Origin of the sequence: Tropicimonas sp. IMCC34043, from assembly GCF_003390845.1 — a bacterium.
Classification (GTDB): domain Bacteria; phylum Pseudomonadota; class Alphaproteobacteria; order Rhodobacterales; family Rhodobacteraceae; genus Tropicimonas.
In genome coordinates, this window is record NZ_QMEK01000001.1 from 1191693 (window position 1) to 1246430 (window position 54738).

Genomic DNA, 54738 nt, shown 5'->3' on the forward strand with positions numbered 1-54738 from the left:
CCACCGGATGCGCTGGCGCTGTGCCTGACCGGACAGCGGCTGCAATAGCCGTTCCTGCCGGTCCGCGGGCATCGCGCCTGCGCCATTCTCGCAACTTGCCTCGGCGCCGGTTTCCGCCTTCGCTTCGTCCCGGGTTCCAGACCTGTGCGCAATATGCGCAGGTCCCGGCAGGAGGCGGACATGCGCGTGACGTATCCCGAGATGGTCGCGGTTTTCGGGCGCATCGGCCTGCTGTCCTTCGGCGGACCGGCGGCGCAGATCGGCCTGATGCACCGCGAACTGGTGGACCGGCGCCCCTGGCTCGATGAACGTCAGTTCCTGTCGGCGCTGTCGTTCTGCATGTTCCTTCCGGGGCCCGAGGCGATGCAGCTTGCCACCTTCGCCGGCTGGCGGCTTCGCGGCATTCCGGGCGGGTTGGTTGCGGGCGGGCTGTTCGTTCTGCCGGGCGCACTGGTGATCCTCGCCCTTACCGCGATCTACATACATTTCGGCTCGCAACAAATCGTGCAGTCCATGTTTCTCGGCGTGAAGGCGGCGGTTGTGGTGATCGTCCTTCAGGCCCTGATTGCGGTCGCGAAACGGGCGCTGGCAGGGCCCGCCGACCGGGTGCTGGCGCTTCTCGCCTTTCTCGGCATCTTCGCGCTTGGCCTGCCGTTTCCGGTGATCGTCCTCGCCGCCGCGCTCTGGGGTGCTGTCGCGACCTCCGCCGCGCCGGCAGCCGCCCGGCCCGCACCGCCCCCTGCGCGGCACAGCCTGACGATCCTCGCCGCCGGGCTGGCGCTCTGGGCGGCGCCCGTTGCACTTGCCGCCGCGCTCGGGGCCGAACGCCTGACCGCCATCGGGCTGTTCTTTTCCCGTCTCGCGGTCGTCACCTTCGGTGGCGCCTATGCGGTGCTGGCCTACATGACCCAGCAGGTCGTGCAGACCGAAGGCTGGCTGACAACCGCGCAGATGATGGACGGGCTCGGCCTTGCCGAAACGACGCCGGGGCCGCTGATCCTGGTCACGCAATTTGTCGGCACGCTTGCCGCGTACCAGCAGGGCGGCTGGGGCGCGGGGCTGCTCGGCGCGGCAATGACGCTGTGGGTCACCTTCGTGCCCTGCTTTGTCTGGATCTTCGTCGGCGCGCCCTATGTCGACTGGATCACCCACCAGCCGCGGCTCGCGGGCGCCTTGCACGGCATCATGGCCGCCGTCGTCGGCGTGATCGCCAATCTGTCGCTGTGGTTCGCATTGCACGTGGTCTTTGCCGAAGTCGGCCTGCACGGCGCGGGCCCGCTCCGCCTGCCCTGGCCGCAGCTTTCCAGCATCGATCCCCTTGCACTGGCGCTCGCAGCACTCGCCGCCCTGCTGCTGATCGGCCGCGGCTGGCCGCTCGGGGCCGTTCTGGCCGTTTCGGCGGTGGCAGGCGGGCTTGCCGGCGGGCTGTGACGGCCGTGGTTGACGCAGGGTCGCGAAAGCCGCTGGAGGGGGGCTGTCATTCCCTTTCGACTCCCCCTATGCTGCCTTCGAGAAGCAATGAAAGGACCGCCGGGCACATGTCGCGAAGCATCGACTATGGCAGGTTAATGCATCGAGCCATGCGCAGCCTCATCCAGGAGGTGCTGGACCAGGTCGCGCTGCATGGTCTGCCGGGAGACCACCATTTCTTCATCACATTCGACACCAACCATCCCGATGTCGGGATCGCGGACTGGCTGCGCGACCGCTATCCCGAAGAGATGACGGTGGTGATCCAGCACTGGTTCGAGAATCTCGAGGTTCGCGACAGCGGCTTCTCGATCACGCTGAATTTCGGCGACGCGCCCGAACCGCTCTATATCCCCTATGACGCGATCTCGACCTTCGTCGATCCGTCGGTCGAGTTCGGGCTGAGGTTCGAAACCAGCCAGCTCGACGACGACGAGGACGCCGAGGACGGCGTCGAGGAGGATGAGGCGCCCCTCGCAGAGGACGTCGCCGAGGAAAGCCACCAGGACGCCGAGATCGTCCGCCTCGATACCTTCCGGAAATAACCGCGCCCGGCGCGGCCGCTGCGCCGATTGGTCCGCCCCCAGGTCTGCCGGGGTGTGTTGCCGGCCGCCGTCAGGCCCGGTAAATCCGCCCAAACGAACCCCGGAGGAACAACGTGATGTCCCAGACTCGCACCGAAACCGACAGCTTCGGCCCCCTCGAAGTACCTGCCGACAAATATTGGGGTGCGCAGACCCAGCGCTCGATCATCAACTTCCCGATCGGCTGGGAAAAGCAGCCGATCCCGATCGTCCGCGCGCTTGGGGTGATCAAGAAGGCCTGCGCCCAGGCCAACACCGCCTCCGGCAAGATGCCCGCCGAAATCGGCGAGGCGATCCAGACCGCCGCGCAGGAGGTCATCGACGGAACCTTCGACGACAACTTCCCGCTGGTGGTCTGGCAGACCGGCTCCGGCACCCAGTCGAACATGAACGCCAACGAGGTCATCGCCAACCGCGCGATCGAATTGCTCGGCGGCGTGATCGGCTCGAAAAAGCCCGTGCACCCCAACGACCACGTCAACATGGGGCAAAGCTCGAACGACACCTTCCCGACCGCCATGCACATTGCGACCGCCATGCAGGCGCGCGACGTGCTGCTGCCGGGGCTGCACAAGCTGCATGATGCGCTGCAGGCGAAGGTCGTCGAATTCGACGGCATCATCAAGATCGGCCGCACCCACACCCAGGACGCCACGCCGCTAACGCTCAGCCAGGAATTCTCGGGCTATGTCCACCAGGTGGCGAAGTCGATCCAGCGGGTCGAAACCGCGCTCGGCGACATCTATGAACTCGCGCAGGGCGGCACCGCCGTCGGCACCGGGCTGAACACGGTCGAGGGCTGGGGCGAGGAGGTCGCCGCCAACATGGCCGCGATCACCGGCCTGCCCTTCGTCTCCGCCCCGAACAAGTTCGAGGCGCTGGCCGCCCACGATGCCATGGTCCAGATGTCGGGCACGCTCAAGACCTGCGCCGCCAGCCTGTTCAAGATCGCCAGCGACATCCGCCTGCTGGGGTCGGGCCCGCGCTGTGGCCTTGGCGAACTGCTGCTGCCGGAAAACGAACCCGGCTCCTCGATCATGCCCGGCAAGGTCAACCCGACCCAGTGCGAGGCGATGACCCAGGTCTGCTGCCACGTGATGGGCAACGACATGGCCGTCGGCATGGCGGGCTCGCAGGGGCATTTCGAGCTGAACGTCTACAAGCCGATGATCGCCTACAACGTGCTGCAGTCGATGCAGCTTCTGGGCGATGTCTGCTCGGCCTTCACCGACAACCTCGTGGTCGGGCTGCAGGCCGACCGCGAGCGGATCGAAAAGCTGATGCACGAATCGCTGATGCTGGTCACCGCCCTTGCCCCCACCATCGGCTATGACAACGCGACCAAGGTCGCCAAGACCGCGCACAAACACCGCACGACCCTGAAGCACGAGGCGATCGCCCTCGGCTTCGTCGACGAGGCGACCTTCGACGCGGTGGTCCGCCCCGAGAACATGGTCGGCCCCAAGGCCAAATAGGCCCCAGGCGCCGCCTCAGATCCGCGCAGGCGCCCTCCGGGGCGCCTGTGTCATTTGCCGTTGGCGAAAAAACATGACCTTCGGTCGGCTTGCACCGGAACGGTCCGCCGTTCAGCCCGCTTCCTCGGCGCAGGATGCGCGGACCGAATCGTCCATCCAACCCAGCATTCCGTTGCCCCTCTCGCCGCCGCGGCGCACCATCACCACGGTCCGGCCACCATCGCCAATGTAGCCATAACCGACCCAGTCGCCCGGCCGGATCTGTCCGACAACCTGCGCACCCGCGCTGTAGCCATCGTAAAGAGGCACCGCAGCACCCTGCCAACCGATGCAGGCCCAGCCGCCATCGGCAGGGAGCGGCATATCCCGCAGCCGCCGAAGCTCTGCCATGAACGGCAGATCGAGACTGCGCCGGCTGGTATTCACCTTGCAGCCGATCTGCGTCTCCAGCGCCTGGATCTTCCGGACCTGCGCCGACTGCGCCGCGCTCAGTTGCACGTCCTTGCCCCGACAGTCGCGATTGTCGAACAGCGCCTGACCCAAGGCCGACCCAAAACAATACCCGGCGCGGTCCATGATCAGGTTCCGCGTGAACCACAATTCGTTGCACTCAGCCTCACCATATTCCCACACTTCTGCCACAGCGGGCGCGGCAAGAAACGAGAGCACGACTGGCAGAGCCAGCTTGAAACGTCGCATCGGAAAAGCCTCTCTCAAATGGATCGGATGGCGAAATGGTCCCGCATTCCAGCGCTTCGGTCAATTCCTCGCGGCGCCATGAATTCGGCCAGCGGCGCCCGGCTTTCCGCCGGCGCCCGGCCCGCCTATACTCCTGCCACCATGGCAGAGCCCGTCAACCTCAACCGATTCCGCAAGGCCCGGGCCCGTCAGCAGGCTCGCCTGCAGGCCGACCGCAATGCCGTCGTCCACGGCCTGCCCAAGGCCGAGAGATCCCGCGCCAAGGCCGAAGCCGAGCGCGCGGCCCGCACCCTTGACGCCAAGCGGCGCGAAGACCCGGCAGAAAAACCCGAATGAGCCGCCCGGTCAAACGCTCGCTCACGCTGTCCGGCCACCGCACCAGCGTCTCGCTCGAAGACGAATTCTGGACCGCCTTTCGCGACATCGCCCGCGCCCGCAAACAGCCGATCAATGCGCTTGCCGCCCAGATCGACCGCGACCGCGGCCTCGAGATGGGCCTTGCCTCGGCCATCCGCCTGTTCGTGCTGAAGGATCTCCAGCACCGTCTGAACAGCGCCTGACCGCAAATCCACGGCACCGGCTTCTGCGGTTGAATCCACCGCACCGGGCTTCTTCTGTTCGAAAATATCCCGGGGGGCGCTGCCGCCCCCGGGGCGGCAGCGGGGGGCAGCGCCCCCCAACCCCGCTATCCGGCCACGCGCAGCCGCTTGAACAGCGACGAGGTATCCCAACGCCCGCCGCCCATCTTCTGCACATCCTTGTAGAACTGATCGACCAGCGCCGTGACCGGCAGGCTCGCCCCGGTCTCGTCCGCGGTTGCCAGACAGATCGCCAGATCCTTGCGCATCCAGTCGACCGCAAAACCGTGTTCGAAATGATCCTCGAGCATGGTCCGATAGCGGTTCGACATCTGCCAGGACCCGGCCGCCCCCTGGCTGATCACCTCGACGACCGCGGCGCCGTCGAGCCCGGCCTTCTCGGCAAAGTGAAGCGCCTCGGACAGCGCCTGAACGAGGCCCGCGATGGCAATCTGGTTGCACATCTTCGTCATCTGCCCGGCGCCGCTCTCGCCCATCCGCCGACAGATCTTGGCATAGGCGGCAATCACCGGCTCGGCCCTTGCATAGGCCGCCTCGGTCCCGCCGCACATGACGGACAGCTGGCCGTTCTCGGCGCCCGCCTGCCCGCCCGACACCGGCGCATCGACAAAACCGAGCCCGAGCCTTTCGGCCGCCGCGTTCATTTCGCCCGTCACCTTCGCGGAAACCGTTGTATGATCGACGAAAATCGCGCCCTCGGCCATCGCGTCCAGCGCCCCGGCGGGGCCGACACAGACCGAACGCAGATCATCGTCGTTGCCAACACAGGCCAGCACGAACTCCGCCCCTTCGGCCGCCTGCGCCGGGCTTGGCACCATCGTGCCCCCATGCTCGGCCACCCAGGCTTCGGCCTTCGCCGCAGTCCGGTTATAGACCACGACTTCGTGACCCGCCCGCTTCAGATGTCCGGCCATCGGATATCCCATGACCCCCAACCCCAGAAAGGCAACCCGCGCCATGTCTTTCCCCTTCATTCGCCTTGCAATAACCTCGCTCCAGACCTACCCGGCTCCCGACCCGGGTCAAGAAGAATGGGGTCAAAAGGAAGGGGCAGGATGGAACGGGTATTCCGCTGGTCGCTGCGGCTGTTCATGGTGCTGGCAGCACTTGGTGGCGTGGCCCTCGGCCTCGGCTATTATTTTGCCGCGCGTTCGCTTCCCGATTACGACGCCACCTGGACGGTCGAGGGGATCACCGGCCCGGTCGAGATCGTGCGCGACAACTCCGATGTGCCGCACATCTTCGGCGACACCGACGAGGACGTGTTCTTCGGCCTCGGCCTTGCCCATGCCCAGGACCGGCTCTGGCAGATGACGTTGATGCGGCGCACCGCGCAGGGCCGGCTGTCCGAGATCTTCGGCGCCTCGACCGTTCAGACCGACGAGTTGATGCGCCGGCTCGACCTCTACCGCGCCGCCACCGACTCGGTCGCGGCGCAGGACCCCCAGACCCAGGCTGCACTCCGCGCCTATGCCGCCGGGGTCAACGCCTGGATCAGGATCGTCAACGAGAATGCCCTTGGCCGCGGCGCCCCCGAATTCTTCCTGTTCCGGCCCGAGATCGCGCCCTGGCAACCCGCCGATTCGATTGTCGTCAGCAAACTCATGGCACTGCAGCTCGACGCCCAGTTGCAGGACGAGGTTCTGCGCGCCCAGGCCTCGCTGCTGCTCGATCCAGCCCGCCTCGCAGATCTTCTGCCCGATGCCCCCGGCACCGACGCCGGGCCGCTGCCTGACTACGGGTCACTGTTCCCCGACCTGCCGCGCCTCGCCCACGCCCAGAACATGACCCGCGACGTGCTGTCGCCCTTCGCGGCGCCAGGCCGCGCGGGCGCGTCCAACGCCTGGGCTGCCGTACCCGCGCGCGCCGCCTCCGGCCACGGCCTGCTTGCCAACGATCCGCACCTCGAGCTGACCGCGCCGACAATCTGGTATCTGGCGCGGCTGCAGCTCTCGACCGGCGACGTGATCGGAGCGACCGTTCCGGGCCTGCCGCTGATCGTCTCGGGCCGGTCCGAGCGCCTCGGCTGGGGCCTGACCGCCGCCTATGCCGACAACCTCGACCTGATGATCGAGGAGCTGAACCCGGCCGACCGGCAAAGCTATCGCACGCCCGAGGGCTGGAAACCGTTCCGAACCGAACGCACGATCATCGAGGTCGCCGATGCTGCCCCCGTCACGATCACGCTGCGCTGGACCGAGAACGGCCCGGTGCTGTCTGGCAGCCACTTCAACCTCGACGCCGTCACGCCGCCGGGCCATGTCGCATCCCTCGCCTGGACCGCACTCCGTCACGACGACACCACGCTGAGCGCCGGCATGGAGCTGATGCGCGCAGGATCGGTCGACGAAGCGATCGAGGCCGGCCGCCGCTACGTCGTTCCGGCCGTGAACATGATCCTGACCGATGGCACCCATGTCGCGCTGCAGGTCTTCGGCGCCCTGCCCGACCGCGACCCCGACAACGTCGGCCGGGGCCGGATCCCGTCGCTCGGCTGGCAGCCGCAGAACCGCTGGCGCGGGATCCTGCCCTATGACACCAACCCGCGGGTGATCGACCCACCCCAGGGGGTGATCGGCAATACCAACAATGCGACCTCGCGCCAGCCCTTCCCCTATCACGTCAGCTACGCCTGGGGCGACACGCAGCGGATCCAGCGCTGGAACAAGTTGATGGCCGAACGCGACGTCCACACCCGCGAAAGCTTCATCGCCGCCCAGCTCGACACCGTCTCGGTCACGGCGCGCAACCTCTTGCCGCTGATCGCCCGCGACCTGTGGTACACCGGCGAGGCCGCGCCCGAAGGCACGCCCGAACGCCAGCGCCAGCATGCGCTCGAAATGCTGGCCAACTGGAACGGCGAGATGAACGAACACCTGCCCGAGCCGCTGATCTATGCAGCCTGGATGCGCCAGCTTCAGCACAAGCTGATTGTCGATGACATCGGCCCGCTGGCCGAGGCCTTTCCGCGCCCCGACCCGATCTTCCTCGAACGCGTGTTCCGCAGCACCGACGGTGCCGCCGCCTGGTGCGACATCCGCCAGACAACGGCGATCGAGACCTGCACCGACACTGCCCGGATCGCACTCGACGAGGCATTGCTGTGGATTGCCGACAATTACGGCTCGGCGCTGGAAAGCCTGCGCTGGGGCGATGCGCATGTTGCAAAGCACAAACATCCGGTGCTGGGCGACGTGCCGGTGCTGAAGTGGTTCGTGAACATCGAACAATCGACCAGCGGCGGCGACAACACGCTGCAACGCGGCCTGACCGCCGGCACGGCAAGCGATCCGTTCGCCAATGTCCAGGCCGCCGGCTATCGCGGCGTCTATGACTTCGCCGATCCGGATTCCTCGGTCTTCGTCACCGCGACCGGCCAGTCCGGCCACCCGCTCAGCCGTCACTACGATGACCTGGGCGAGCTCTGGCGGCAGGGCGAGTACATTCCGATGACGCTCGACCCCGAGCTTGCACGCGCCGGCGACGTCGGCGTGACGACGCTGCTGCCAAGATAGCCCCGGCAAGATGGCGTCGCGCGACCGGCCGCCATCGCCTGAAAAGGCTCCCGGTCCGAAAACTCCCCGAGCTTCTTCTGTTCAAAAATATCCCGGGGGAGTCCCGCATCGCGGGACGGGGGCAGCGCCCCCTTCCGGCCAGGACATCAGCTCCCCGCCCGGCTACAGCCGCTCGAAGTCCTCGCGCTGCCGCTCGGTCCAGTGAACGACGATCCGCCAGCCGCCCTCGATCTCGTCCTCGGTCTCGACCAGCCGCGCCTCGTGCAGCCAGGCGCGCTTGCGTCCGTCCGCGAATGCCAGTTCCAGCACCGCCTCGCTGCGCACCGCGTCAAGCGTCCCGGTGATCGCGCCGATCAGCGCCTCCATCCCCTCGCCGGTCCAGGCCGACAGCGCCAGCACCTCGGGCCTCCGCGCCGCCACGGCCGCCAGCCGCTCGCGGCTGTCTTCGGGCAGCAGGTCGATCTTGTTCCAGACCTCGATCCGCGGCACAGCCTCGCCGACGCCCAGATCGTGCAGGATCGTTTCCACGTCGCGCGCCTGGGCCTCGGTGTCGGCATGGCTGATATCGCGCACATGCACGACCAGATCGGCCGACAGCACCTCTTCCAGTGTCGCACGGAACGCGGCGACAAGCTGCGGCGGCAGGTCCGAGATGAAGCCCACGGTATCGGACAGGATGATGCTTTGCCCGGTCGGCAGTTCGACCGCCCGCATGGTCGGATCGAGCGTCGCGAACAGCATGTCCTTGGCCAGCACCTCGGCGCCGGTCATGCGGTTGAACAGCGTCGACTTGCCGGCGTTCGTATATCCGACCAGTGCGACCACCGGGAACGGCACCTTGGCGCGCGCCGCACGGTGCAGCGTCCGGGTCTTCACCACCTTGTCGAGCTGCCGCTTGATCCGGGTGATCGCCTCGTCGATCGCCCGCCTGTCGGCCTCGATCTGGGTTTCGCCGGGGCCGCCGACAAATCCCAGACCGCCGCGCTGGCGTTCGAGGTGGGTCCAGGCCCGCACCAGCCGCGTGCGCTGATAGGACAGCGCCGCCAGTTCGACCTGCAGCACGCCTTCGCGGGTCGCCGCCCGGTCGGCGAATATCTCGAGGATCAGCCCGGTGCGGTCCAGCAGCTTGACGTCCCAGGCCTTCTCGAGGTTGCGCTGCTGCACCGGGCTCACATGCCCGTCGATCAGCACCAGCCCGACCTCCTCGGCCTCGATTCGCGCCTTCAACTCGTCAAGCTTTCCCGATCCGAACAGCGTGCCGGGCTGGATTGTCCGCAGCCCGACGATCTGGCCACCGACGATGGTCAGGCCGGGCAGCGCCGCCGCCAGCGCCACAGCCTCGTCGAGCGCCGCCTCGGCAGGGCGTCGGTCGGGATCGTTCAGGATATCAGGGTGCAGGACCAGCGCCCGTTCGGTCGGCCCGTCCTGCGAATGCTGGTCGCTCAGTCGTCACCCTCGTACAGGTTGATCGGCTGCGACGGCATGATGGTCGAGATCGCATGCTTGTAAACAAGCTGCGACTGTCCGTCGCGGCGCAGAAGTACGCAGAAATTGTCGAACCAGGTGATTACCCCCTGCAGCTTGACCCCGTTTATCAGAAAGATCGTCACTGGCACCTTGATCTTGCGCACATGGTTAAGGAACGCATCTTGCAAGTTCTGCTTATCTGCAGCCATTATTCTTGCCTTGTTTTGTTATAGTTAGAGGGTCTCATCCGGACAAAACGGTCTGCGCGGACACATTCACGTCACTATGGTCGGACTCCGTCCGGGATTCCAGCCCGAACAAGCCCTTGCCATGTCGGATTCTCGCGATTGCAGCATCCGTGCCGATCAGCGCCGCCAGAACTGCGGATTGAACAGCGCCAGCACCACCAGCGTCTCGAGCCGCCCCAGCGCCATGGCAAGTCCCAGGATCACCTTTGCCGGATCGCCAAGTCCGGCATAGGGCACCGCATGGTCGAGCGCCACATTGGCAGCAGGCCCGGTCGTCGACAGCGCCGCAATCGTCATCACCAGAGATTCGTCGAACGGCACGTCGACAAAGGCCAGCACCGACGAGACGACCGCGATACTGATCGCGAACAGCATGAAGAAGATCCAGGCCACATAGGCTCCCTGTTTGCGGATCCGCCGCCCGGCACGGCCCGCACCGCCAACCGACGAGGGATAGATCAGCCGCTCCATCTCGCGCGAGGACTGCTTGTAAAGCGCGAAGACCCGCAGCAGCTTCACGCCGCCCGCGGTGGTCGCCACCCCGCCGCCGATCAGGCCGAGGCCCAGCAGCACCATTCCGGGCGTCTGCAACCCCGACCAGGCGCTGGCCACGTCCCATTCCGAACTGACAAAGCCCGCCGTCGTCAGGAACGACGCGACGGTGAACACCGCCCCCCAGAGTGCGTTCAGCGCCGATCCGAAATCCTCCATCATGTTGACCTCGAGCGCACCGATCCAGTGCCGCAGGAAAAGCAGGCTCGGCAGCAACACGATCAGCCCGGCGCCGATCAGCACCTCGGGGTCGGTCAGCAGCGTGCCGCGCGTCGGCCGCTGCAACGCCCAGGAAAACGTCAACCGGCTGATCGCAAAGGCGAAAAAGAGGAAGATCATCGCCTCGCCCACCAGCCCGCTGGCGCTGCCCTCAAGCCCGCCGATCGGGCTGATCCCGCTGGTCGAGAGCGTCGACATGGCGTGGCAGACGGCCGTCAGCCGGGTCTCGCCCGCGGTCAGAAGGGCGATCCACAGGATCACGGTCAGGCCGAGATAGACCGGGAACAGCCGGGTCGCGACACCGAACAGCCGCTCGCGCGGGTCCGCGCCGCCGGCCGCACCGGCGATCCCCGGCCGCCGGCCCGCCCGCGCGCCCATGCCGACCCGCTCGGTCGAGATTACCTCGAACCCGCCAAGGCTCATTGGCGCCATCAGCGCAAAGGCCGACACCCAGGCCAGGAACCCGCCAAGCCAGCCAACCAATGCCCGCCACAGATGCAGGCTGGGCGCCAGACGTTCCGGCTCGAACAAGGTCGCGCCGGTGGTGGTGAAGGACGACACCATCTCGAACCAGGCGTTCATGTAGGTCGTCGTCTGCACGCCCTGATGAAACGGCACCGCCAGCATCAGCGGCAGCAGCGTATAGGCCGCAACCAGTCCCGCAAGGTGGCTGCGCGCCAGGCTGCGCGGGCGATAGTTCAGCAGCGCCAGCCCCAGGATGACCGTGATGAACACGAACAGCAGCCCCGATTGAACGAACACCTTCGCCAGCCGCGCGTCGCCAATGTTGATCGCATGCAACGCCGGAATGAACATGGCCAGGGCCGCCGTTCCCATCAGCAACACGATCAGCGGCAGGTTGATGAGACGATGCATGGCTCAGAAGAAGTCGATCGAGACCTGCAGCAGCTGCTCGACCCTGGGGACGTCGTCGGACAGCGCAAAGATCAGAACGATGTCGCCGTCGTGCACGCGAGTCGAGCCAACCGGGCGCAACACCTCGTCGCCGCGCCGGATCGCCCCCAGCAGCGCACCTTCGGGAAACTCGATCTCGCGGATCAGGCGCCCCGAGATCGGCGAGGTCGACAACACCTGCGCCTCGATGATCTCGGCCTCGGCGTCGCCGATCGAATAGACCCCGCGCACCCGGCCGTGCCGGATGTGGCGCAGGATCGAACTGACCGTGGTCGCCCGCGGGTTGATGTAGGCGTCGATGTCGAGCGGCGCCATCAGCGACACCAGCGTCGGATCGTTGACAAGCGCGATGGTCATCGCACAGCCCGAGGCCTTGGCCCGCACCGCCGCCAGCAGGTTCACCTTGTCGTCGTCGGTCACGCAGATCACAGCATCGGCGCGGTCGATGCTGGCCTCGGCCTGCACATCGCTGTCGAGCCCGTCGCCATGCAGCACGATGGTGCGTTCCAGCGCGTCGGCGGCGCGCTCGGCCTTGTCGCGGTTGCGCTCGATCATCCGGGCCCGGACCTTGCCGGTCTCGAGCCGCTTGGCGACCGCAAGCCCGACGTTGCCTGCCCCGATGATCACGACACGCTCGGGCTTTTTCGTGGTCTTGCCATAGATCTCGAGCGTGCGGTCCACGTCCTCGGTGCGCGCGATGATATAGATCTGGTCGTCGGCAAACAGCTGGTCCTGCGGATCGGGCGCAAACAGCGTGCCCTCGCGGCGCACACCGACAACCACCGCCTGCAGGGTGGAAAACAGGTCGGTCAGCTGCCGCAGCGGCGTGTGCAGCACCGGGCAGTCGGCGTCCAGATGCAGCCCCAGAAGCTGCACCCTGCCGTCCAGGAAGCTTTCGGTGTCGAATGTCGTCGGCGCCGCAATCCGCCGCAGCGCCGCCTCGGCAACCTCGCGTTCGGGGCTGATCACCACGTCGATCGGCATGTGATCGCGTTTGTAGAGGTCGCGGTAGATCGCCTCCAGATAGGACTGGGCGCGCAGCCGCGCGATCTTGCGGGTCACGCCGAATATCGAATGGGCCACCTGACAGGTGACCATGTTGACCTCGTCCGAATAGGTCGCGGCGATCACCATGTCGGCGTCCCGCGCCCCGGCCTGTTCAAGCACGTCGGGATAGCTTGCGAACCCCGCGATGCCCTGCACGTCCAGCGCATCGGTCGCCCGCCGCACCAGATCGGGGTTGCTGTCGACGACGACCACGTCGTTCTGTTCGTTGGAAAGATGGCGAGCGATTTGCCAGCCGACCTGACCCGCGCCGCAAATGATAACCTTCATGGTACCGGGCCCCGGATATTCTGGACAGACCAAGCCATGGCAGAGCGCGGCGGGGGCGTCAACGGTGCCACCCGCGCCTGCGTCCGCCCGACCGCGGGACCTGCACCTATTCGGCGGCCTCGGCGGCCTCGGCGGCCGGTTCCTCGAAATGCGCAACCCGCGTGCCCGCCTTCGAGGTCGTGACCACCCCGAGCGACTTCAGCTTGCGATGCAGGGCCGAGCGTTCCATGCCGACAAAATTCGCCGTCCGGCTGATATTGCCGCCAAAACGGTTGATCTGCGTCAGCAGGTATTCCCGCTCGAACAACTCGCGCGCCTCGCGCAGCGGCAGCGTCGCCAGCGCCCCTGACAGCACCACGCGGCCTTCCTCGCCCTCGGTCGTGTCGGCGCCCTCAAGCTCGCGCACCCCGATGGACCCCGTGCCTTCGCCAAGGATCAGAGCGCGTTCGATGACGTTTTTCAACTGGCGCACATTGCCCGGCAGATGCATGGTCTGCAGCAGTGCCACCGCATCCTCGCTGAGCTCCCGCAGCGGCAGGCCCTGGGTCGCGTTGAAGTTGCGGATGAAATACTTCGCCAGTTCGGGAATATCCTCGCGCCGTTCTTCCAGCCCCGGTACCCGGATCGGCACCACGTTCAGCCGGTGGTACAGTTCCTGGCGGAAATTGCCGTCGGCGATCTCGTCCTCGAGGTGGCGGTTGGTCGACGACAGCACCCGGATATCGACCCGGATCTTGTCGCTGCCACCGACGCGCTGGAACTGCTGCTCGACCAGCACGCGCAGGATCTTCGACTGGGTGCCAAGCGGCATGTCCGCGATCTCGTCGAAATAGAGAATGCCGCCGTTCGCCTCTTCCAGCAGCCCGGGCTCGATGCCGCGTTCGGGCGACTCGCGGCCAAACAGCACCTCTTCCATGCGGTCGGGCTCGATCGATGCCGAATTGACGCTGATGAACGGCCCGCCGGCACGGTTCGACTGGGCATGGATATAGCGTGCCGCCACTTCCTTGCCCGCCCCCGCCGGCCCGGTCAGCATCACGCGCCCGTTCGACTTCGTGACCTTGTCGAGCTGCGATTTCAATGCCTTGAACGACGCACTTGATCCGATCATTTCGGCAATCGAGACATCCTTGCGCCGCAGCTCGGTATTTTCCCGGCGCAGCCGCGACGTCTCCATCGCCCGCCGGATCACGACCAGCAGTTGTTCGATATTGAACGGCTTTTCGATGAAGTCATAGGCGCCCTGCTTGATCGCGGCGACCGCGATCTCGATATTGCCATGGCCCGAGATGATGACGATGGGGATCTCGGGGCGGTCACGCTTGACCGCCTTCAGAATATCGATCCCGTCCATCTGGCTGTCCTTGAGCCAGATATCGAGGATCATCAGCGAGGGCGGCTCCTGCTCGATCGAGGCCATGCACTCGTCGGAGCTTGCCGCCAGCCGCACCGCATAGCCTTCATCGCGCAGGATGTCGCCGATCAGCTCGCGGATGTCGCGTTCGTCGTCGGTGATGAGAATGTCGCCCATTGTCCTGTTTCTCCAGTGCTTTTATTCGGCCGCCCGGCCCAGCTCGACAGCCATGGGCAACCTTATTTCCGCCAGCGCACCGCGGTGCGCACTGCCTTCGAACCGCGGTGCGTCGATCAGATCGAGCGTCCCGCCATGTTCCTCAATGATCTTCTTGACGATCGGCAGGCCAAGGCCGGTGCCCTTGGCCCGCGTCGTGACGTAAGGTTCGAACAGCCGCCCGCGATCTTCGGGCAGGCCGATGCCGTTGTCGGCAACCCGGATGACCGCCTGGTTGCCCTCGCGCCGAAGGCTGACACGGACCTCCGGGGAAAAGCCGTCTGGCGCGCCCTTTTCCTTAAGGCTTTCAATGGCCTCTCCGGCATTCTTTATCAGGTTTGTCAACGCCTGACCGATCATGGTCTGGTCCACCTGCACCGGGATCGGCGCCTCGGGGATCTCGTCGTGCAGCGCCTCGCCCAACTGCTGCCGCTGCAGCGTGACCGCATCGCGCACCAGCCGCGTCAGATCGGCGTCGCGGCGGTCGGGTTCGGGCATCCGGGCGAATTTCGAGAACTCGTCGACGATCCGGCGCAGATCGTCTGTCTGGCGCACGATCACGCCGGTCATGTTGGTCAGCGCCTCGGTGTCCTCGGGGTCGAGCTTGCGGCCGAACTTGCGCTGGATCCGCTCGGCCGACAGCTGGATCGGGGTCAGCGGATTCTTGATTTCGTGGGCGATGCGGCGGGCAACGTCGCCCCAGGCCGCCATCCGCTGTGCCGTCACCAGCTCGGTCACGTCGTCGAAGGCAACCACATAGCCTTCGAGATCGCCGGCGGCCGACCGCCGCTCGGCCAGCCGCACCAGCAGGTTCTCCTGCTTGCCGTCGCGGGTCAGCCGGATCTCCTCCTGGGTGACGCTGCGATCCTCGGCGCGCAGCCGCGTCAGCAGGCCGGCAAACTCCGGCACCGCCTTGGCCAGAGCTGCATGATGGTCGGCCGCGGCGGTGTCGAGGTGCAACAGCCGCACCGCGGCCGGGTTCATGAAATCGACGCGCCCATGCGGATCGAGCCCGATCACGCCGGCGGTGATCGAGGTCAGCACGGTCTCGAACAGACGCCGCCGCTCCTCGACCTCGGAGTTGGTTTCGAGCAGCGTGTCGCGCTGTGCCTTCAACTGACGGGTCATCTTGTTGAACACCCGCCCCAGCGTCGCAATCTCGTCGTCGCCCCGCTCCTCGCGGACGCGCACCGCCAGATCGCCTTCGCCGACCTTGACAGCCGCACCCGCAAGCGCCCCGATCGGCCGCGACAGGCGTTCGGCCATCCACAGGCCCAGCCAGATCGCCGCCAGGATCAGGATCGTCGCAAAGCCGAGGTAGAGCAGCGAGAATTCGAACAGAATCCGGCCGCGGTCGCTTTCCAGCTGGTGATACAGGCGGATCGATTCCTGGGTGTCGTCCAGCAGCGAGAAGATGTCGCCATCGACCTCGCGACTGACATAGAGATAGCGGTCGGCAAAGGCCACGAGCTTGACCAGCGCGCGGAATTCGTTGGCCTCCCAATCCTCGATCAGCACCACCTCGCCGGTCTCGGCGCGGTCGATCTGATCCTGGGTCGGTCGTTCGTAGTCGAACAGATAGCTGCGCTCGCCCCGGGCGCGGATCTCGCCCTCGCCATCGATCACGAAGGCCTCGCGCAGCCCGCGCTGGACCTGCTGCTGCCCCTGGGTCAGGACCTGGCGCACCTCGCCCTCGGACAGCGCAAAGCGGGCCTGACGGGCAACGTCGAGATAGCGCGCCAGAACCGTCGCGTCCTGTTCCAGCCCGTCGGCATGTTCCTGTTCATAGGCCTCGGCCGCCGACAGGGAGGCGCCGACAACGTTGCGCACGCGGTCCGAAAACCAGCCCTCGAGCCCGATGTTGATGGTCAGCCCGGCGAAGATCGCGACCATGACCGCAGGCCCCAGCGCGACCAGCGCGAAGGTCGCCGCCAGCCGCAGGTGCAGCTTCGATCCCGCCGACTTGCGCCGGCGCGCGGCAATCACGGCGATCACCCGGCTCATCACCAGGGTCGCAATGACCAGCACATAGACCAGATCCACGAGCAGGATCAGCCGGAGCGCGGGCGACCCCGCCCCCTGCCCCAGCGGCCCCATCAGCAGGAAGGTCGCCACGACGACCACGGGCCCCAGCAGCACCAGCGCCAGCGTCGCCGTTGTCTGCAGCCGTCGACCCCGGCGCAAACGCGCCAAGGTTTCCCAGTTCATACGCCTGAAAGCGCCTGCCACGCCTTGCCTCGCCTAAATCCGCCTTCCGGGCCTCGAAAGGTCCGTCAGCTCTACCGCCATTTTCCGTGGTCATTTTCCGAAAGCGTGCTTCCGGCGCCACGGCTCTGTTGCGGTTTTACATCAACTTGCGGCGGCGTGTCACGCGAATATCGAGGTCTGTGATCTTCTTGCGCAAGGTATTGCGGTTTATTCCCAGCAGATCGGCACATTTCGCCTGATTTCCGCCAGTCGCGTCTAGCGCGATCTCGATCAGCGGGATCTCAACTTCCTTGAGAATCCGCTGATACAGGCCCGGTGGCGGCAGCGTGCCGCCATGCAGGTCGAAATAGCGCCGCAGGTGCTTGCCGATCGAGGTCGACAGCTTTTCGCCCTCGCTGCCACCGACGAGCGGTTCGATCGCCGGCTGGTTGCCCAGCACCATCTCGACATCGCCGCGCCCGATCTCTTCCTCGGACGAGGTGATGACCAGCCGGCGGATGGTATTTTCAAGCTGGCGCACGTTGCCGGGCCAGGAATAGGCGCGGATCAACTCCATCGCCCCGGTCGAGACCCGTCGCGTGCCGGCACCGTCGCGTTCGGCCCGGGTCAGGAAATGTTCGGCCAGCAGCGGAATGTCGTCGACCCGTTCGCGCAGGGCGGGCACGTTCACCGTGACCCCACCGAGGCGATAGAACAGATCCTGCCGGAATTCGCCGGCCTCCATCCGTTGCATCAGGTTGCCCTGACAGGTCGCCATGATCCGCGGTGAGGTGTCAGACAACGCATCGAGCATCCGCACGATCCGGCCCTGGGTCTCGTGATCGAGATCGCCGACCTCGTCGAGCAGCACGGATCCGCCGCGCGCCTTGGCCAGCACCGTCGAGGGACCGTCGGTCGCCGCCAGTTCCTCGGCGCCCGCAACCACGAACGGCAGGCTGCGGCGATCCGAGAAATCGTGGATCGCCCGCGCGATCAGCGATTTGCCGGTGCCCGATTCGCCGGTGATCAGCACCGCAAGATCGGTGTTCATCACCCGCGCCACCAGCCGATACAGCGCCTGCATCACCGGTGTCCGCCCGACCAGCGGCAGATCGTCGGTTTCAGAGCCGCTGCCCGGCTCGGCCTTTGGCCGCACCATCGTCGTGCGCCGCTTGGTTTCCAGCGCCTTCGAGGCGCGCTTCATCAGGTCGGGCAGATCGAAGGGCTTTGGCAGATAGTCATAGGCGTCGGCCTCGGCGGCCTGGATCGCGGTCATGATCGTGTTCTGCGCCGAGATCACGATCACCGGCAGGCCCGGCCGTTCCTGAAGGATCTTCGGCAGGGTTTCGAGCCCGTTGCCATCGGGCATGATGACGTCCGAGATCACCAGGTCCCCCTTGCCCTCCTGCACCCAGCGCATCAGCGTCACCAGCGACGAGGTGGCGTGAACCTTGCATCCAGCCCGGGTCAGGGCCTGGGTCAGCACGGTGCGAATGGTGCGGTCGTCGTCGGCCACAAGTACGGTGCCGTCCATCGTCAGATCTCCTCGATGTTCATCTGATCTTCCTCTTTCGGTGCCACCGGCAACGAGATCCGGAAAACAGTCCGGCCAGGTACTGATTCAACCGATATCCAGCCCTTGTGTTCGGCGATGATCTTGCTGACCAGTGCCAGGCCAAGCCCGGTGCCGTTCTCGCGCCCCGACACGAAGGGTTCGAAAATGTCTTCGGCAATCGCCGGCGGCAGGCCCGGGCCGTCGTCGATGATCTCGACCTGCAACGGCACCTGGCTGGGCGGCTCGCCCATGCGCCGCACCCGCAGCGAGGGTTCGTAGAAGGTGCGCAGGGTGATCTTGCCGCCCTTGTCGCCGGCCGCCTGGGCGGCATTTTTCAGCAGGTTCTGGAAAACCTGAACCAACTGGTCGGCATCGGCATAGGTCACCGGCAACGACGGGTCGTATTCCTCGACCAGTTTCATGTGGGCGGCAAAGCCCAGCATCGAGGACTTGCGCGCCCGGTCGAGAACGTCATGCACGTTGACCGGCCGGCGATGCGGCGGCCGCAGGTTGCCGAACTGTTCGACCTGATCGAGCAGCTTCACGATCCGCCGGGTCTCGGCCACGATCAGATCGGCAAGCTCCAGATCCTCCTTGGGGAGGTTCATCGACAGCAGTTGCGCCGCCCCCGTGATCCCCGCAAGCGGGTTCTTGATCTCATGGGCCAGCATCTCGGCCATGCCGATCGCCGATTTCGCTGCCTTGTCGGCCGACATCGACCGCCCCAGCCGGCCTGCCAGGTCCCGTGGCGTGACCAGAAACAGCAATTGATCGGTCTCGCCGTTGACCGGTGCGATCTGGATCGCGCAGGTCACGGGCGCGCGGTCGTGCGATCCGACGTCGACGTCGTTGACGAAGATCGGCGAGCGGTTCTTGCGCACCCGCTCGAGCGTTTCCTTGATCGGCGCATCGATTTCGAGCTTGTCAAAGACCGGAACGCCTTCCAGCGACTTTATGGTCTTGTTGAAGAAGATCTCGGCCGCCGGATTGATTTCGGTGATCCGGTTCTGTCCATCGAGGATGAGAGCGGGGATCGGCAGGGAGGCCCAGATATTTCCGTTTCCGGCCATCATGCAGCCTCCGCTTCTACGTGGTCGAGCGAGCGCTCCGGGTCGGCATCAAAGGCCGCGTCGATCAGCCGGGCAAGCTCGGCCGGATCGGTCTCGGTCAGCAGGCGCCGGCGCAGCCCGACAGGGTCGCCCGCGCCGTCGAGATACCAGCCGAGGTGCTTGCGCGCGACCTTCACGCCCAGATCCCTGCCATAGAATGACAGCATGGTCGCATGATGACGGCAGACGAGATCTGCGAGGGCACGGCCCTGCGGCACGACGGGGGCGGCAGCGCCGAACAGATCGGCCGCGATGCCGGCCAGCAGCCAGGGCGCACCGCAGGCGGCCCGCCCCACCATGACCCCGTCAGCGCCCGAGGCCGCAAGTGCGGCGCGCGCCGTCTCGGTGCCGGTGATGTCGCCATTGGCAATGACCGGAATGGTAACGGCCTCCCTGACCTCGGCAATCGCCGCCCAGTCGGCGCGCCCCTTGTAGAACTGCGCCCGCGTGCGGCCGTGAACGGTAATCATGCGGATCCCCGCGGCCTCGGCACGGCGGGCAAGCGTGGCTGCGTTGTGGCTGTCCGCGTCCCAGCCCAGCCGGCATTTCAGCGTCACAGGGATCGCGACCGCCTGCACCACCGCCTCGATCAGCCGCAGTGCATGGTCCGGATCGCGCATCAACGCCGCCCCGCAGGCCCCCGCGCCGCTGGCGCTGGTCACCTTCTTGGCCGGGCAGCCCATATTGATGTCGATCAGCGCGGCGCCGTTCGCCTCGACCATGCGCGCGGCCTCGGCCAGCCAGTGCGCCTCGCGCCCGGCCAGTTGAACCGCTGTTCGCGCCTCGCCGAGGCCCAATTCGGCCTTTTCCCGGACGCCGGGCTTGGCCTGAACCATTTCCTGGCTCGCCACCATCTCGGACACCACAAGCCCTGCCCCGTACTCCAGCACCAGCTGGCGGAACGGCAGATCGGTGATCCCGGCGAGCGGGGCCAGCAGGACCGGCGGTGTGAGGGTCACGTTTGCAAAGCAAACCGTCAAGTGATTAATCCTTGTGCATCCAGGCCGATGTATCTTACTCGGGCACCACGTCCAAGGGCGGTGTTCGTTCTGGTCCGTCACGAAACCACGACTGCCCGATATTTGTGCGCTAGCGCTGCCTGTCATGCCCCCAGTTGCCCTCCCTTAAGTCACCCTGTAGACGAAAGCCATGATACCGACCGCCCATCAGCCCAAGCCGCACCGCAGCATCGAAACGGTGGCCGCCGTGATTGTCGCGGCCGGTCGCGGCACCCGTGTTGGTGGCGACATTCCAAAGCAATATCAGTTGCTTGATGGCATAGCGATCCTCCGGCGCACGGTCGATCTGTTCCGCGCCCACCCGCGGATTTCCCATGTTCTGGTGGTGATCGGTCCGCGCGACGCTGACTGTGCCGCTGCTGCCCTTCCCGCAGGCATCGCCCGCGTGCTGGGCGGTGACAGCCGGGCGGCTTCGGTCGCGGCGGGTCTTGCCGCCCTGCCAGAGGCCACGACGCATGTCCTGATCCACGACGCCGCCCGCCCGCTGGTGCCCGCGGCGGTCATCGACCGGGTTCTCGAGGCCCTCGAAACCACACCCGGCGCAGCCCCCGCCCTTGCCGTGACCGATGCGCTGTGGCGCGGCGCGACCGGCCTTGTCGCGGCGCCCGTCGGTCGCGACGGACTGTTCCGGGCCCAGACCCCGCAAGGTTTCGATCTTGCCGCAATCCGCGCCGCGCACGCCGCCCACCCGGGCGGTGCCGCCGACGATGTCGAGGTCGCACTTGCCGCAGGGCTTGAGGTTGCGATCGTCGAGGGCCACGAGGACAATATCAAGATCACCCTGCCCGGGGACTTCGCCCGGGCCGAGGCGATTCTGGCAGGCCGGCGCACGAAGGAGCGGCAGATGGATGTGAGGCTGGGCAACGGCTATGACGTGCACCGGTTCGGACCGGGCGATCACGTGATGCTGTGCGGGGTCGCCGTGCCGCACGGCCGCGGGCTGCAGGGCCATTCGGACGCCGACGTCGGCATGCACGCGATTACCGACGCGATCTATGGCGCGCTGGCGATGGGCGACATCGGCCGCCATTTCCCCCCCAGCGATCCGCAGTGGAAGGGCGCGGCAAGCGACATCTTCCTGCGCCATGCGACAGGGCTTGCCGCCGCCCAGGGATTTGCCATCGCCAACGTCGATTGCACGCTGGTCTGCGAACATCCCAAGATCGGCCCCCACGCCGACAGGATGCGCGCAGCGCTTGCTGCCATCATGGGGCTCGATCTGGCGCGGATCTCGGTCAAGGCGACCACTTCCGAAAGGCTCGGCTTCACCGGCCGCGAAGAGGGCATTGCGGCCATCGCGACCGCAACGCTGGTGGCACAATGACCCCGGCGCGGCTCGTCTCGACCTTTCTCGGCGCCGGGCTTCTGCGCCCCGGCCCCGGCACCTGGGGATCTGCCGCCGCCGTGCCGCTGGCATGGCTTTTGCACGTCGCTGGCGGCTTTCCGCTGCTGTTCGCGGCAACCTGTCTCGTCTTCGGTCTCGGCTGGTGGGCGACGGCGGTCCACACTGCGGATCTGGGCGTCTCCGACCCTTCGGAGATCGTGATCGACGAAGTGGCGGGCCAGTGGATCGCGCTTTGGCCGCTGTCGGCGGGGCTCTGGCATGCCGGCGTCGATCGCTGGATCTTCCCCTATCCCGGCTGGATCGGGGCGTTCCTACTGTTCCGGCTGTTCGACATCTGGAAGCCCTGGCCCGTCTCCTGGGCCGACAACAGGCACACGCCGCTCGGGGTCATGCTCGACGATGTGATCGCGGGGCTTATGGCGGCGGTCGTGGTCTCGGTCGCGGCCGCGATCTCGCATGGCCTGCTGATGCGCTGAGAACCTGCCGAATGACCGACCTGCCCGTTCCTGCCGATGCCCCGGTCGACGCCGCCACCGAGATTGCAGTGGTCAGCGCCGAACAGCTTCTGGCCGTGGGTCGTCAGAAGCGGCTTACCGTCGCCACGGCGGAAAGCTGCACAGGCGGGCTGATCGCTGGCGCCATCACCGAAATCGCGGGCTCCTCGGACATCTTCGACCGAGGCTTTGTCACCTATTCCAATGCTGCCAAGCAGCAGATGCTGGGCGTGACGCGCGCGAGCCTTGAGGCTTTCGGCGCTGTCTCGGAACCTGTCGCGCGTGAAATGGCCGAAGGGGCGCTCGCGCGGTCGGATGCCGATATCGCCGTCTCGGTCACCGGGATTGCGGGGCCGGGCGGCAGCGAGAACAAGCCCGAGGGCCGGGTCTGCTTCGGCCTTGCCCGCCGCGGCCACGTCACCGTCACGAAGACGGTCGAGTTCGGCGCCCGCGGCCGGGTCGCGGTACGCCAGTTCACGGTCAATCACGCGCTCGATCTGCTGCTGGGCGCAATGCAGGACGCCCCGCCCCCGCGCGACCGTCTCCCACTGTCGGACCATAGCCGCCCGAACCGGTGATGCGGGCGCACCGCTGGCACCGGCCTTTCAGGCGGCCGGCGCGGCCGCGCGTCAGCTGTAAAGCTCTTTGGCCCGCGTCTCGAAAGCGTTCATGACCTGCCGCTGCGCGTCGGAAAAGAACATCCCCGCCGCCTTCTGCAGGATCTTGTTCTTGAATTCGAACTCGACGTGATACTGCACCTCGCAGCCGCCCTCGGCCTCGACAAAGCCCCAGGTCGAGATCAGGAACTTGAACGGTCCGTCGAGATATTCGCTGACGATCCGGTACAGGCTTTCGGTCAGCGTCACCCGGGTCGCGAACTTTTCGCGGAACACCTTGAAGGACACCACCATGTCCGCCACCTCGACCACCGAGTCGCCCTCGTCGTGACGGCCGCGCACCCGCGCCGCCGCAGTCCAGGGAAGGAACTCGGGATAGGATTCGATGTCGGCCACCAGATCGTACATCTGTTTGGCCGTGAAAGGCATGACGCGGTTATCTCTGAAGGTGATCATCGTGCGGCGATTGGCCCCTGTCGGTTCTGCTCCGTTGACGAAACGATGATGTCATGGAAAGGGACCGAAAGTTCAAGGGAAGCGAGAGATGTCGCGACCATACGTCATCGACCAACTGATCTCGGCCAAGTCCATCGCCGCGCGGATCGAGGAACTCGCCCGCGAGATCGAGGAGACGTTTGCCGGCACCGAAAAGCTGGTCGTCGTCGGCCTGCTGCGCGGATCCTTCATCTTCATCGCCGATCTGGTGCGCGAGCTCGACCTGCCGGTCGAGGTCGATTTCCTCGAGGCCTCGTCCTATGGCAACGCGATGGAATCGAGCCGTGAGGTCCGCATCCTCAAGGACCTGCGCGGCCAGATCGAGGGCCGCGACGTGCTGGTGGTGGAGGACATCATCGACACCGGCCATACGCTGGAACGGGTGGTGGCCTTCCTTGCGGCCCGCAATCCGCGGCGGCTGAAAACCATCTGCCTGCTCGACAAGCCCGCCCGCCGCGAGGTCGACCACAAGGCCGATCTGGTCGGCTTCGAGATCCCCGATGCTTTCGTCGTGGGCTATGGCATCGATTTCGGGCAGCGCAATCGCAACCTGCCCTTCATCGGCGTCGTGCGCTTTATCGACGAGCCGCCGGTCGCGCTCGACCCCTGAGCCGCGCTTGACCGGGCGTTAGTCCGCGGCCGAGCCCGTTTGCGCCCTGGCGCGGAATTGCCTAGGGTGTGCGCATCGACGCGAACCGCAGTCGCCCGTCAGAGGCGTTCCGGAGGCGCGCGGGGCAGCACGCAGACGCAGGAGGCATGTCATGGGCCGGTTCTTCCTTTTCCTCCTGGCGTTCTGTGCGCTGGCGCTTGGCCTTGGCCTGTGGATGACACGGGCGACGCCGCTGCCTGCGGGCACGATGGCGGGGCTGACGGGCGATCCGGTCAACGGGCGCGATGTGTTTCTCGCCGGCGGCTGCGTCTCGTGCCATGGCGAGGCGGGCTCGGCCCATGTCTTGTCCCCGGTGCTCGCCGGTGGAACCCGGCTTGCGACCCCATTCGGCACCTTCGTCGCCCCGAACATCTCGCCCGACCCGACCGCGGGGATCGGGCGCTATGACCTGGACGGGTTCGCGGGCGTGATGCTGCGCGGCGTCACCCCCGAGGGGCGGCACGTCTATCCGGCGATGCCCTATCCGTCATATGTCCGCATGACCCTGCAGGACATTGCCGATCTGAAAGCCTATCTCGACACCCTGCCCGCCAGCGCGACACCGAACGCGCCGAACGATCTGCGGTTTCCCTATTCGATCCGCCGGGCCGTCGGCCTGTGGAAGATTGCCAATCTCGATCCCTCGTTCGTCGCCGCCGCCCCCAGCCCGCAGATGGAGCGCGGCCGATATCTGGTCGAGGCGCTGGGGCATTGTGCCGACTGCCACACCCCGCGCACCCGCTTTGGCGGGCTCGACCGCAGCCGCTGGATGGCCGGGGTTCCCGCCGTCTCGGGCCGGAGCGCGGTGCCCAACATCACGCCGGCGGCGCTCGACTGGAGCCAGCGCGAGATCGTCTATTACCTCGAAAGCGGCTTCAACCCCGACCACGAGGAGGTCGGCCGCGACATGGACGACGTCATCGCCGGGCTGAGCCAGTTGCCGGACGAGGACCGTCAGGCGATCGCCGCCTATCTGCGGGGGCTGGCGCCGCTGCAGTGAGCCGGGCCTGCTTGCCGGCAGGCGAGCGCAGGCCCTGCGCCGATCCCCGTCAAGGAAGCGGTCCAGACCGGCTCCCCGAGCGTTCACAGACACCTCCGCCCTGCTGCAATTCCCGGCATGGGCGCGACTGCCGGCGACCTGCCCGCACTATCCGCTCCCTGTGACGCCAGCCCCGTGCTAGGGGGCGGACATGCCCGCACCGATCCTCCCGCCCGACCTCGACAAGGTCCGTCACACGCCGCTCGAAGATATTCAGGGGCTGTCGCTCGGGGTGTTCATCTGCGCGGTCGGCATCACCTTTCTGGCGCATCTGGGGTTTCTGACCGGGTGGTCCTTCGGCATCGTGTTCTTTCTGGTCAACCTGCCGTTCTACTGGCTGGCCTGGCGGCGCATGGGCACGGAATTCACGCTGAAGTCGCTCGGCTGTGTCGCGGCGCTCTCGACCCTTGTCGACAGAATGCCGACCTGGGTTCATCTGGGCGAGGTCAATCCCGTCGTCGGCACCGCGATCTTCGGTGCGCTCACCGGGCTTGGCCTGCTGGCCGTGTTCCGCCACCGCGGCAGCCTTGGGGGCCTCGGCGTCGTGGCGCTGATGGCGCAGGACCGGCTGGGGTTCAAGGCGGGCTATGTCCAGCTTATCGTCGACGCGATCCTGTTTGCGGTCGCGTTCTTCCTTTTCCCCGGCCGCGTCGTCGCCTATTCGCTGTTTGGCGCCGTGATCCTGAACGGCGTCATCGCCTTCAACCATCGCCGCGACCGCTATATCGCGCCCTGAGACCGACCGAGAGCTCCCAATGCCCGCCCATCTTCTCGCACTCATCGGCGCCATCGTGACCGAGGTCATCGGCACCTCGGCGCTGACCGCGAGCGCGGGGCTCAGCCGGCCACTGCCGGCGGTGGCCGCGATTGCGGCCTATGCGGTCTCGATCTATCTGCTCGGGCTTGCGATCCAGACGATCCCGGTCGGCATCGCCTATGCGATCTGGTCCGGCCTTGGCATCGTGCTGATCTCGCTTTCGGGGCGCTTCATCTTTGGCCAGCGGCTCGATCTGCCCGCCATCGCAGGCCTCGGCCTGATCATCGCGGGCGTGCTGGTGATTCAGCTGTTCTCGAAATCCAGCACCCATTAGCGCCGTCAGGCATCCAGTTCGGCGTCCCAGTAAAGGAAGTCGAGCCAGCTGTCGTGCAGAAAGTTCGGTGGAAACTTTCGTCCCATGTTGCGCATCTCTTCGGCACCGGGCTGGCGCGGCGGCTTGCGCAGCGACATGCCGACCTGACGCAGCGATTTCGAGCCCTTCTTGAGATTGCAGCCCGAACAGGCCGCCACAACGTTCTCCCAGCTGGTGACGCCGCCGCGCGCCCGCGGCACCACATGGTCAAACGTCAGGTCGCCCTTGGCGCCGCAATACTGGCAACAGAACTCGTCGCGCAAAAACAAATTGAAGCGCGTGAAAGCCACGCGCTTCTGAGGTTTAACATAGTCTTTCAGGACGACGACCGAAGGTATTCGGATCTGGGTCGACGGACTTCGCACCACGTCGTCATATTCGGCAACGATGTCCACACGGTCGAGCCAGGCCGCCTTGATCGCCTCCTGCCAGGGCCAGAGCGACAGCGGGTAATAGGACAGCGGGCGGTAATCCGCGTTCAGCACCAGCGCCGGGTGATGCTTTAGGTTGTTCGGTTCGCGAACGAACTGCGTTCTGAAATCGCCGTCCATGCCTGAGACTCCGCTCCGCTCTGCCTGGCCGTCTTAGACCTGGGACGGAGACGACCCCGCCCCGGATTTTCTACGACTATATGTGGCGCTCTGATCCTTGCAAGCCCCGTGATACAGTAGCCTTCGGGTTTTGCCTAAACCCCATGCGTTACAGGATTGTGACGCCCAGCCTTCAGGCGCCGACCGAAGCCGTCTCCTTCCCGGACAGGGGCCGGGTCAACCTGTGGGGATCGCGGCCCGAAGAGCCGCCAGGGCGACATCGGCGGGCAGCGATCACCGCTTCAGCGCCCCTCGATTCCCAGCCGTGCCCGGATGAAGGCCGCAGCCTGTCCCAGACCGTCGGGCGCAATGCCGTGGCCGGTGCCCTCCATGACATGGACGTAGGTGTCGATGCCCGCAGCCACCAGCGCGTCGGCCGCCTCCTTCAGCGCAGGAAAGGGCACGACATCGTCCCGGTCACCATGCATCAGCAGGACCGGCGGCTTGACCCGGACCTCGGCGGCAAGCTTGTCGGGTTCGATCAGCCGGCCCGAGATGCCGACGACGCCCGCCACGACCTGGTCGCGTCGCGGGGCGATCTGCAGGCACATCATGCAGCCCTGGCTGAAGCCGAACAGGATCAGCCGGTCGGGGGCAAGCCCCTCCTGCAACAGAACCCGGTCGATGAAGGCATTGAGGTCCTCGACCGCCGTCGCCATGCCTTCGCGCGCCGCCGCCTCGGACGAGCCGTCAAGCCAGGGGATCGGAAACCACTGATACCCCATGGGATTGCCCGGGCAGCGTTCGGGCGCATCGGGGGAGTAGAAGGCTGTCCCGGGCAGATAGGGCGCCAGCACCTCGGCAAGCCCCAGCAGGTCGTTGCCGTCCGCGCCATAGCCATGCACGAAGATCACCACCTGCGAAGCCTTGCCCTTCGGCACCCCGCGTCGTCCCGAATTCAGTTCCCGAACCATTCACGCCGTCCTTCCGTTTCAAGATATCGCCCACACCTAGAGCATAAATCGTGCGGACTGAACCATTCCCGAACGCGGGCACTGGTCCGGACGGTCGCGTCGCGATGCAAGACGCCGGCGCAGCGGCGGTCCCCATCGCCGACAGAGCCCGCGCCCCCTGCCCCGCGGCGCGCCAAAGGCCGCAAGATCGAGGCCCCGGCCGCAGCAGGATCGGGGCCAGATCGGGGGGGCGCAGGACCCATCCAGGTCTCAGCCGATCCCCTCGCGCTGCTTGGACACCCGAAAATAGGCCCACAGCAGCCGTGCCGCGACGCCGCGCCAGGGCGTCCAGTCCATGGCCATCTCGCGCAGCGCCGCCTCGCTTGGCCGCGCCTCCAGTTCGAACAGGATCCGCACCGCCTCCTGCAGCGCCAGATCGCCGGGGGCGAAGACATCGGCCCGGCCAAGCGAGAACATGGCATAGATCTCGGCCGTCCAGCGGCCGATCCCCGGCACCGCGACCAATGTCGCGACCACCTCGGCCTCGGGGGCTGTGCGCAGCGCGGCATAGTCGATCCGCGCCTCGGCCAGCGCCCGGGCATAGCGCACCTTCTGGCGGCTCAGCCCGCAGGCGCGCAGCTCCTCCTCGCTGGCCCAAAGGACCTTGCGCGGCCCGGTCAGGCGCGCCGCCTTCAGCCGGTTCCAGATCGAACTGGCCGCCGCGACCGACACCTGCTGGCTGACGATCGCGCTGAACAGAGCCTCGAATCCGTCCCGCCGGAGGCGCAGCGGCAGCGGCCCGGTGGCGGCAAGGGCTGCGGCAAGACGGGGATCGCGGGCGGCGAGCCAGGCCGCGCCCTCAGCCACGCAATCGGGCCCCTCGATGATCCGGCCGACCAGCTGCGGATCCGGGCTTTCGTTCAATTTCATATGCTTGCGAAATCTCCAGCCGGGAACGCCCGGCCCCGCCCCGGCGCCGTTGGCCCAGCCTATGCCAGCCTGCAGGTCCGAGAAACCCGAAACCTGCGCAATCCCGGCGCTGCCTCTTGCCTGCAAGGCGATGGCCGCGGTAAGCCCGTGCGATGACCGACGTGCCCGCCATAAAGATCCCCGATCCCGACGCCGCGCGCGCGCGGAAGAACGTGGCCGTGCTGATCGCCGCCCAGGCGATCCTCGGCGCCCAGATGCCGATGATCTATACCATCGGCGGGCTTGCCGGAGGGATGCTCGCGCCCAACGCCTGCCTTGCGACCCTGCCGATCTCGATGATCGTGATCGGATCGATGACCACGGCGCCCTGGCTGTCCTCGCTGATGCAGGTGATGGGTCGGCGCGCGGGCTTCGTGATCGGGGCGCTTGGCGGCATTGCCGGGGCCTCGGTCGCGGCCTGGGGTCTCTGGACCGGCAGCTTCTGGCTGATGCTCGTCGGATCCTATCTGACCGGGATCTATCAGTCGGCGCAGGGGTTCTATCGCTTTGCCGCCGCCGACACCGCCTCGGCCGCGTTCCGCCCGAAGGCGATTTCCTATGTGCTGGCGGGCGGGCTGGTCGCGGCGATCATCGGACCGACGCTTGGAACCTCGCTTGCGGATACGATGCTGGTTCCCTTCCTCGGCACCTACCTTGGGGTGATCGCGCTCAACCTCGTCGGCATGAGCCTGTTTCTGTTCCTCGACATTCCAAAACCGCCGCTGCCGCAGCCGGGCGACCCCAACGGGCGCACACGGCGCGAGTTGCTGGCCGATCCGAAGGTGCTGGTCGCGATCATCTGCGCCATGGTTTCCTATGCGCTGATGAGCCTTGTGATGACCTCGACCCCGCTCGCGGTGGTCGGTTGCGGGTTCGATACCAACACCGCCGGTCTGGTCGTCACCGCCCACGTGCTGGCGATGTTCGCGCCCTCGTTCGTGACCGGCCACCTGATCGCCCGGTTCGGCGCCCGCACCATCGTCTCGATCGGCCTTTTCATTCTGGCCAGCGCCGGGGCGGTCGCACTTCAGGGCGTGCAGCTGACGAACTTCTTTGTCGCGCTCGTCCTGCTCGGGATTGGCTGGAATTTCGGCTTCATCGGCGCAACGGCGATGCTGTCGCAAGCCCACACCCCGGAAGAACGCGGCCGGGTTCAGGGCATGAACGACACGCTGGTCTTCGGATGCGTTGCCATCGCCTCGCTGGTCTCGGGCGGGTTGATGAACTGCGCGGGCGGCGGCACGGTCGCAGGCTGGTCGTCGGTCAACCTCGCCATGGCGCCGTTCCTGGCGCTGGCGGGCGGGGCGCTGATCTGGCTGACCCTGCGCCCCGAGGATTGAGCCGACAGGGCGGGCGACGACGCCCTTTACCAGTCCCCGAGCCAGCTTCGCCGCAGCAGTCCTGCGCGGCGTTGAAATTCGCTTTCATCGAGGCTGCCTGCCGCAACGTCCGCGGGCCGGGCCGCGGCCCGTGTCAGTGTCGCCTTTGCCCGCCAGGCGGTGCGCAGGGCCGGGACGGCCGCAGCGGGCGGTCCGGCGCGGCGCGCCTCGGCCAGGCGGGCAAGCCCGGTGCGCGCCAGCGCGGCGACGGCCTCGGGCGCCTGATCCGGCAGCGCCGGATAGCCGCGCGCCGTCAGCGCCGGGACAGCGCGGAGATAGGCGGCAAGTCCGCCTGCCCACCCCACGGCGCGGATCGCGGCCTCGCCCTCGGGTCCGACGCCAAGGACGCGTGCCGCGGCCCACATCAGTCCCGCGGCCGTCGCCTCGAGATAGGCCGAAAGCTCGGCTGTGTCCGGGAAACGTTCTGGCAGGATGTCATGACGGCGGGCTTCGATCAGCGCGTCGAGGGCGGCAATCGCATCCGGCCTGCCGCGCAGCACTGTCGCAAGCGGGGCTGCCACCTCATGCGCTCGTGGCGGTACGCCTTCGGAAATCTCGGTCAGCACGTCGCGCCAGAACTGCAGCCGCATCTCGCAGATCAGCGGCTCCTGGCTGACCCAAGGCGCGCGCGTCACCTCGATATTGAAGGCGAAGACCGGGAACAGGACAGCCCGCGCCGGAATCGGGGCTGCCATCGTGGCAAGAAAGCGGTCGGGATCGCCCCGCGCGACAATCTCGGCGCAGGCGGCGATGCGCCGGTCGTCTGTGTCGTCGGGCATCCTGTCCTCTACCATCCTGTCGTCACTCATACCTCGGTTGCCACCGAAAACAGACAGGCGCTGCGCCACGCCGGCTCTGTGCCAGGCGTCAGGAAGGCGCCAGTTCCATCCGGGATCCGGGTCGGGCCGTTATTGCACCGGGGCGCCGTCGCGCACCAGTTTCCACTCGATCGCCTCGAGCAGCGCCTCGAACGAGGCATCGACGAGGTTCGCCGAGACACCGACCGTGGACCAGCGCCGCCCCTCGCCATCCTCGCTGTCGATGATAACACGGGTCACCGCCTCGGTCCCGCCATTGGTGATGCGAACCTTGAAGTCGACCAGCCGCATATCCTCGATATAGGGCTGAAGCGGCCCGAGATCCTTGGCCAGCGCGCGGGACAGCGCATTGACCGGACCGCTGTCGGAATTGGCCTCGTCAATCGAATCCGACACCGACAGCCGCTTTTCGCCGCCGATGTAGATCACCACCACCGCCTCGGACAGGCTGATGGTCTGGCCCAGCCGGTTCTTGCGCCGCTCGACGATGACGCGATAGCGGTCGATGTGGAAATAGCTGGGAAGCTGGCCCAGTTCGCGCCGCGCCAGCAGCTCGAAGCTCGCCTGCGCGGTGTCATATGAATAGCCCGCGGATTCCCGCGCCTTGACCAGATCGAGGATGCGGGCGAGCGCCGGATCGCCCTTTGGCACCTCAAGCCCGGCCTCGACCAGACGCTGCCGCAGGTTCGACTGGCCGGCCTGGTTCGACATCGGGATGATGCGGGAATTGCCGACCACCGCCGGGTCGATGTGTTCGTAGGTCGAGGGATCCTTCAGCATCGCCGAGGCATGCAGCCCCGCCTTGTGCGCGAAGGCCGAGGCGCCGACATAGGGCGCGCCGCGCTGCGGCACCCGGTTCAGGATGTCGTCCATCCGCCGGCTGACCCGGGTCAGGCTGGCAAGCCCCTCGGGGCTGACCCCGGTCTCGAACCGGCTGGCATAGGGTTCCTTCAACAGCAGCGTCGGGATCAGCGAGACGAGGTTGGCGTTGCCGCAGCGCTCGCCAAGCCCGTTCAGCGTGCCCTGGATCTGCCGCGCCCCGGCATCGACTGCGGCAAGCGACCCCGCCACCGCGTTGCCGGTGTCGTCATGGGTGTGGATGCCGAGCCTGTCCCCCGGCACGCCGCTTGCGACCACCTTCGCGGTGATCGCGCCGATCTCGGCCGGCAGGGTGCCGCCATTGGTGTCGCAGAGCACGACCCAGCGGGCACCGGATTCGAGCGCGGCATGCAGGCACGCCAGGGCGTAATCCGGGTTCGCCTTGTAGCCGTCAAAGAAATGTTCGGCATCATAAAGCGCCTCGCGCCCCTGCCCGACCACGTGGCTGATCGAATCGGCGATGGCGGCGACGTTTTCCTCAAGCGTCACGCCAAGGGCAGTGGTGACGTGGAAATCGTGGCTCTTGCCGACAAGGCACACCGCCGGTGTGCCCGCATTCAGCACGCCGGCCAGCACTTCGTCGTTGGCAGCCGAGCGCCCGGCACGCTTGGTCATCCCGAAGGCAAGGAAGGTGGCGTTCGAAAGCTTCGGGGCCGCGTCGAAGAACTCGCTGTCCGTCGGGTTCGCGCCGGGCCAACCGCCCTCGACATAGTCGATGCCGAGCCGGTCGAGCATGGCGGCGATCTGGTGCTTGTCCTCGAGCGAGAACTGCACCCCTTGGGTCTGCTGACCGTCGCGGAGGGTGGTGTCGAAAAGGTAGAGGCGTTCACGGGTCATGGCCGGCTCTCTCTCCCGATCACCAGAGCCTGCCTTGCCCGGGACGCTTGCGTCCCGAGCAGCGCCCGAACCGCCCCCCCGGGGCGGGCGCTTCTCGCCCACCCCGCGGTTCGGGCACTGCCCTCTGATCCACTCAGGACTTTCACAGATCGCTTCACCGCACCCCCTCCAAAGCAGCGGCATCGAACCCTGGCCCCGGCACCAGATCGACCCCCGCCTTGCTCATCCGTACTTCCACCCCGGCGGCCAGATAGGCCGCCTTCAACCGGTCGACCTCGGCAAAGTCCTTGCTCGCCATCGCCTCGACGCGCGCCGCCGCCAGCCGCGCCGCATGAGCCGACAGATCGACCGCCGCCGCCCAATCGCCATGTCCATCCTGCAGCAGCCCCAGCACCCCGGCCGACGCCTTCAGCCCCGCCGCATCCCCGGCACTCGCCAAAGCGTGCAACGCCGCAATCGCGCCCGGTGTATTCAGGTCGTCGCTCAGCGCCGCCATCACCTCGGGCGCGGGGCTCGGGGCGGGCGCGATGCCCGCCGTGAGCCCACGCCACTTGCGCAACGTCGCCTCGGCCTCGCGCGCCTTCTCGGCCGTCCAGTCCATCGGTTTGCGATAATGTGTCGACAGATAGACGAACCGGATCACCTCGCCCGGTATCCCCTGCCCCAGCACGTCCTGCACGGTGAAGAAATTGCCGAGGCTCTTCGACATCTTCTTGCCCTCGACCTGCAGCATTTCGTTGTGCATCCAGATCCGCGCGAACGCGCCCTCGGGGTGGGCGCATTTCGACTGGGCGATCTCGTTCTCGTGGTGCGGGAACATCAGATCATTGCCGCCGCCGTGGATGTCGAAGCTCGCCCCCAGCAGCGCCGCGCTCATGGCCGAGCATTCGATGTGCCAGCCCGGCCGCCCGCGTCCCCAGGGACTGTCCCAGCCGGGCAGATCCGCAGTCGAGGGCTTCCACAGCACGAAGTCCATCGGGTCTTCCTTGTAGGGCGCCACCTCGACTCGAGCACCCGCGATCATGTCGTCGACCGAACGGCCCGACAGCGCGCCATAGCCCGCATAGGACCGCACCCGGAACAGCACATGCCCCGCGGCCGCATAGGCATGCCCCGAGGCGACCAGCCCCTCGATCATCGCGATCATCTCGGCGATATAGCCCGTCGCCCGCGGCTCCTCGGTCGGGCGCAGGATGCCAAGCGCATCCATGTCCTCGTGATACCAGGCGACGGTCTCTTCGGTGCGCTCATGGATCAGCTCTTCCAGACTGCGCGGATCGCCCGCCTCCTTGCGCGTCAGGGCGGCGGCGTTGATCTTGTCGTCGACGTCGGTCAGGTTGCGGACATAGCTGACGTTCTCGGCGCCGTATCGGTGCCGCAGCAGCCGGAACAGCACGTCAAAGACCAGCGCAGGCCGCGCATTGCCCATATGCGCCCGGTCATAAACCGTGGGGCCGCAGACATACATCGACACCCGCCCCGGCGTAACGGTGGGCTCCAGCGGGACCTTGCCCCGCGTCAGCGTGTTCCAGAGCCTGATCTCGGCCATGTCATGTCCTCTCGCGTACCGTCACCGGCGGCGGCGGGGGGCGACTTCGCTCTGAAAAGGGAATGAAGGAACCGGCCCGCCTGACGATGTCAGCCGGTAATGCAGATGCAGATGATGGTGCAACGGTTCATGGCGCCCCAATACACGCGCCACGCCGGCTTGCCAAGCACCGGCTGCGGCTGGCATCCTGCGGCCATGAATCGCGACGAGGTCAACACGCTCTGCGCCGCCCTGCCCGGGGCGGAACTCACGGCCCCCTTCGGGCCGGGGCACGATATCTGGAAGGTCGGCGGCAAGATCTTTGCCGCCACCGGCAGCGAGGCACGCGGCGTCTCGGTGAAATGCGCCGATGTCGAGACGGCCGAGATGCTGCGCACGCTCGGCGGCTGCGAAAAGGCGCCCTATTTCCACCGCTCCTGGGTGCTGGTCCCTTTCGACAGCGCAAAGGCGACTGAGATCGAACACCGGGTGCGGGACTCCTATCGGATCATTCGCGCGGCATTGCCGAAAAAGCTGCAGGCGACGCTCGCCTCCTGACGCCGTTCGAAGCCCTTCGGGCGCAGCCGCGCGCCGCAGGCGCGCCCGGCCCCAAGGGCCGCAGGCGGCGCCAGCCGCCGCAGGCCGAGGGGGCTGCCCGGTCCGGGCAACGCATCCGCCGCCGAGGGCGTCACTGGCAATAGGTCCCCATTCCGGTGGTATAGCAGCTGACCGAATGGCCATACTGGTCCTCATAGGACCGGCTGGTGCCCGGCACCCGCTTGATCTGTTGCCCCGGCCGGTGATGCACCACGTTGCCATAGGTATCCGAACTCAGACCGGGTCCGTAGACGTTGTTGGTCACATGCACCGGATCAAGGTTCAGCACCCGCGTCTGGCGCCGCAGCGGCACAGGATTGACGGGAATGTCCGGCGCAACCGAAGCCTGTTGAGGCCCTTGCGGCGCCGGGTTTGCCGCCGGCGCCAACAGCATCGCGGCCTCGAGCCCCGGATCGGGTGGCGCGCACCCCGTCAGCAGGGCCAGCATCGCCGCACAGAGACTCGTCGCGCTCCAGCGCATCATGTCAGACATCCTCACTCCCCTGCCGGACAGTTTCGCACGTTGCGCGGCGATCGCGAAGTGTCCACGCGCGCCTATCTGGACAGTCGCGAAATCAGCGGTCACAACTTCCCCGGGGAGGAATTTATAATGGAACTTCACGGGACAAGGGTCGTCGTGACCGGCGGCGCCTCGGGGCTGGGCCGTGCCACGGCGCAGGGATTTCGCGACGCCGGGGCACGGGTCTGCGTTTTCGACCTGAATGGCGACACGCCGCAGGGGATCGGCTATCGCGAGGTCGATGTGACCGATGCCGAGGCGGCGCGCGGCGCACTTGCGGCCTCGGTCGAGAGCATGGGCGGCGTCGACGTGGTGGTGAACTGTGCCGGCATCGTGGCCGGTGCCCGGACGCTCGGCCGCGACGGCCCGCATGACCTCGACGCGTTCGAGCGGACATTGCGGGTCAATCTGACCGGCACCTTCAACATCTCGCGGCTGGCGGCCGAGGTCATGGCGAGCAACACGCCGAACGAGGACGGCGAGCGTGGCGTGATCGTCAACACCGCCTCCATCGCCGCCTTCGAGGGCCAGCGCGGCCAGGCCGCCTATGCCGCATCAAAGGCCGGAATTGCCGGGCTGACCCTGCCGATGGCGCGGGATCTGGCGCGCGAGGGGATCCGGGTCATGGCGATCGCACCGGGGATCTTCCGCACCCCGATGATGGCCGGACTGCCGCCCGAGGTTCAGCAGCAACTGGCCGCCGACGTGCCCTTTCCGCAGCGCCTCGGCGACCCAAAGGAATTCGCGGCCCTCGTGCGCTTCATCGTCACCTGCCCATACCTGAACGGCACCACGATCCGGATCGACGGCGCGCTGAGAATGCAGTGAGCGCGGCAGGCTCCGGCCCGCGGTCCCGGGGCGGGGCCGCGGTGCGGCTTCGCCGCCACCCCCCTTCAACCGCGCGGGCAGGATTGCTAGATCGGCCGCAAGAACGGACTGCGGCGGATTGTGGCGCCGACCGCGGACCCCGATCAATGCCAGCAAGGAGCCTGTCATGCCGAAACCCCGCCCGATCCTTGTCGCGGCCCTCGCCCTTCTGGTTGCCGCGACCGGATCGCAGGCCCAGACACTGCGCGACAAGCTGCAGCAGGGGGTGCAGAAGGGCACCTCGGTCGTTCAGCAGGGGGCTGCGGCAGTACAGCGCGGGGCCGCGGCGACGGTCGAGCGGATCGAGGACAGCGTCGATTCCTCGGTCGATCTGATGACCAACGAAGCGACGGTCGCGGAATCCCGGGACGAGATCGACCTGATGGCTGGTGCCGCCCTGTCGCGGCTGTTCATCGAACAGCCCGACGCCTCGGATCTCTTCGACCGCAGCGCCGGCTATGCTGTCTTCGACACCCGCAAGCTGATGCTGGCGGCGGTCTCTGGCGGGGTCGGACGCGGTGTTGCGGTGTCGCGCAACGACGACCGGCGGATCTACATGAAGATGGGCACCGCCGGCGTCGGCGTCGCGGTCGGGGGTGCGGGACTGGAGAGTCAGGTCGTGATCCTGTTCCAGGATCCTGAGGACTTCGATCTGTTCATCACCGACGGGGTCGATGCCGCGGCCGAGGCCAAGGCCGGGTTCGGAGACAAGAGTACCAATGTGGGACTGAGTTTTATCGACGGCCGCGCCATATTCCTGCTGACCGATCAGGGCTGGCGACTGTCGGCCACCGCAGGGGGCACGAAATACTGGGTCGACCGGACGCTGAACTGACGGCTGCGCCCGCGCAGTGTCGCGCGGCGGCCAGGCCTGCGCCTCAGCGGTCGGCCGCCTTTTCCTCCAGCGCCAGCCATTCCTCTTCTGCCGCCGCAAGGGCCGCCTGACGCTCGGTCAGCGCCTCGCTTGCCTTGCGAAACTTCACCGGCTCGCGGGTGAACAGCGCCGCGTCAGAGAGCAGGTCGGTGAGCCTGTTGATCTCGGCCTCCAACCGCTCGATGTCGGCCGGAAGCGATTCGAGCCTGTGCCGTTCGGTAAAGGTCAGCTTGCCCTGACGTGCGGGCTGACCGGCCGCAGGGCTCATGCCCTGCTTCGCCTTCGCATCGTTTCCAGTTGAAACTTCGTCGTTTTTCTCGGTTTCCGCCGCGGCCTTCTGGGCTTGATAGTCGCTCCATCCGCCGGCATAGGCGACGACGCGCCCGTCGCCTTCCATCGCGATCGTGGTGGTGGCGACCCGGTCGATGAAATCGCGGTCGTGGCTGACCAGCAGCACGGTGCCGTCATAATCGTCCACAAGCTCTTCCAGCAGGTCGAGCGTTTCGAGGTCGAGATCGTTGGTCGGCTCGTCGAGAACCAGAAGGTTCGCCGGCTGGGCCAGGATCCGGGCCAGCAGCAGCCGTGCCTTTTCGCCGCCCGACAGTGCCGAGACCGGCGAGCGGGCCTGTTGTTCGGAAAACAGGAAGTCCCTCAGATAGGCGACGACATGTTTGGGCGTGCCACGCACCATCACCTGATCGCCGCCACGGCCCGGCACGCGCAACGCCTTGTCGCCCGTCAGGCTCTCCCACAGCGTCGCTGCGGGGTCGAGCTGTGCCCGGGCCTGATCGAAGACGGCGAGGTCGAGATTGGTGCCAAGCCGGATCTCGCCCGCATCGGGCGCGACCTCGCCGACCAGCATCCGCAGCAGGGTGGTCTTGCCGACGCCGTTCGGACCGACAAAGGCAATGCGTTCGCCGCGCTGGATGCGGATCGAGAAATTGCGCAGGATCGTCTTGTCGCCAAATGTCTTCGAAATGCCGCGCGCCTCGACCACCAGCTTGCCCGAGGAGCGCCCCGAGTCGATCGCCAGATCGGCGGTGCCCTGGCGGCGGATCTGCGAGGCACGTTCGTCGCGCAGCGCCTGCAGCGCGCGCAACCTGCCCTGATTGCGGGTGCGCCGCGCCGAGATCCCCTCGACCGCCCAGCGTGCCTCGGCCTTGATCTTGCGGTTCAGCTTGTGGCGCGCCTCGTCTTCTTCGGCCCAGACCTTGTCGCGCCATTCCTCGAAGCTGGTGAACCCGTGTTCCTGCCGCCGCACGATTCCGCGGTCGAGCCACAGCGTCGCCCGGGTCAGCCGGTTCAGAAAAGCGCGGTCGTGCGAGATCAGAACGAAGGCGGTGCGGGTTTCGACCAGTTGCTGTTCAAGCCAGCCGATCGCCTGAATGTCGAGGTGGTTGGTCGGCTCGTCGAGAAGCATCAGTTCGGGCGCCTCGGCCAGCAGCTTGGCCAGCGCCGCGCGCCGCCGTTCCCCGCCCGATGCGGTTTCAACGGCGCGGTCGAGATCGAGCTTGAGCCCCTCGCCCGCCATCTCGACCCGATAACCTTCGCCCTCGTCCAGACCGCTGGCGGCAAAATCGCCGAGCGTGGCGAAGCCGTCCATGGTCGGGTCCTGTTCCATATAGCCGACATGAATGCCGGGCGGCACGATCCGCTCGCCCCGGTCAGGCTCCACAAGGCCCGCCATGACCTTCAACAGGGTCGATTTGCCCGATCCGTTGCGGCCAACCAGCGCCACCCGGTCGCCCTGCTGGACGGCGAGCGAGAGCGCATCGAAAAGCGGATCGCCCCCGAAATTGAGGGAAACATCGGAGAGCTGAAGAAGGGGTGCGCGTGCCATATCCGCCAGCTATGCCAGCCGTGCGCAGAGTGCAAGGTGCTGGCCAGGCTCTGCACGCTACCGTCCGCAAGGGATTTTGACCGCGATCCGGACCACGGGCGTTGGACCCGTCCGCCGGCCCGCGCTATCACTCACGGGACGCGCGGCAGGCCCGAGCCTGGCCGCCGCGCAAAGAGGCCCTGAACATGACATCACGCTGCCGCCGCTCTGCCTTTGTCCCGCTTGCCCTGGCGGGGATCGTGGCGTTGACCGGTTGCGGCCGTATCCAAACCGGCCATTCGGCGCCCCTGACCGCCACCACAGCGGACGCGGCGGTCGGGCTTTCGGTCAGCGCCCTGATCGAAACCTTCGGGCAGCCCGACCATGCCGCCAACAATGTCGTGACCTACCGGACCCGGCATCGACAGCCGGCCAGGCTCGGCTTCGGGGCGATTGTTTCGCTCGGCGGCGAGGGCAACGCCACCCGGGTCGGGGCCAGCCGGCAGACCGAAAGCTGCACCTGGAGTTTCCGGTATGACGGCGACGGCAGGGTTAAGGGCTGGAGCAACACCGGGGCATTCTGCGACACGCTGCGCTAGGTCGGCGCCCTGCGCGAGCGCCGCGCGTCCGCCGTCGGGCCGGAACCCGCGTCTCAGGTCTCGTTCGCACCCACGACGACGAAGGGTCAGGGGAACGACCCGCGCCGGGCACGCTCGCGAAGACAATGGGCGCGCCTGTGAGAGCGGCCATTCAGCCCGCGACGGCGCGCAGAAGACGTTTTCTTGCCGCCGGGATCGCCCCGATCTCGAGCCCGGTGAAGACATGCATGGTGCCAAGATCGCGGTCCACGACCGCGTGGTCGCTGACCCAGCCGCCCATCGCCAGATAGGTCCGCAGCAAGGGCGGCATCCCCAGCATCGCGCGCCGGGCATCGGGCGTGCGCCGCAACTTCTGCGCGAACCGAAAGACGTTGGGCGCCTTGACCCGCGGCAGCCAGCGCTTGGGCGCGAGATGCCGTTCCTTGAGCAACGCGAAGGCATCGCGATAGGCCTCGGCCTCGGTGCCCTGGAAGGACGAGCAGCCGAACAGCAGCTCGATCCCCTGTTCGTCGACGAAACTGGTCATCGCACCCCAGGCAACCCGCAGGATGTCGGGGTCGCGCAGGCCCGGGCGGATGCAGAACCGGCCCATCTCGACAATCTTGCCGGTGAAATCCTCAAGCGCCGCAAGCTCGTAGAATTGTGCGGAATAGCTTTGGCCGATGTCGCGCCCCGCAGCCAGTGGCAGCAGCCGGAAGGTGCAGGCCAGGGCGCCGTTGCGGACATCCTCGACCAGAACATGGCGGCAGACCGGGTCGAAACTGTCGCCATCCGGGCGCAGCCCGTCGCGAAAGGCAATCGAGCGCAACTCCAGCGCGGCGGCAAGATCCTCGGGGGTTTCGGCAAGGCGTGCCGCATGGCGACCCCGGCGCAGGCTGATCATCGCGCGCATCCCTCTTCTGGCAGGCCGTTTTGTTGGCCCCGCAGCACCGTCTGGTTCAAAGTGGCCTAGCATACAAGATGTAACGGTTGCTTGACATCTTCCGGGGCGCCGCGACGTCACGGCAGCGTGAAGGCACTGGTCAAGTCCGCATGCCGCCACCACTTTTGCTCGAGGAAACCAGAGACAGGAGCGACCGATGAGCGACCCGACGGAGAAAGCCCCCGGAACGGTGAAGAAGAGCGATGCCGAATGGAGGGCGGAACTCGGCCCTCTCGGCTTTGAGGTGATGCGCAACCACGGCACCGAACGGCCTTTCACCAATGACGACTTTCCCGAAGGGCCCGGGCTCTATCGCTGTGCCGGCTGCGGGGCAGAGCTATTCGTGCAGGACGACAAGTTCGATTCCGGCTGCGGCTGGCCGAGCTTTGTACAGCCCGCCGAGACAGCCTCTATCGGCGAACGCAGCGACACCCGCTATGGCATGCGCCGGACCGAGGTGCATTGCACCGGCTGCGGCGGCCATCTCGGGCATGTCTTTCCCGACGGCCCGGGGCCGAACGGGTTGCGGTACTGCATCAACGGCGTGGCGTTGGACTTCGAGCCGGACGATTCGTAGCCCGAGACGCCAGAGCCCACCTTCCGGCCGGGCCCTGCGGCCCGCCGGATCAGAGGGTGGAGCCGATATCGAGCGCGCCGATGTTGCCCAGAAGCTGACGCAGGAAGCCGAGGTTCTCGACGCTGGCGGCAGTGGTGCGCCGCGACAGGGCGACGACATTGCCGTCCTTCAACCCATAGCGCTCGATGTTGGTCACGACGCCATTCTTGTCAAAGCTGATCGCCACGACCTCGCGCTCTACCACTTCGGGTTCGTGATAGGTATAGGTCCGCATCCGCTGCGAGACATAATAATACCCCGAATCCCGCAGTACGCCGCCCGAGGACGGGGTTCCCACCGCGTCGGCCACGGTCTCGCGGGTATCGACACCCGGGGTGATCGCGGCCAGTTCCGCATCGGTCGGCGCATAGCCATGCGTGCGGTATATCGGCGAGCAGGCAACGGGTGCGGCCAGCGCCAGCCCGAAACCGAGCGCGCGGATCCAGCGGCCCAATTGCCTGCGGCTCTGCCTGCCCATAGCTGTCCTCGCTCGTTGCCTGTCGATTGAATTGCCTTCCGGCTTATAACAATGGCAATGTTTTCTACAAGTGAAGGAAGTCCGCCATGTCAGTCCCCGACCCCAACTTCGACCCATCCACCCGATCCGTGCCGCTGGCACGGCTGTCGTCATTCCGGCCGCTGCCATTCCGGATCGAGCCTACGGCGGCCGAACTGGCGGCGTTGAAACAGGAATTCGACCTTCTCGACCTGCGCAAGCTGCGGTTCGAGGGCACATTGCTTCCCGAAGGTCAGACCGACTGGCGGCTTGAGGCCACCCTTGGGGCCACCGCCGTGCAGCCCTGTTCGGTGACGCTGGCACCTGTCACGACCCGGATCGATACCCCTGTGCGACGTCGATACCTTGCCGATTACGCGCCGCCGGCCGATTCCGAGGCGGAAATGCCCGAGGACGACAGCGCCGAACCGATGCCCAATGTCGTCGATCTGTGGGATGTGCTGCGCGAGGAACTGGCGCTTGCCCTGCCCGACTTTCCCCGCGCCGAAGGGGTCGAACTGGAGCAGACAGTTTTTGCAGCCCCCGGAGTGACGCCTATGGCCGACGACGAGGTCAAGCCGTTTGCCGGACTGGCCGAGTTGAAGAAGAAGCTCGAGAGTTGACGCGCCGCAAATGGTCCGCAGACGCGGATCCTGGCGCTGCCGCGGCGCTTTCGTCTGCCCGGACGGGATCTCCCCGGGCACCGGCATGGCGTTCCGCGGCGGAGTTCCCTTGCAGGACTTGCACTCGGTCCGAAAATACGTATGGTCGCCGCTCTTCCACACACCCTTGAACGGGACGCGAAGCCGGCGTATGAGGCGCCGATATTGGACACATTGCCGACGGGTGCGCCCCGACCGGCCAGCAACTTCGAGGTATGGACATGGCTGTCCCTCAGAATAGAGTCACCCGGTCGCGCCGCAACATGCGTCGTGCGCATGATGCGCTGGTGTCCGGTAACCCCGCCGAATGCCCCAACTGCGGCGAGCTGAAGCGCCCGCATCACGTTTGTGGTGCCTGCGGCCATTACGACGACCGTGAAGTGGTCGCCATGGTCGAAGAGGTAGACATCGACGAAGACGCCGCGTGACCGCGACGCCCGGACCACGGGACATTCAGCGATGACATCACGGGCGCAGGGCGATCTTGTGGCCGCGGCTCCGTCCGTTCTGGCCGGCAAGATCGTGATTTCCGTCGATACGATGGGGGGCGATCACGGCCCGACCGCCGTGGTTGCCGGCTGCGCCCTTTCGGCAAAGAAGAACCCCGATATCGGCTTCATCCTGCACGGCCCCGAGCCGGTGCTGGCGCCTTTGGTTGCGCGTCGGCATCTGGACGGCCGCTGCGTCATCCGCCATGCCGATGGCGTGGTGACGATGGATGCAAAGCCTTCGGCGGTCCTGCGTCATGGTCAGGGCACATCGATGTGGTCGGCGGTCGACAGCGTCCGCAACCACGAGGCAACCGTGGCGGTAAGCTGTGGCAACACCGGCGCGCTGATGGTGCTGTCGATGGTGCGGCTGCGCAAGCTGCCCGGCGTGAACCGCCCGGCGATTGCCTGCCTCTGGCCCTCACGCAACACGAACGGCTATGCGGTCATGCTCGACGTCGGCGCCGATATCAGGGCCGATGCGGAAGATCTGCTGCAATACGCCATGATGGGCGCCTCCTATGCCCGCAACGGCCTTGGGCTCGATCGGCCGCGGGTCGGGTTGCTGAACGTCGGCACCGAAGAGCACAAGGGCCGGGCCGAGCTGAAAGCCGCGCATGGCATGATTGCCGAGGCAGCGCCGGGGTCTGACTACGACTTCGTCGGTTTTGTCGAGGGCGGTGACATCCCGCGTGGCAAGGTCGACGTGATCGTGACCGACGGGTTCACCGGCAACGTGGCGCTGAAGACGGCCGAGGGCACGGCTTCGCTGATCCGCGAACTGCTGGGCGAGGCCTTCCGCTATTCGATCCTGAGCCGCCTTGCCGCGCTTCTGGCGCTGACATCGCTGCGGCGGCTGCAGAAACGGATCGACCCGCGGCGCGTCAACGGCGGCGTGTTCCTCGGTCTCAACGGGACCATCGTGAAATCGCACGGCTCGGCCGATGCGACCAGTGTCTCGGCGGCGATCAAGCTTGCGTTCCAACTGGCGCAGGCCGGCTTTTCCGACCGGCTCGCCGCCCGGGTGGCCTCGACGGCGCACCCACGACAAGATATGCCGCTCGGATAGCGCCACTGGTTCAAAGGTGGCGAAACAGAGAGAAGAAACGGCGAGGCGGGAAGTGATGACTATCAGAGCGGTGCTGCGCGGCGTGGGACATTACCTGCCGGAGCGGATCGTCGAGAACGCCGAGTTCGAGGCTTCCCTCGACACCTCGGACGAATGGATCCGCAGCCGCTCCGGCATCGAACGCCGCCATTTTGCTGCTCCGGGCGAGACCACATCGGATCTGGCCACACGGGCTGCCGAGGCAGCGCTCGCGGATGCCGGACTGGTTGCCGACGACATCGACGTGCTGGTCATGGCAACCTCGACCGCCGATCTGACATTTCCCTCTGCCGCGACCATGGTTCAGCACCGGATCGGCATGACGGGCGGATTTGCCTATGACATCCAGGCGGTCTGCGCCGGCTTCGTGTTCGGGCTTGCCAACGCCAATGCGCTGATCCTGTCGGGTCAGGCCAAACGAGTCATGGTGATCGGCGCCGAGACCTTCAGCCGGATCCTCGACATGACCGACCGCGGCACCTGCGTGCTGTTCGGCGACGGCGCGGGCGCTGCGATCTTCGAGGCGCAGGAGGGCAGCGGCACCACATCCGACCGTGGCATCCTGTCCGTCGATCTGCACTCTGACGGCCGCTTCCGCGAGATCCTTTATGTCGACGGCGGGGTGTCGACCGGCACCACCGGTGTGCTGCGGATGGAGGGCAAGGAAGTTTTCCGCCATGCGGTGGAAAAGCTTGCCGAAACCGCCCACTCCGCGCTCGACAAGGTCGGCCTCTGCGGCGACGATGTGGACTGGATCGTGCCGCACCAGGCAAACCTGCGGATCATCAAGGCCACCGCGCAGCGCATGAAGTTGCCGATGGAGCGGGTGATCCTGACCGTACAGGACCACGGCAACACCTCGGCCGCGTCGATTCCTCTGGCGCTTTCGGTTGCCAAGGCCGAAGGCAAGATCAAGCCCGGCGACCTGGTGGTGACCGAGGCGATCGGCGGCGGACTGGCCTGGGGATCGGTTGTGCTGCGGGCGTGATCTCCGGAAATTCGTTCCAGATCAAACCCTTGGGCACAAAACTTGACGCCTCCCCTGCCCTGTCGCCCCGGACGCTTCCGGCGGCGTCTCAGAACCTCCATTCAAGTCATTGATTATTGACAGAAATCCCGCCCGGGCCTAGGCTCGCGGAAAACAGGGATGTACCTTCATGAACGCAAAGACCTTGACCCGTATGGACCTGAGCGAAGCGGTGTTCCGCGAGGTCGGCCTGTCCAGGAACGAATCGGCGCAGCTGGTGGAAAGCGTGCTCGGCCATATTTCGGACGCGCTGGTCCGTGGCGAACAGGTCAAGATCAGCTCGTTCGGCACGTTCTCGGTGCGCGACAAGGCAGCCCGCGTCGGTCGCAACCCCAAGACGGGCGAAGAAGTGCCGATCCACCCGCGTCGGGTCCTGACCTTCCGCCCCTCGCATCTGATGAAGGAACGGGTTGCGGCAGGCAACCGGGACTGAGGGGGCCGGCACCATGAACGGCAAGTCCCCCGATGCCTTCCGCACGATCAGCGAGGTCGCGGAATGGCTGGGCGTAAATCCCCATGTGCTGCGATTCTGGGAGAGCAAGTTCACCCAGATCCGCCCCGTGAAACGGGCCGGCGGGCGGCGCTATTACCGTCCTTCGGACATGGAACTTCTGGGCGGGATCCAGAAGCTTCTGCACGAGGACGGAATGACGATCCGCGGCGTGCAGAAGATCCTGCGCGAACAGGGGATCCGGGCGGTCGCCGCCCATTCGCGACCGATCGAGATGGATATCCACGCGGTCGAGGCCGACGCGACGCCGCAGGCGGCTCCGGTCCGGGCGCCTGTCGCGGCTCCGGTCAGGCCAGCCCCGGCTCCGGCCAGGGCAGCCCCGGTGCCGACGCCGATGCCGCTGTTCGGCGCCGTGACGGACGATGAGCCGACCCCGGAGCCTGCTGCCGCCGCGCCGCGGGGCCACGCGAGCCCCGAGCCGGCCTTTGCGCTGTCCGCAGCCCACCGCCAGGAACCGGCGCCGTCGCCTGCGGCCCCCGTCGATCTGCCGCCGCCAGACCCGGCCGAAGCGGTTCCGTTCGAGGGCGCGGCCGACCCCGACCCGGCACCCGAAATGCCGCAGCTGCCGGCTGCCCATCTGACGGTGTCCGAAGCGGTCGACCAGCTTGTTCCGCAACAGGTCGACCCCTCTGCCCTGCGTCCGATCCTCGATCGGCTGGTCGCCCTGCGCGCACGGATGAACGCATCGACGCCCCCCCCGACAGGCACCCCGGAGTGAGGTTGAAAAGCCTGTCGGTTTGCCGCTTGCCCTCGCCGGAAAATCCGGTATTAAGCCCGAACGTCGGGCTATGGCGCAGCCTGGTAGCGCGTCCGTCTGGGGGACGGAAGGTCGCAGGTTCGAGTCCTGCTAGCCCGACCATATGCAAAACCGCCCGCCCCCTTCGGGAGTGCGGGCGTTTTGTTTTTCTGCGCCCGGACCTGCGCGGGCCTTGGCTGCCGGAGAGATGTCGATGACGGGTGTGTTGCCCTGCCAGTCGCTGCACCGCATGATCGCTGCCGGACGCATTGCGGCTGCGGCCCCCCTCGAGGCGGGTCAGGTGCAACCGGCAAGCCTCGATCTGCGGCTCGGCAATACGGCTTACCGGATCCGTGCCTCGTTTCTTGCCGGCGCCGGCAATGCGGTTGCCGACCGGCTGAGCGATTTCGAAATGCACCGGATCGACCTTACCGGCGGCGCGGTTCTGGAAAAGAACTGCGTCTATCTGGTGCCGTTGATGGAGCAGCTCGATCTGCCCGCCGGCGTCAATGCGGTCGCCAACGCAAAATCCTCGACCGGCCGGCTCGATCTGCTGACCCGCGTCATCACCGATGGCGGGGTCGAATTCGACCGGATCGGCAGCGGCTACAGCGGCCCGCTCTATGCCGAGATCTGCCCGCGGTCGTTTTCGGTGCTGGTGCGGCCCGGAATGCGGCTGAACCAGATGCGTCTGCGCGAGGGCAAGGTGACGCTGAACGACGACGCGCTGCGCGCGCTCCACACCGAGGTCGGGCTCGTCAGCGGCGAGGCGGTGATCTCGGAGGGTCTGGGCTTTTCGGTCGATCTGCGGCCGACGTCCGGGCGGCTTGCCGGGTGGCGCGCGAAGCCGCACACGCGGGTGATCGACCTTGACCGGATCGGATATTATGACCCCGCCGATTTCTGGGAGCGGGTCGAAACCAGCGACGGCCGGATCATCCTCGACCCCGGCGCCTTCTATATTCTGGTCAGCCGCGAGGCGGTGCATATCCCGCCCGACTATGCCGCGGAAATGGCGCCCTATCTGGCGATGGTGGGCGAGTTCCGGGTGCATTACGCAGGCTTTTTCGATCCCGGATTCGGCCACGCCCTGACCGGTGGCACCGGCGCGCGCGGGGTGCTGGAGGTGCGCTGCCACGAGGCGCCCTTTGCGCTCGAACACGGGCAGATCGTCGGGCGATTGGTCTATGAGAGGATGGCCGAGCGGCCAGAGCGGCTCTATGGCGCCGATATTTCCTCGAATTATCAGGGCCAGGGGCTGAAGCTGTCAAAGCACTTCCGGTCGGCCTGACCGGCCCGGACGGCAGCCCCGGCGCAACCCCGTCCCATGACCGCTGATGACGGTCACCGATTGAGAGGCTCCGATTGCCTCTCGTCGCTGCGCCATCGCGCATCGCCCGCGTCCGAAGGCGCGGTCGAGCCAACGGGTCATGCGCCGCGCGAGTATGGGTCAGGCCGGGGGGGGCCTGTCGGGGTCGGCCCGCAAACCGCGCGGTCTGGCGCTCAGTGCCCGAACGGCGGCCACATCCGGGAGAAGACACCGTCGCGGCGCAGGACAGCGTGCTGAAGCGCTGCGCCGACATGAAGCAGCAGCACGGCGACAAGCGCGAAGGCGGTGACGAAATGCACCGTTTGAGCAACCGAGGCCAGGGCCTTTGAGGCTGGCACAAAGGTGCCGATCCCCAGCGCATCCAGCCCCTCGATCGGAAAACGCCCGGCCTTGACGCGGACATAGCCCGAGATCGGCATGATGAAGAGCAACACATAGAGGGCGCGGTGGGACAGGTTTGCAGCCCGGCGTTGCCAGCCCGGCAGGTGGTCGGGAAGGTCCGGCGGCCGGTTGATCTGCCGATAGGTCAGCCTCAGGACCATAAGCAGAAACACGATCACGCCGGTATTCTTGTGGAACACGAACAGCGTGTTCTGAAGCGGCCGGCTGAGCCCCTGCTGCACCATGACGATTCCCGCGGGGATCATCAGCAGGACCAGCACCGCAATGATCCAGTGCAGTGCCCTGGCGGTTCCAGAGTACCCCGTTGACGAATGGTTCATTTCAACGCCCCCTTTTTGGCTGGACGGAACCGGCGAGATCGATTTCCATGTTTGCCTTATACAGCCCGATCTCCTGACCCCGAACCGAAACACTGCCGGAATGAAAATGATGCAGCAAGACATCTCGCGCGTCGCGGACCGTCTCGAACCGGGCTCGCCGATCGGGTCGGTGCGGCGCGGTCTGCGGATCGCTGGCATTGCCGGGCTGGTGATCTGGCTCGCCCTGCATGTTGCCCTGTTCGGCAAGGTCTCCCCGATCCACTGGATGCCCGGTCTGATCGTCCTTCTCGGCGGTCTTGCCGTCATCGACCGGCTGATGCCGTCGCGATATCCGCACGATGCCTTCGGGGCCTGTAACGCCGTGACGCTGATCCGCGGTGTCCTTGCGGTGGCGCTCGTCACCCCGCTGGTCGCGGGAACACCGCAGAGCTGGGCGGTTTTTGCCGTGGCGTTCGTTGCCGTGCTGCTCGATGGCGTGGACGGCAGGCTGGCGCGGCAGAGCGGTCTTGTGTCCGGCTTCGGTGCGCGGTTCGATATGGAGACGGACTCCTTTCTCGCCCTCGTCCTTGCGCTGCACGCCCTTGCGGACGGCCTGGCCTGGCCCTTGGCGATGATACTCGGGGCGTCGCGCTTCATCTTTCTCGGCGCAGCCATGCTCGCGCCCTGGCTTGGCCGCCCGCTGCCCCAGCGTTTTGGCCGAAAGGTCGTTTGCGTGTTCCAGTTGTCGGTTCTGGTCGCCCTGCAGGCCCCCCCGGTTTCCGGCTGGCCGGCGGTCTGGCTGGCCGCCGCGGCCGCCACGGCCGTTCTGGCATCCTTCGGGCGCGACATCGTCTGGCTGTGGACGCAGCCGAGGTGACGGGATCGCCGCCGCGAAGCTGGCTGCGCCCGGCGCTGGCCGCGGCCCTGCTGGTGCTCGTGCTGATCCAGCCGGACCGCGCTTCGGCCATCAACATGGGGCTTTTGCTGCAGTTTCCGCTCGAGCTGCCGGTGATCCTTTTTGCGATGATGGTGTTTGGGGACAGGCGGTCAGGCCGGATGGTCCGGGCCGGGGTCGTCGTGGCGCTGACCGCGATCTTCGTTCTGCGGAGCGCCGATATCGCAATGACTCTGGCGCTTGGACGCGGCTTCGATCCGGTCTCGGACTTGCCGCTGATCGATGCCGCATTTCGGTTCATCGACGGGTCGTTCGGCCGCCTTGCGGCGGTAGCCGTCGCGATCTGCGCAACCCTTCTGATCGCTGCGGTCGCGGCGGCAATCTGGTGGGCGACCGGTGTCTGGGCGCGCATCGATCTGCCCTTTCCCGGCCGCCGTATCGCCGCCGCAGGCCTTGCGCTCGCCATGATCGCGACCGTCGCAGGTGCCGGGCTGATGCCCGGAGGCTGGAAGACACCAGAGTTTCTCGGGACTGCCGGCACGACGAGGTTCGCGGCAAAAACCATCGTGCAGGCCCGGGACACCATGGCCGGGCTCAGGGAGTTCGCCACGGCCGCGGCGCAGGACAGATTCGCGGGGGCGGAGGGCTTGCTCGATGCCATCGACCGCGACGTGCTGATCGTCTTCATCGAAAGCTATGGCCGCACCAGCATCGACACGCCCTATTACGCGGAACTGCACCGGGCCACGCTCGATGCCGCCGCCGCGCGGCTGTCGGGGCTGGGTCTTGCCATGCGCTCGGCCTACCTCGCGTCGCCGACCAGCGGAGGGCAAAGCTGGCTTGCCCATGCGAGCCTTGCGAATGGTCTTTGGGTCGACGACCAGTCGCGCTATCGCGCCGTGCTGGCAAGCGGTCGCCAATCCCTGTTTCATATCGCGTCGCGCAGCGGCTTCCGCACCGCTGCCGTCGAGCCGGCGATCACCATGCCCTGGCCCGAATCGCAGTCGATGGGCTTCGACACCGTGCTGGCCGCGAAGGACCTCGGCTATCGAGGCAAGCCGTTCAACTGGGTGACGATGCCCGACCAGTTCACGCTGGCCGCGCTGGACCGCAATCTCAGGTCCGGTCAGGACCCGCGGCCGCTGTTTGCCGAAGTGGTCCTTGTCTCGTCCCACGCCCCCTGGGTGCCGGTGCCGGTGCTGCTCGACTGGGACAGGCTTGGCGACGGGCACGTCTTTGACGAGATGGCGACATCGGGCGATCCGCCGAAGGTGGTCTGGAGCGACCCTGAGCGGGTGCGCGCGCAATACCGGATGGCAATCGATTATGCGCTGACGACTGTCTTCGACTACGCCGCCCGCCATGCCAAGGATCCGCCGCTGATGATAATCCTTGGCGACCACCAGACGGCGGGCTCGATTGCAATGGACGAACGGGCGCAGGTTCCGGTCCATCTGATCGGACCGCCGTCACTGATCGATCGAACCGCGGCCTGGGGATGGAGCGAGGGGCTGATCCCGGCGCCGGAACCGGTGATCCCGATGAGCCGGATGCGCGACATGATCCTGCGCGCCTTCACGACCGACACGGGCACCGGGGGCGCGGGATGAGGTTTTGGGATCGGTTCCGCCAAAGCCGCCTGATCCATGTGGTGCAGGTCGTGTTCGCCTCTGTCCTGCTGGTGCTGCTGTGGCGGATCGTCGATGGCGACGCCGCGCTTGGCCTTCTGGCCGAGGCCGACAAGCGCTGGCTTCTGGCGGCCCTTGTCGCGCTGACGGCACAGACCGTCCTGACGACGCTGCGCTGGCGTCTGACCGCCCGGCAGCTTGGCCTTGCCCTGCCGTTCGGCCCGGCACTGCGCGAATATTACCTCTCGCAGATGGTGAACCAGACCCTGCCCGGAGGCATGGCCGGCGATGCGGGCCGCGCCTATCGCTCCCGCCAGAGCGCCGGGCTGGTCGTTTCGGGCCAGGCGGTCATCTTCGAACGGCTCGCCGGGCAGGCGATGCTGTTTGTCGTGATGACCCTGGGTTTCGCCTGGGCCGCCCTTAGGCCGGATGCCATCGATCTGCCCGGCTGGACGGTCTTCCTTGCGATACCGGCCGCGGCGACCGTCGCGCTCGCTCTCGCGCTGGTCTGGGGCGCCCCCGTCTTGCCCGGACCTGCGGGACGGGTCCTACGCGCCCTTCGGGGTTCCGTCGTCATGGCGTTCTCGGGCCCGCGCGTGCTGACACGCCAGATCGGGCTGAGCCTTTCCGCGACGATCTGCAACCTTCTGGCATTCGCGTTCTGCGCCCGCGCAATCGGAACCGCGCTTTCCCCCGCCGAGGTCATGGTTCTGGTACCGCTGATCCTGTATTCGATGGTCATTCCGCTGTCGGTCAGCGGCTGGGGCATCCGGGAAGGCGTCGCCGCCACCCTGTTTCCGATCGCCGGCGCCACGGCCGCAGCCGGGCTTGCCGCCAGCACGGCCTTCGGGCTCGTGTTCCTGATAAGCACGCTGCCCGGTCTTGCGGGCCTTCTGGTCCGGGGCCGGGCCGAGATCACGCCGAAATTCCCGGCACAGCCGCCGCCACCAGCTTGCCGTCCACGGATCAGCCACTAAGGTAAAGACTGTGCAGAGGAGACCGAGGACACCCATGGCCCCAGTACATCTTTCCCGCCGCAGAGTTATCGCCGGGGGCAGCGCCGGTCTGGCCGCGCTCGGCCTGGCCCTTTCCGCCCCGCGCGCCCGCGCACAGACCGCCGTCGGCCTGCAACTGTCCTGGCTGCACTCGGTTCAGTTCGCCGGAAGCTATATCGCGCTGTCGCGCGGCTGGTGGCAGGACGCGGGCCTCGACGTCTCGCTCCAGCAAGGCGGACCGAACGCCCCAGTCGAACCGCCGGTGGTCTCGGGTGCGGCACTGGTGGGGATCTCGGCCGCAGACTATACCGCGGCCGCCGTCGAACAGGGGGCACCGTTCCGGATCATCGGCGTCGCGATGCAGAAAAACCCCTTCGTCATCGCCTCGCTGCCTGCCAACCCGGTCAATGTCCCGGCCGATCTGGAGGGCAAACGGATCGGCATGGCGCTGGCCAACATGCCGGTCCTGCAGGCGCTGTGCACGCTCAACGATGTCGACATCGACCGGATCGAGGTCGTGCCGACCCAATACTCCGCGCAGCCGCTGGTGGCGGGGGACGTCGATTGCCTGCTTTGCTGGGAGACCGATCTGCCGGTCGCGATGGCAATGCAGGGCATCGAAAGCGTCACCATGCTGATGGCCGATTTCGGCTATGCGCTGCATTCCCAGACCTATATCGCAACCGAGGACAGTCTGGCCAATCGCCGGGATGAACTGGTCGCTCTCATGGCGGGCGAGGCGCGTGGCTGGGACGCCTATCGCGAGGACACCGACGCCGCCGCCGCGCTGGCGGTCGAGATGTTCCCCGATGCCGGCCTCGACCTTGCGACCCAGAAGCTGCAGGCGGTGCGGCAGGTGCCGCTGATGTTCTCGGATCTGACCGACACCTACGGCTTTGGCTGGTGGACGGACGAAGCGGTGGCAAACAACATCGCGACCCTGGCGCTGCTCGGCCATAACGTGACACCCGATCTCTGGGACCGTTCCATACTCGAAGAGGTTCATGGGATCTGAGGCGGATATAACGGAGTCCCCCGGCATACAGTGCATCGGCCTGAGCAAGGCGTTTCCGGGGGGCGTGGAGGTTATACGGCCACTCGATCTGACGCTCGAGGGCGGGCGGACGACGGCGCTGGTCGGTCCGTCTGGCTGTGGCAAGTCCACGCTTTTGCGCCTGATCGCGGGGTTGGAGGCGCCAAGCGCTGGCGAGGTTCTGATCGGCGGTGCCCCGCCCGCCGAGATCCTGCGCAAGGCCGGTCTTTCGATGGCGTTTCAGGACCATTCGCTGCTGCCGTGGCGGACCGTGCGCGGCAATATCGAACTGGCGCTGAAACTTGCCCGCAAGCCTGCCGATCCGCGCGCGGTCAGGGACCTTGTCCGGCTCGTCGGCCTCGACGGCTTTGCCGAAACCCGCCCCGGCGCGCTGTCGGGCGGGATGCGGCAGCGCGCGGCCATCGCGCGCGCCATGGTGACCGAACCGCGGCTGCTTTTGCTCGATGAACCGTTCGGTGCGGTCGACGAGATGACCCGCCGGCAATTGGCAGACGATCTGCCCCGGATCTGGGAGCAGCGTCGGACCACAACACTCCTAGTGACCCATTCGATCCCCGAGGCCGTGCTTCTGGCCGACCGGATCCTGGTGCTGTCGCCCCGGCCCGCCAGGATCGTTGCAGACCTTGCGGTGCCGCTGCCGCACCCGCATGCGCCCGGCGTTGCCGCGACGCCGGAATTCAATGCAATCGTCCAGGCCGTGTCGGCGGCTCTGGCCCGGGGGATGGCCGCGGCAAAGCCGCTGGCCGCGCAATGATCCCGACCGCGAAGCGGCCGGTGTCGCGCCCCGACTACACAGGGCTTCTTGGCGTCGCCGCTGTGCTGCTGGTCTGGGAACTGGCCGGGCGGGCGCTGGCGGGTGCCTATATCCTCGCCACGCCCTTGGACGTTCTGGCTCATATCCTGCAGAACGCCGGCCTGATCGGCCGCGCGCTGCGCGAGACGCTGGGCAATGCCGCAATCGGATTTGCCGCCGGCAATGCCGTGGCGATCCTGCTCGCATCGGCCGCACTTGCCTGGCCGCGAAGCGAGCCCGTCGTCTCGGGCCTTGCGCTGCTGGTCTTTTGCCTGCCGCTGGTGGCGACGGGTCCGATCCTGCGGGTTCTCTATGGGCCCGGCAACGGGCCGCAGATCACGCTGGCGGCGCTTGCGGTCTATTACACGACCTTCGTGCCGCTGCTTGTCGGGCTGCGCGCCGCGCCCGCGGTCTGGTTCGATCTTGTCCGCAGCTATGGCCGCGGCCGGATCGCCGAGCTTCGTTTTGTCCGGGCGCGGGCCTCGCTGCCCTATCTATTCGCCGGTCTGCAGATCGCCGCGCCCGCCGCATTTCTGGGCGCCATGGTTGGCGAGTTCACCGGGGCCGAACGCGGTATGGGCGTTCTGACCATCCGGGCCATGCGCGCGCTCGATGTCAGCGCAATCTGGGCGCTGGCGAGCGTTGCAGCCGCCGTGTCGATTCTGGCCTATGCCGCGGTCGGTCTGCTGGCGCGCCTGACCCTGACCGAAAGCCCGCCGGTGATCCTTGCGCCGCCGCCGCAGCCCCGGCTGACCGGGCGCCATGTGCCATTCGGAAATGCGGCACTGGTCCTCCTGTTCGCCCTGCTGATCTGGTGGGGCGCGATGGAGGCGTTTCACCTCAGCGCGTTCTTCGCCAAGCGCCCCGTCGATGTCTGGCAGGCGCTTGTGACAGCGCCGGACGCGGCCGAAACCCGGGTAAGGCTGGCCGTCGCGCTTGGCGAGACATCGGTGTTCCTGCTGCCGGGGGTCGCCGCGGGGCTTGCGCTTGGCGCGGGCCTTGCAATCGCGCTGATGCTGGCCCCGGCACTTGGCGCGGGCGCGACCTTTGTCGCCGTGGCGCTGCGATCTGTCCCCATCGTCGCAACCGCCCCCCTTGTCGTGCTGGCGTTCGGGCGCGGAGCCGTCGGGACCATTACGCTCGTTGCAGTCATGGTCTTCTTCCCGACCTTCGTCGCCTGCCGCCATGGGCTGCGGCAGGCGCCGGGCCAGGTGCTCGACGTTTTCGACAGCTATGCGGCCGGCCCCGTTCTGCGGCTTTGGCATGTCCAGATCCCGGCGATGCTGCCCGCCTTCTTCGCGGCGGCGCGGATGAGCGTGC

56 protein-coding genes and 1 tRNA gene (2 of these 57 running past the window's edge) are annotated in these 54738 nt (G+C 66.8%); 34 read left to right on the forward strand and 23 right to left on the reverse strand.

The features are described from left to right. The 4 genes from DQG17_RS05555 to fumC form a co-directional block, all read left to right on the forward strand. Positions 1-48, forward strand: partial view of an ester cyclase gene (locus DQG17_RS05555; protein ID WP_116131737.1) — the final stretch only. It extends 378 nt beyond the left edge of the window; only the last 48 of its 426 coding nucleotides appear in the window; its start codon lies off the left edge, out of view; it ends in the stop codon at positions 46-48. 132 nt (positions 49-180) lie between these two features. Continuing rightward, a complete protein-coding gene (gene chrA, locus DQG17_RS05560; RefSeq protein ID WP_116131738.1) occupies positions 181-1431 on the forward strand; it encodes a chromate efflux transporter in 1251 nt (416 codons plus the stop codon). 107 nt (positions 1432-1538) lie between these two features. After that, positions 1539-2015, forward strand: a complete 477-nt coding sequence (locus DQG17_RS05565) for an SspB family protein (protein WP_116131739.1) — start codon at positions 1539-1541, stop codon at positions 2013-2015. Between the two features lie 116 nt (positions 2016-2131). Next, positions 2132-3529 (forward strand): class II fumarate hydratase, encoded by a 1398-nt coding sequence (gene fumC / locus DQG17_RS05570; protein ID WP_116131740.1) that lies wholly within the window; start codon positions 2132-2134, stop codon positions 3527-3529. A 111-nt stretch (positions 3530-3640) separates the two neighbouring features. On the opposite strand, the gene DQG17_RS05575 is transcribed toward fumC, so the two are convergent. Then, complete coding sequence (locus DQG17_RS05575) at positions 3641-4228, reverse strand: DUF4453 domain-containing protein (RefSeq protein ID WP_116131741.1); 588 nt, start codon at positions 4226-4228, stop codon at positions 3641-3643. 78 nt (positions 4229-4306) lie between these two features. Between DQG17_RS05575 and DQG17_RS05580 the strand changes: the two genes are divergently transcribed. Together DQG17_RS05580 and DQG17_RS05585 are read left to right on the forward strand one after the other, a co-directional pair. Next, positions 4307-4564: a DUF4169 family protein gene (locus DQG17_RS05580; protein WP_232829334.1), complete on the forward strand. Its 258-nt coding sequence runs from the start codon at positions 4307-4309 to the stop codon at positions 4562-4564. After that, positions 4561-4788, forward strand: a complete 228-nt coding sequence (locus tag DQG17_RS05585; RefSeq protein WP_116131742.1) for a ribbon-helix-helix domain-containing protein — start codon at positions 4561-4563, stop codon at positions 4786-4788. The genes DQG17_RS05580 and DQG17_RS05585 overlap by 4 nt, the downstream gene beginning before the upstream one ends. A gap of 125 nt (positions 4789-4913) precedes the next feature. Here the strand turns inward: DQG17_RS05585 and DQG17_RS05590 are convergent, their stop codons facing one another. Then, a complete protein-coding gene (locus DQG17_RS05590; protein WP_116131743.1) occupies positions 4914-5786 on the reverse strand; it encodes an NAD(P)-dependent oxidoreductase in 873 nt (290 codons plus the stop codon). Positions 5787-5882: 96 nt separating this feature from the next. Between DQG17_RS05590 and DQG17_RS05595 the strand changes: the two genes are divergently transcribed. Further along, a complete protein-coding gene (locus tag DQG17_RS05595) occupies positions 5883-8342 on the forward strand; it encodes a penicillin acylase family protein (protein ID WP_116131744.1) in 2460 nt (819 codons plus the stop codon). Positions 8343-8504: 162 nt separating this feature from the next. On the opposite strand, the gene hflX is transcribed toward DQG17_RS05595, so the two are convergent. The 9 genes from hflX to dusB form a co-directional block, all read right to left on the reverse strand. Further along, positions 8505-9788 carry a GTPase HflX gene (gene hflX / locus DQG17_RS05600; protein ID WP_116131745.1) on the reverse strand — a complete coding sequence of 428 codons (1284 nt, stop codon included), beginning with the start codon at positions 9786-9788 and terminating at the stop codon, positions 8505-8507. Next, on the reverse strand, positions 9785-10018 hold the full coding sequence (gene hfq / locus DQG17_RS05605) for an RNA chaperone Hfq (protein ID WP_116131746.1): 234 nt from the start codon (positions 10016-10018) through the stop codon (positions 9785-9787). The genes hflX and hfq overlap by 4 nt, the downstream gene beginning before the upstream one ends. Positions 10019-10174: 156 nt before the next feature. After that, the gene (locus DQG17_RS05610) at positions 10175-11704 is read right to left on the reverse strand and encodes a TrkH family potassium uptake protein (RefSeq protein WP_116131747.1); all 1530 of its coding nucleotides are present in this window, start codon (positions 11702-11704) and stop codon (positions 10175-10177) included. A gap of 3 nt (positions 11705-11707) precedes the next feature. After that, positions 11708-13078 (reverse strand): Trk system potassium transporter TrkA, encoded by a 1371-nt coding sequence (gene trkA / locus DQG17_RS05615; RefSeq protein WP_116131748.1) that lies wholly within the window; start codon positions 13076-13078, stop codon positions 11708-11710. Between the two features lie 106 nt (positions 13079-13184). After that, positions 13185-14609, reverse strand: a complete 1425-nt coding sequence (locus DQG17_RS05620) for a sigma-54 dependent transcriptional regulator (protein WP_116131749.1) — start codon at positions 14607-14609, stop codon at positions 13185-13187. 21 nt (positions 14610-14630) lie between these two features. After that, positions 14631-16856: a PAS domain-containing sensor histidine kinase gene (locus DQG17_RS05625; RefSeq protein WP_116131750.1), complete on the reverse strand. Its 2226-nt coding sequence runs from the start codon at positions 16854-16856 to the stop codon at positions 14631-14633. A 136-nt stretch (positions 16857-16992) separates the two neighbouring features. Further along, entirely contained in the window at positions 16993-18369 is a 1377-nt protein-coding gene (locus DQG17_RS05630) for a response regulator (RefSeq protein WP_116131751.1), read from the reverse strand. A 2-nt stretch (positions 18370-18371) separates the two neighbouring features. Then, the gene (locus DQG17_RS05635; protein WP_116131752.1) at positions 18372-19463 is read right to left on the reverse strand and encodes an ATP-binding protein; all 1092 of its coding nucleotides are present in this window, start codon (positions 19461-19463) and stop codon (positions 18372-18374) included. Further along, positions 19460-20479: a tRNA dihydrouridine synthase DusB gene (gene dusB, locus DQG17_RS05640; RefSeq protein WP_232829336.1), complete on the reverse strand. Its 1020-nt coding sequence runs from the start codon at positions 20477-20479 to the stop codon at positions 19460-19462. The genes DQG17_RS05635 and dusB overlap by 4 nt, the downstream gene beginning before the upstream one ends. Before the next feature lie 169 nt (positions 20480-20648). Between dusB and DQG17_RS05645 the strand changes: the two genes are divergently transcribed. Genes DQG17_RS05645 through DQG17_RS05655 form a run of 3 tightly spaced genes read left to right on the forward strand, consistent with a single transcriptional unit; the run spans position 20649 to position 22935 of the window. Next, entirely contained in the window at positions 20649-21842 is a 1194-nt protein-coding gene (locus DQG17_RS05645) for a bifunctional 2-C-methyl-D-erythritol 4-phosphate cytidylyltransferase/2-C-methyl-D-erythritol 2,4-cyclodiphosphate synthase (RefSeq protein WP_116131754.1), read from the forward strand. Further along, positions 21839-22339: a phosphatidylglycerophosphatase A gene (locus tag DQG17_RS05650; RefSeq protein WP_116131755.1), complete on the forward strand. Its 501-nt coding sequence runs from the start codon at positions 21839-21841 to the stop codon at positions 22337-22339. The genes DQG17_RS05645 and DQG17_RS05650 overlap by 4 nt, the downstream gene beginning before the upstream one ends. Before the next feature lie 11 nt (positions 22340-22350). Then, on the forward strand, positions 22351-22935 hold the full coding sequence (locus DQG17_RS05655) for a CinA family protein (protein ID WP_116131756.1): 585 nt from the start codon (positions 22351-22353) through the stop codon (positions 22933-22935). 51 nt (positions 22936-22986) lie between these two features. Here DQG17_RS05655 and DQG17_RS05660 read toward each other — a convergent pair whose 3' ends face one another. Next, entirely contained in the window at positions 22987-23430 is a 444-nt protein-coding gene (locus DQG17_RS05660; protein ID WP_116131757.1) for a type II toxin-antitoxin system RatA family toxin, read from the reverse strand. 88 nt (positions 23431-23518) lie between these two features. Between DQG17_RS05660 and hpt the strand changes: the two genes are divergently transcribed. The 4 genes from hpt to DQG17_RS05680 all read left to right on the forward strand — a co-directional run bounded on the left by hpt (position 23519) and on the right by DQG17_RS05680 (position 26248). Further along, complete coding sequence (hpt, locus tag DQG17_RS05665; protein ID WP_116131758.1) at positions 23519-24079, forward strand: hypoxanthine phosphoribosyltransferase; 561 nt, start codon at positions 23519-23521, stop codon at positions 24077-24079. Positions 24080-24230: 151 nt separating this feature from the next. After that, the gene (locus tag DQG17_RS05670; protein WP_116131759.1) at positions 24231-25118 is read left to right on the forward strand and encodes a cytochrome c; all 888 of its coding nucleotides are present in this window, start codon (positions 24231-24233) and stop codon (positions 25116-25118) included. Positions 25119-25308: 190 nt separating this feature from the next. Then, complete coding sequence (locus tag DQG17_RS05675) at positions 25309-25893, forward strand: YitT family protein (RefSeq protein WP_116131760.1); 585 nt, start codon at positions 25309-25311, stop codon at positions 25891-25893. A gap of 19 nt (positions 25894-25912) precedes the next feature. Continuing rightward, positions 25913-26248, forward strand: coding sequence for a multidrug efflux SMR transporter (locus DQG17_RS05680; protein ID WP_116131761.1), 336 nt, complete (start codon positions 25913-25915; stop codon positions 26246-26248). A 5-nt stretch (positions 26249-26253) separates the two neighbouring features. On the opposite strand, the gene DQG17_RS05685 is transcribed toward DQG17_RS05680, so the two are convergent. The 3 genes from DQG17_RS05685 to DQG17_RS05695 form a co-directional block, all read right to left on the reverse strand. After that, complete coding sequence (locus tag DQG17_RS05685) at positions 26254-26838, reverse strand: HNH endonuclease (RefSeq protein ID WP_116131762.1); 585 nt, start codon at positions 26836-26838, stop codon at positions 26254-26256. Between the two features lie 281 nt (positions 26839-27119). Further along, entirely contained in the window at positions 27120-27791 is a 672-nt protein-coding gene (locus tag DQG17_RS05690; RefSeq protein ID WP_116131763.1) for an alpha/beta hydrolase, read from the reverse strand. A 249-nt stretch (positions 27792-28040) separates the two neighbouring features. Continuing rightward, on the reverse strand, positions 28041-28700 hold the full coding sequence (locus DQG17_RS05695) for a DNA-3-methyladenine glycosylase (RefSeq protein ID WP_116131764.1): 660 nt from the start codon (positions 28698-28700) through the stop codon (positions 28041-28043). Positions 28701-28852: 152 nt separating this feature from the next. Between DQG17_RS05695 and DQG17_RS05700 the strand changes: the two genes are divergently transcribed. Next, a complete protein-coding gene (locus DQG17_RS05700) occupies positions 28853-30079 on the forward strand; it encodes an MFS transporter (RefSeq protein WP_116131765.1) in 1227 nt (408 codons plus the stop codon). A gap of 26 nt (positions 30080-30105) precedes the next feature. Here the strand turns inward: DQG17_RS05700 and DQG17_RS05705 are convergent, their stop codons facing one another. The 3 genes from DQG17_RS05705 to cysS form a co-directional block, all read right to left on the reverse strand. Continuing rightward, positions 30106-30897 (reverse strand): squalene/phytoene synthase family protein, encoded by a 792-nt coding sequence (locus tag DQG17_RS05705; protein WP_116131766.1) that lies wholly within the window; start codon positions 30895-30897, stop codon positions 30106-30108. 129 nt (positions 30898-31026) lie between these two features. After that, the gene (cimA, locus tag DQG17_RS05710) at positions 31027-32652 is read right to left on the reverse strand and encodes a citramalate synthase (RefSeq protein WP_116131767.1); all 1626 of its coding nucleotides are present in this window, start codon (positions 32650-32652) and stop codon (positions 31027-31029) included. A gap of 154 nt (positions 32653-32806) precedes the next feature. After that, entirely contained in the window at positions 32807-34201 is a 1395-nt protein-coding gene (cysS, locus tag DQG17_RS05715) for a cysteine--tRNA ligase (RefSeq protein ID WP_116131768.1), read from the reverse strand. Between the two features lie 105 nt (positions 34202-34306). On the opposite strand from cysS, the gene DQG17_RS05720 reads away from it, so the two are divergent. Beyond that, complete coding sequence (locus DQG17_RS05720; RefSeq protein ID WP_369907992.1) at positions 34307-34738, forward strand: MmcQ/YjbR family DNA-binding protein; 432 nt, start codon at positions 34307-34309, stop codon at positions 34736-34738. 130 nt (positions 34739-34868) lie between these two features. Here the strand turns inward: DQG17_RS05720 and DQG17_RS05725 are convergent, their stop codons facing one another. Beyond that, complete coding sequence (locus DQG17_RS05725) at positions 34869-35270, reverse strand: hypothetical protein (RefSeq protein WP_157973531.1); 402 nt, start codon at positions 35268-35270, stop codon at positions 34869-34871. Positions 35271-35387: 117 nt separating this feature from the next. Here DQG17_RS05725 and DQG17_RS05730 point away from each other — a divergent pair, with 117 nt between their 5' ends. Together DQG17_RS05730 and DQG17_RS05735 are read left to right on the forward strand one after the other, a co-directional pair. Beyond that, a complete protein-coding gene (locus tag DQG17_RS05730) occupies positions 35388-36125 on the forward strand; it encodes an SDR family NAD(P)-dependent oxidoreductase (RefSeq protein WP_116131770.1) in 738 nt (245 codons plus the stop codon). 166 nt (positions 36126-36291) lie between these two features. Then, a complete protein-coding gene (locus tag DQG17_RS05735) occupies positions 36292-36999 on the forward strand; it encodes a hypothetical protein (RefSeq protein ID WP_116131771.1) in 708 nt (235 codons plus the stop codon). 43 nt (positions 37000-37042) lie between these two features. Here DQG17_RS05735 and DQG17_RS05740 read toward each other — a convergent pair whose 3' ends face one another. Then, a complete protein-coding gene (locus tag DQG17_RS05740; RefSeq protein ID WP_116131772.1) occupies positions 37043-38878 on the reverse strand; it encodes an ABC-F family ATP-binding cassette domain-containing protein in 1836 nt (611 codons plus the stop codon). A gap of 185 nt (positions 38879-39063) precedes the next feature. On the opposite strand from DQG17_RS05740, the gene DQG17_RS05745 reads away from it, so the two are divergent. Next, positions 39064-39456, forward strand: coding sequence for a hypothetical protein (locus tag DQG17_RS05745; RefSeq protein WP_116131773.1), 393 nt, complete (start codon positions 39064-39066; stop codon positions 39454-39456). A gap of 151 nt (positions 39457-39607) precedes the next feature. Here the strand turns inward: DQG17_RS05745 and DQG17_RS05750 are convergent, their stop codons facing one another. Then, the gene (locus tag DQG17_RS05750; protein ID WP_116132610.1) at positions 39608-40339 is read right to left on the reverse strand and encodes a GNAT family N-acetyltransferase; all 732 of its coding nucleotides are present in this window, start codon (positions 40337-40339) and stop codon (positions 39608-39610) included. Positions 40340-40535: 196 nt separating this feature from the next. On the opposite strand from DQG17_RS05750, the gene msrB reads away from it, so the two are divergent. After that, the gene (gene msrB / locus DQG17_RS05755) at positions 40536-40955 is read left to right on the forward strand and encodes a peptide-methionine (R)-S-oxide reductase MsrB (RefSeq protein WP_116131774.1); all 420 of its coding nucleotides are present in this window, start codon (positions 40536-40538) and stop codon (positions 40953-40955) included. Positions 40956-41004: 49 nt separating this feature from the next. Here the strand turns inward: msrB and DQG17_RS05760 are convergent, their stop codons facing one another. After that, positions 41005-41472, reverse strand: a complete 468-nt coding sequence (locus DQG17_RS05760) for an outer membrane protein assembly factor BamE (RefSeq protein WP_116131775.1) — start codon at positions 41470-41472, stop codon at positions 41005-41007. 86 nt (positions 41473-41558) lie between these two features. On the opposite strand from DQG17_RS05760, the gene DQG17_RS05765 reads away from it, so the two are divergent. The 8 genes from DQG17_RS05765 (at position 41559) to DQG17_RS05800 (ending at position 47313) form a co-directional block, all read left to right on the forward strand. Then, positions 41559-42113, forward strand: a complete 555-nt coding sequence (locus DQG17_RS05765) for a DUF177 domain-containing protein (RefSeq protein WP_116131776.1) — start codon at positions 41559-41561, stop codon at positions 42111-42113. 260 nt (positions 42114-42373) lie between these two features. Continuing rightward, positions 42374-42580, forward strand: a complete 207-nt coding sequence (gene rpmF / locus DQG17_RS05770; RefSeq protein ID WP_116132611.1) for a 50S ribosomal protein L32 — start codon at positions 42374-42376, stop codon at positions 42578-42580. A 31-nt stretch (positions 42581-42611) separates the two neighbouring features. After that, the gene (plsX, locus tag DQG17_RS05775; RefSeq protein ID WP_116131777.1) at positions 42612-43709 is read left to right on the forward strand and encodes a phosphate acyltransferase PlsX; all 1098 of its coding nucleotides are present in this window, start codon (positions 42612-42614) and stop codon (positions 43707-43709) included. A gap of 55 nt (positions 43710-43764) precedes the next feature. Further along, positions 43765-44736, forward strand: a complete 972-nt coding sequence (locus tag DQG17_RS05780) for a beta-ketoacyl-ACP synthase III (RefSeq protein WP_116131778.1) — start codon at positions 43765-43767, stop codon at positions 44734-44736. Between the two features lie 169 nt (positions 44737-44905). Continuing rightward, complete coding sequence (ihfA, locus tag DQG17_RS05785; protein ID WP_116131779.1) at positions 44906-45208, forward strand: integration host factor subunit alpha; 303 nt, start codon at positions 44906-44908, stop codon at positions 45206-45208. A 13-nt stretch (positions 45209-45221) separates the two neighbouring features. Further along, positions 45222-46004 (forward strand): MerR family transcriptional regulator, encoded by a 783-nt coding sequence (locus tag DQG17_RS05790; RefSeq protein ID WP_116132612.1) that lies wholly within the window; start codon positions 45222-45224, stop codon positions 46002-46004. A gap of 64 nt (positions 46005-46068) precedes the next feature. Further along, positions 46069-46145, forward strand: a tRNA-Pro gene (locus tag DQG17_RS05795). A 91-nt stretch (positions 46146-46236) separates the two neighbouring features. Continuing rightward, positions 46237-47313, forward strand: coding sequence for a 2'-deoxycytidine 5'-triphosphate deaminase (locus DQG17_RS05800; RefSeq protein ID WP_116132613.1), 1077 nt, complete (start codon positions 46237-46239; stop codon positions 47311-47313). Positions 47314-47525: 212 nt separating this feature from the next. On the opposite strand, the gene DQG17_RS05805 is transcribed toward DQG17_RS05800, so the two are convergent. Beyond that, entirely contained in the window at positions 47526-48074 is a 549-nt protein-coding gene (locus DQG17_RS05805) for a cytochrome b (protein WP_116132614.1), read from the reverse strand. 106 nt (positions 48075-48180) lie between these two features. Between DQG17_RS05805 and DQG17_RS05810 the strand changes: the two genes are divergently transcribed. The 6 genes in view from DQG17_RS05810 to DQG17_RS05835 are tightly spaced (at most 34 nt apart) and all read left to right on the forward strand, a layout consistent with a single transcriptional unit that may run on beyond the window. After that, positions 48181-48930: a CDP-alcohol phosphatidyltransferase family protein gene (locus DQG17_RS05810; protein ID WP_157973532.1), complete on the forward strand. Its 750-nt coding sequence runs from the start codon at positions 48181-48183 to the stop codon at positions 48928-48930. Further along, positions 48927-50558: a sulfatase-like hydrolase/transferase gene (locus tag DQG17_RS05815; protein WP_232829337.1), complete on the forward strand. Its 1632-nt coding sequence runs from the start codon at positions 48927-48929 to the stop codon at positions 50556-50558. The genes DQG17_RS05810 and DQG17_RS05815 overlap by 4 nt, the downstream gene beginning before the upstream one ends. Continuing rightward, positions 50555-51553 (forward strand): lysylphosphatidylglycerol synthase transmembrane domain-containing protein, encoded by a 999-nt coding sequence (locus tag DQG17_RS05820; protein WP_116131782.1) that lies wholly within the window; start codon positions 50555-50557, stop codon positions 51551-51553. Before DQG17_RS05815 ends, DQG17_RS05820 begins: the two co-directional genes overlap by 4 nt. Before the next feature lie 34 nt (positions 51554-51587). Continuing rightward, positions 51588-52586: an ABC transporter substrate-binding protein gene (locus DQG17_RS05825; RefSeq protein ID WP_116131783.1), complete on the forward strand. Its 999-nt coding sequence runs from the start codon at positions 51588-51590 to the stop codon at positions 52584-52586. Then, entirely contained in the window at positions 52576-53379 is an 804-nt protein-coding gene (locus DQG17_RS05830) for an ABC transporter ATP-binding protein (RefSeq protein ID WP_198666033.1), read from the forward strand. Before DQG17_RS05825 ends, DQG17_RS05830 begins: the two co-directional genes overlap by 11 nt. After that, positions 53376-54738, forward strand: partial view of an ABC transporter permease gene (locus DQG17_RS05835; protein ID WP_116131784.1) — the 5' portion only. The gene runs 215 nt beyond the window's last position; the window shows 1363 of its 1578 coding nt (coding positions 1-1363); its start codon is at positions 53376-53378; its stop codon lies off the right edge, out of view. Before DQG17_RS05830 ends, DQG17_RS05835 begins: the two co-directional genes overlap by 4 nt.

Excerpts from the sequence above, each read along its gene's own strand:
- chrA (WP_116131738.1), top strand. The coding sequence starts at position 181 with ATGCGCGTGACGTATCCCGAGATGGTCGCGGTTTTCGGGCGCATCGGC.
- DQG17_RS05565 (WP_116131739.1), top strand. The coding sequence starts at position 1,539 with ATGTCGCGAAGCATCGACTATGGCAGGTTAATGCATCGAGCCATGCGC.
- fumC (WP_116131740.1), top strand. The coding sequence starts at position 2,132 with ATGTCCCAGACTCGCACCGAAACCGACAGCTTCGGCCCCCTCGAAGTA.
- DQG17_RS05575 (WP_116131741.1), bottom strand. The coding sequence starts at position 4,228 with ATGCGACGTTTCAAGCTGGCTCTGCCAGTCGTGCTCTCGTTTCTTGCC.
- DQG17_RS05580 (WP_232829334.1), top strand. The coding sequence starts at position 4,307 with ATGAATTCGGCCAGCGGCGCCCGGCTTTCCGCCGGCGCCCGGCCCGCC.
- DQG17_RS05585 (WP_116131742.1), top strand. The coding sequence starts at position 4,561 with ATGAGCCGCCCGGTCAAACGCTCGCTCACGCTGTCCGGCCACCGCACC.
- DQG17_RS05590 (WP_116131743.1), bottom strand. The coding sequence starts at position 5,786 with ATGGCGCGGGTTGCCTTTCTGGGGTTGGGGGTCATGGGATATCCGATG.
- DQG17_RS05595 (WP_116131744.1), top strand. The coding sequence starts at position 5,883 with ATGGAACGGGTATTCCGCTGGTCGCTGCGGCTGTTCATGGTGCTGGCA.
- hfq (WP_116131746.1), bottom strand. The coding sequence starts at position 10,018 with ATGGCTGCAGATAAGCAGAACTTGCAAGATGCGTTCCTTAACCATGTG.
- DQG17_RS05610 (WP_116131747.1), bottom strand. The coding sequence starts at position 11,704 with ATGCATCGTCTCATCAACCTGCCGCTGATCGTGTTGCTGATGGGAACG.
- trkA (WP_116131748.1), bottom strand. The coding sequence starts at position 13,078 with ATGAAGGTTATCATTTGCGGCGCGGGTCAGGTCGGCTGGCAAATCGCT.
- DQG17_RS05620 (WP_116131749.1), bottom strand. The coding sequence starts at position 14,609 with ATGGGCGACATTCTCATCACCGACGACGAACGCGACATCCGCGAGCTG.
- DQG17_RS05625 (WP_116131750.1), bottom strand. The coding sequence starts at position 16,856 with ATGAACTGGGAAACCTTGGCGCGTTTGCGCCGGGGTCGACGGCTGCAG.
- DQG17_RS05630 (WP_116131751.1), bottom strand. The coding sequence starts at position 18,369 with ATGGACGGCACCGTACTTGTGGCCGACGACGACCGCACCATTCGCACC.
- DQG17_RS05635 (WP_116131752.1), bottom strand. The coding sequence starts at position 19,463 with ATGATGGCCGGAAACGGAAATATCTGGGCCTCCCTGCCGATCCCCGCT.
- DQG17_RS05645 (WP_116131754.1), top strand. The coding sequence starts at position 20,649 with ATGATACCGACCGCCCATCAGCCCAAGCCGCACCGCAGCATCGAAACG.
- DQG17_RS05650 (WP_116131755.1), top strand. The coding sequence starts at position 21,839 with ATGACCCCGGCGCGGCTCGTCTCGACCTTTCTCGGCGCCGGGCTTCTG.
- DQG17_RS05655 (WP_116131756.1), top strand. The coding sequence starts at position 22,351 with ATGACCGACCTGCCCGTTCCTGCCGATGCCCCGGTCGACGCCGCCACC.
- DQG17_RS05660 (WP_116131757.1), bottom strand. The coding sequence starts at position 23,430 with ATGATCACCTTCAGAGATAACCGCGTCATGCCTTTCACGGCCAAACAG.
- hpt (WP_116131758.1), top strand. The coding sequence starts at position 23,519 with ATGTCGCGACCATACGTCATCGACCAACTGATCTCGGCCAAGTCCATC.
- DQG17_RS05670 (WP_116131759.1), top strand. The coding sequence starts at position 24,231 with ATGGGCCGGTTCTTCCTTTTCCTCCTGGCGTTCTGTGCGCTGGCGCTT.
- DQG17_RS05675 (WP_116131760.1), top strand. The coding sequence starts at position 25,309 with ATGCCCGCACCGATCCTCCCGCCCGACCTCGACAAGGTCCGTCACACG.
- DQG17_RS05680 (WP_116131761.1), top strand. The coding sequence starts at position 25,913 with ATGCCCGCCCATCTTCTCGCACTCATCGGCGCCATCGTGACCGAGGTC.
- DQG17_RS05685 (WP_116131762.1), bottom strand. The coding sequence starts at position 26,838 with ATGGACGGCGATTTCAGAACGCAGTTCGTTCGCGAACCGAACAACCTA.
- DQG17_RS05690 (WP_116131763.1), bottom strand. The coding sequence starts at position 27,791 with ATGGTTCGGGAACTGAATTCGGGACGACGCGGGGTGCCGAAGGGCAAG.
- DQG17_RS05695 (WP_116131764.1), bottom strand. The coding sequence starts at position 28,700 with ATGAAATTGAACGAAAGCCCGGATCCGCAGCTGGTCGGCCGGATCATC.
- DQG17_RS05700 (WP_116131765.1), top strand. The coding sequence starts at position 28,853 with ATGACCGACGTGCCCGCCATAAAGATCCCCGATCCCGACGCCGCGCGC.
- DQG17_RS05705 (WP_116131766.1), bottom strand. The coding sequence starts at position 30,897 with ATGCCCGACGACACAGACGACCGGCGCATCGCCGCCTGCGCCGAGATT.
- cimA (WP_116131767.1), bottom strand. The coding sequence starts at position 32,652 with ATGACCCGTGAACGCCTCTACCTTTTCGACACCACCCTCCGCGACGGT.
- cysS (WP_116131768.1), bottom strand. The coding sequence starts at position 34,201 with ATGGCCGAGATCAGGCTCTGGAACACGCTGACGCGGGGCAAGGTCCCG.
- DQG17_RS05720 (WP_369907992.1), top strand. The coding sequence starts at position 34,307 with ATGCAGATGATGGTGCAACGGTTCATGGCGCCCCAATACACGCGCCAC.
- DQG17_RS05725 (WP_157973531.1), bottom strand. The coding sequence starts at position 35,270 with ATGTCTGACATGATGCGCTGGAGCGCGACGAGTCTCTGTGCGGCGATG.
- DQG17_RS05730 (WP_116131770.1), top strand. The coding sequence starts at position 35,388 with ATGGAACTTCACGGGACAAGGGTCGTCGTGACCGGCGGCGCCTCGGGG.
- DQG17_RS05735 (WP_116131771.1), top strand. The coding sequence starts at position 36,292 with ATGCCGAAACCCCGCCCGATCCTTGTCGCGGCCCTCGCCCTTCTGGTT.
- DQG17_RS05740 (WP_116131772.1), bottom strand. The coding sequence starts at position 38,878 with ATGGCACGCGCACCCCTTCTTCAGCTCTCCGATGTTTCCCTCAATTTC.
- DQG17_RS05745 (WP_116131773.1), top strand. The coding sequence starts at position 39,064 with ATGACATCACGCTGCCGCCGCTCTGCCTTTGTCCCGCTTGCCCTGGCG.
- DQG17_RS05750 (WP_116132610.1), bottom strand. The coding sequence starts at position 40,339 with ATGATCAGCCTGCGCCGGGGTCGCCATGCGGCACGCCTTGCCGAAACC.
- msrB (WP_116131774.1), top strand. The coding sequence starts at position 40,536 with ATGAGCGACCCGACGGAGAAAGCCCCCGGAACGGTGAAGAAGAGCGAT.
- DQG17_RS05760 (WP_116131775.1), bottom strand. The coding sequence starts at position 41,472 with ATGGGCAGGCAGAGCCGCAGGCAATTGGGCCGCTGGATCCGCGCGCTC.
- DQG17_RS05765 (WP_116131776.1), top strand. The coding sequence starts at position 41,559 with ATGTCAGTCCCCGACCCCAACTTCGACCCATCCACCCGATCCGTGCCG.
- rpmF (WP_116132611.1), top strand. The coding sequence starts at position 42,374 with ATGGCTGTCCCTCAGAATAGAGTCACCCGGTCGCGCCGCAACATGCGT.
- plsX (WP_116131777.1), top strand. The coding sequence starts at position 42,612 with ATGACATCACGGGCGCAGGGCGATCTTGTGGCCGCGGCTCCGTCCGTT.
- DQG17_RS05780 (WP_116131778.1), top strand. The coding sequence starts at position 43,765 with ATGACTATCAGAGCGGTGCTGCGCGGCGTGGGACATTACCTGCCGGAG.
- ihfA (WP_116131779.1), top strand. The coding sequence starts at position 44,906 with ATGAACGCAAAGACCTTGACCCGTATGGACCTGAGCGAAGCGGTGTTC.
- DQG17_RS05790 (WP_116132612.1), top strand. The coding sequence starts at position 45,222 with ATGAACGGCAAGTCCCCCGATGCCTTCCGCACGATCAGCGAGGTCGCG.
- DQG17_RS05800 (WP_116132613.1), top strand. The coding sequence starts at position 46,237 with ATGACGGGTGTGTTGCCCTGCCAGTCGCTGCACCGCATGATCGCTGCC.
- DQG17_RS05805 (WP_116132614.1), bottom strand. The coding sequence starts at position 48,074 with ATGAACCATTCGTCAACGGGGTACTCTGGAACCGCCAGGGCACTGCAC.
- DQG17_RS05810 (WP_157973532.1), top strand. The coding sequence starts at position 48,181 with ATGATGCAGCAAGACATCTCGCGCGTCGCGGACCGTCTCGAACCGGGC.
- DQG17_RS05820 (WP_116131782.1), top strand. The coding sequence starts at position 50,555 with ATGAGGTTTTGGGATCGGTTCCGCCAAAGCCGCCTGATCCATGTGGTG.
- DQG17_RS05825 (WP_116131783.1), top strand. The coding sequence starts at position 51,588 with ATGGCCCCAGTACATCTTTCCCGCCGCAGAGTTATCGCCGGGGGCAGC.
- DQG17_RS05830 (WP_198666033.1), top strand. The coding sequence starts at position 52,576 with ATGGGATCTGAGGCGGATATAACGGAGTCCCCCGGCATACAGTGCATC.